Below are 55,853 nucleotides of genomic sequence, written 5' to 3' on the forward strand. Positions count from 1 at the left end.
GCAGCCGGACAGAACAACCGGAGGACAGCCCAGCAGGGCGTCAGTCAGTGGTGGAGCCACGACCACCGGAACCCGGCTACGAGTATCAATGTCAGCGGTATGCGTCAGAATTGCTTGAGGGCCAGCGCACGACGTTTTTCATGTCACAGCATCGAGGGGCACGAATGTCCGGACTGATCGACACAACGGAGATGTATCTCCGCACCATCCTCGAACTCGAAGAGGAAGGCGTCGTTCCCATGCGCGCCCGGATCGCGGAACGGCTGGACCAGAGCGGTCCGACGGTCAGCCAGACGGTGGCGCGGATGGAGCGCGACGGTCTGGTGCAGGTCGCGGGCGACCGGCATCTGGAGCTGACGGAGGAGGGCCGCCGGCTGGCGACCCGGGTGATGCGCAAGCACCGCCTCGCCGAGTGCCTGCTCGTCGACGTGATCGGCCTGGAGTGGGAGCAGGTGCACGCCGAGGCCTGCCGCTGGGAGCACGTGATGAGCGAGGCGGTGGAGCGGCGGGTGCTGGAGCTGCTGCGGCACCCGACGGAGTCCCCGTACGGGAATCCGATCCCGGGCCTGGAGGAGCTGGGCGAGAAGGCCGAGGCAGACCCGTTCCTGAACGCCGACATGGTGAGCCTGTCGGAGCTCGACCCGGGAGCCGACGGCAAGACCGTGGTGGTGCGCCGGATCGGTGAGCCGATCCAGACGGACGCCCAGCTGATGTATACGTTGCGGCGGGCGGGCGTGCAGCCCGGTTCCGTGGTCAGCGTGACGCAGTCGCCGGGCGGGGTGCTGGTCGGCAGCAGCGGTGAGGCGGCGGAGCTGGACTCCGAGGTCGCCTCGCACGTGTTCGTGGCCAAGCGCTGACCGGAGGCGGCCCGGGAGGCGCGCCCGTGGACCGCATGTGGACCGCACGCCTGCCCGTACGCGGGACGCCGAAGCGTAACGTCCGGTTTCCGATTTTCCGTCCCGAACGGCAGCGGCCGGGCGCATCGCGTGCCAGGCTGTGGCTGAGCCATACCTGAGAGTGCCGGCCGCCTGGCCATGCGGTCGGGGAGGGAGCAGCGGATGCGCCCGTCGTACTGGCATGTGCAGCAGAGGGCGGCTGCCACGATCACGAGCACCCGGACCGCCCCGCCCGTCAGCCCTGTCCGGAGGGGCAGGGAGGCCCTCAAGACCGCGACCCCCTGCGTCGCGGCCCCGGCCCCGCACGCCTCGGCCCCGCATGCCCCGGCGCCCGCCGTCCCGCGCGCCCCCCGGACGTGGGAGGGCCCCGGCGCCATGCGGCGCCGGGGCCTCTCCTCCCCTGTTCCGACCTGGAGCCCCGAGCTCTCAAGGTCGGTCCCCACGGACCCTCATCCCCGAGTGGTCCGCCTCCCGGAGAAGATCTCCCCTCAGCGGCCGATGTCAATCCTTGGCAGGGGTCACTCGAACGAGGGGTGTTGCACGCCGAACACCGATTTTCGAATACAGGTTCGATAGTCTGGCGTGACACGACCACACGGCGATCGAGCGGTTGTCGAGGACCAGAAGGGGGTGCCAGGACACATGGTGCGGCGCATCGATGTAACCGGATCCGACGGCGTACGCCTCGCGGCCTGGGAGTTCGCAGACCCGCCCAAGGAGCGCACGGAGGGCGAACGCGCCCCCGGGGTCTTACTGCTTCATGGACTGATGGGCCGGGCCTCCCACTGGGCCTCCACCACCCGCTGGCTCGCCGAGCGGCACCGGGCGGTCGGGCTCGACCAGCGGGGGCACGGTCGCAGCGAGAAACCCGCCGAGGGCCCGTACACCCGTGAGGCGTACGTCGCCGATGCCGAGGCGGCGATCGAGCAGCTCGGCCTGGCCCCCGTCACCGTCGTCGGCCATTCGATGGGCGCCCTCACCGCCTGGCAGCTCGCCGCGAAGCGCCCCGATCTGGTCCGTGCCCTGGTCATCTGCGACATGCGGGCCTCCGCGCTCGGCGCGGCCTCGCAGCGGGAGTGGGAGGACTGGTTCACGTCCTGGCCGGTGCCGTTCGCGACACTCTCCGACGTGCGGAAGTGGTTCGGCGAGGACGACCCCTGGGTGGAGCGGCCGAACCCGGCCCGCGGCGACTTCTTCGCCGAGGTGATGGCCGAGCGCGCCGACGGCTGGCGCCCCGTCTTCTCCCGCCGCCAGATGCTCCGGTCCCGCGCGACATGGGTGTACGACGCGCACTGGGAGGAGCTGGCGCAGGTCCGGTGCCCGGCGCTGGTGCTCCGCGGTCTGGACGGCGAACTGGGCCGGGCGGAGGCCCAGGAGATGGTCCGCGTACTGCCGCGCGGACAGTACGCGGAGGTGGCGGACGCCGGCCATCTCGTCCACTACGACCAGCCGGAGGGCTGGCGTGCCGCGGTCGAACCGTTCCTGGAGGAGTTCTCCGAGGAGCCGCGGAACGACCGCGAGCCCGTCTCCACGTGACGGAGCGTCCCGACCCGGCTCGCCTCAGAGCCTGTCGGGTGACCTCTGATCGGGCGGCCACGCCCTGGCACGCACGCTTCCCGCGTTGCCGAAATGCCCTAGTAGCTCCTTCCCCAGGCTCTCAGCTTCGTTCGAGCAGGGGAGTCCCCATCCGAAGACCTTCCAGCGCCTTGGAATCGCACGCACCAGACCGCGTCCGCTTTCTGATCGAAGGTCACCCGACAGGCTCTCACCCCTTGCTGACCGCCGCCAGGATCTCGGGCAGCCGGTTCGCCGTGCGTGGTGCGGCCAGCCGCAGACCCGCCCAGGCGACCAGCGCCCCGTACGCGCTGCCGACCGGTAGCAGCACCCACAACCAGTCCTCCGCGTCGACGAGATGCAGCCAGATCGTCGCCACGATCACCGGCGCGCACAGCAGCGCCGCCGAGACCATGCCGCCGAAGATCGAGATCCACGCGAGCCCGGCCTGCCCCGGTGCCACGTTCTTGAACCCGCTGTCCTGAGGGATCGAGTACGGGAAGTTGGCCGATGCCAGTGCCCCCGTCGCCAGCATCGCGCCCAGCAGCGCGAGCGACAGCCCTATGGCGCCCGGCAGCTTCTCCCAGTCGCCGAGCACCGCCGCCGTCACCACGGTCACCAGCACCGTGTACGGGAGAGTGATCACCAGCAACGCCGCCGCCCGCCCCCGCAGTTCGAGGTAGGCGTCCCGGGCGGAGGAGATCGTCAGCGCCACCATCCAGAACGCGGAGGTGTCCTGCCCGAACTGGTTGTACATCTGGATGCCGAGCATCCCGGCGGCGAAGCAGGCGAAGTAGACCGAGCCGGTGCCCTGCACCGCGTTGAGCAGCGGCACGATCAGCCCGATGGCGAGCGCCGTCACCCAGGCGGCCTTGGTCTTCGGGTCCCGTGCCACGTACCGCAGACTGCGCTGTATCACCGTCCCCGTGCGCCCCTCGGGCAGCAGCGCGGAGAGCCGGGAGCCGCCCCTGCCGGACTTCTCCCGGGCCGCTCCGGCGGCGGCCAGGGTGGAACCGTCCGGAGCGGTCATCAGCTTCACCAGACTCCGCTGCCAGAGCCACACCAGCGCACCCAGCGCCGCGACGGAGAGCAGCAGTTGAGCCACGGCCCGCCCGTACGATCCCTGCGCCGCCGAGTCCACCGCGCCGATCGCCGAGGCGGGCGGCAGCCAGCGCACCACCTCCGCCGCCGGGTCGAGCGCGGCTAGCCCACCGGACCGGCCGAGCCGCTGCGCACCGAAGTTGACGACCTGGATGCCGACCGCGACCACGAGTCCGCTGAGAAGCGCCAGATCGCGGCCCTTGCGGGAACTCAGCAGCCGGGTGTTGGCCGTGGCGACGGCCCGCGCCAGGGCGACGCACACCCCCAGTGTCAGCGGCACGGCGACCACCGCGCACACCACGGCCGCCGCCCCGTGCGCCACCGCGAACGCCGATCCGGCCGCCAGACAGAGCGTGAACAGCGGTCCGATGCCGACGAGCGACGCCACCAGCAGCGCCCCGACCAGCGGGCGCGGCCGCAGCGGCAGCATCACGAGCCGGCTCGGGTCGAGGGTTTCGTCGCCGCTGGGGAAGAAGAGCGGCATCACCGCCCAGCCGAGGGCCAGCACCCCGGTCAGCACGACCGTCAGGGAACCCGCGTGGGCATGGCCGCGCAGTGCGGCCAGCGCGACGGTCTGGCCCGCGGCGAACAGCAGGGTGAGGACGACGGACGAGATGTACGCGACCCGTCTGCCGGAGGACTGCCGCAGCCCGTTGCGCAGCAGTGTCAGCTTGAGCCGTACGAAGACGCGGACGAGCCCTTCGCCGCCGGCGGCGGGGCGGGCGGCGGAGGTGACGGGTGTGTCGAGCACGCTCATCGGGCGCCGCCCAGCCAGTCGAGGGAGTCGCCGTTGTCCCGGCTGCCCGCGCCGACGAGTTCGAGGAACGCGTTCTGCAGCGATGTCGCGTCGCCGCGCACCTCGGCGAGGGTGCCCTGCGCCCGGATCGTGCCGCCCGCCATGACGGCCACCCAGTCGCACAGCGACTCGACGAGCTCCATCACGTGGCTGGAGAAGACGACGGTCGCCCCCGAGCGGGTGTACCTCTCCAGGACCCCGCGGATGGTCTGCGCCGAGACGGGGTCGACGCCCTCGAACGGCTCGTCCAGAAACAGTACGTCGGGGTTGTGCAGCAGCGCCGCGGCGAGCCCGATCTTCTTCCGCATGCCGGTCGAGTAGTCGACGACCAGCTTGTTCCGCGAGCCCGCCAGGTCGAGCACGTCCAGCAACTGGTTGGCCCGCTTGTCGACCTCGGCGCCCGGCAGCCCGCGCAACCGTCCGGTGTACGCGAGGAGTTCGCCCCCCGAGAGGCGTTCGAAGAGCCGCAGCCCCTCCGGCAGGACGCCGATCCTGGCCTTCACCTCGACCGGGTCCCGCCAGACGTCGTGCCCGCAGACCTCGACCGTGCCGTGGTCGGGGCGGAGCAGCCCGGTCACCATCGACAGCGTGGTCGTCTTGCCCGCGCCGTTGGGTCCGACCAGGCCGATGAACTTGCCTGCGGGCAGCTCCAGATCGATGCCGGCGACCGCGACCTGTTCCCCGAACCGCTTCCACAGGCCCTGTACGCGAACGGCGGGCGGTGCCGTTCGCGCCCCGCCCGCCTCCACCGTCCCGTGCGATCCCGCCGTGTTCCGGTCCGACATGGTGCTCCTGCCTTCGATGTCCCCGTGTGAGGGGACCAGACTACGAAAGGCGTGCGCGGGCGTCGGCTGCTTCCCGTCCGCAGGCGTAGGCGAGCGGGCCGATGACCTCTTCGGCGTCGGGCAGCCAGCGGTTGGCGGGGGTGGGCCGGCGCACCCACTGCACCGCACCACGCCCGCCGATCCTGGTCGGCGGGCCCGCCACGTAGTGGCCCCCACCGCGGCCGAGCAGACCGATCGCGGTGGCGCTCCAGCCCAGCCTCCGTACGAGATCGTCCACCTGTGCGGTTTCCGTGACTCCGATGGGCTCTTCCACGAACGTCACAACTTCCGCGACCACCTGGGGTTACGGGCGTCGAGAACGCGGTCACGGTGCATCGGCCCTGCACATGGGGCGCATGGATGCATCGGCGGGGGCGCGCATGAGGAGGTGCGTCGAGGGACGGGTAGCCACATGTGGGGAACCCGGAACAGTTCCGCCATGCCGAATACGCGCCGAACCTGAACAACGACACGATAAGCGCCATGAATGCCGTGAACACCGTGAACGCCACGGAAAACACCAACACGATGTATGTGCGCATTTCTTGGGCATATGCCGGGCAGTGATCCATTCATGATCACTGCGGCCTCAGGGGGAAACATGGCAGCCAGGCCTCTCGTCGCACGCCAGCCGAACGAACGGCTCCAGGCGCTCATCCAGGAAGCCGGATGTTCCAATGCGGGCCTTGCCCGCCGAGTCAACATGGTCGGCGCGGAGCGCGGTCTCGACCTCCGTTACGACAAGACCTCCGTGGCCCGCTGGCTGCGCGGACAGCAACCGCGCGGCAGGGCGCCGGGAATCATCGCCGAGGCGCTCGGCCGCAAGCTCGGCCGTACGGTCACGATCGACGAGATCGGGATGGCCATCGGCAAGAATCTGGCGTCCGGCGTCGGCCTGCAGTTCGCGCCGACCGTGATCGGCGCGATCGAGCAGGTCCGCGAGCTGTGGCGCAGCGATGTCGGACGCCGCGACGTCCTGTCCGGTTCGGCGGTCGCGTCCTCGGCGCTGGTCGAGCCCAGCAGGGACTGGCTGATCACCGGCGCCGACCCGCAGGTGGCGCGCGCGGCGGGGGCGCGGGTCGGGATGTCGGACGTGGAGGCGGTGCGGGCGATGACGGCGGCGCTGGTCGACCTCGACCACCGGTTCGGCAGCGGACATGTGCGGCCGGTCCTGGTGCACTACCTCAACAGCGTGGTCTCCGGGCTGCTCTCGGGGGCCTACCGCGAAACGGTCGGGCGGCAGCTGTTCGCGGCGGTCGCACGGCTCACCGAGCTCGCCGGGTACATGGCGGTGGACACGGGGCAGCCGGGGCTCGCCCAGCGGTACTACATCCAGGCTCTGCGGCTGGCGCAGGCGGCGGGCGACCGGGCGTACGGCGGCTATGTGCTGGCCGCTTCGATGAGCCATCTCGCCGCGCAGCTCGGCAACCCGCGGGAGATCGCTCAGCTGGCACGGGCCGCGCAGGAGGGGGCGCGCGGGCGGGTCACCCCACGCGCGGAGGCGATGTTCTACGCGGCGGAGGCGCGCGGGCACGCGTTGCTCGGCGATGCCCGGACCTGCCAGGCGGTGGCGGGCCGGGCCCTGACGGCGCTGGAGCACGCCGAGCCGGACACCGGTGATGACCCGTCATGGATCGTCCACTTCGACTCCGCCTATCTCGCCGACGAGCTGGCGCACTGTCACCGCGATCTCGGCCAGGCAGAGGCGGCCGCGCGCCGGGCGACGGAGTCCCTGGCCGCTCTCCCGGAGTCCCGGGCCCGGCGCCGGGGCATCGGTCTGGTGCTGCTCGCCACGGCGCAGGTGCAGCTGCGCGAGGTGGAGCAGGCGTGTCATACGGGGGCGCGGGCGATGGAGCTGCTGGGGACGGTGCGGTCGAGCCGGGGCGCGGAGTACCTGGACGATCTGCAGCAGCGGCTGGTCCCGTACGGCGACGAGCCGGCGGTCCGGGAGTTCGGGGCGCGGCTGGAGCTCCAGGCGGCCTGACCGGCGTCTGATCGGGGACTTGTCGGGGGTGTCCGTCAACTGCGTCGCCAGGGCCCGGCGTGTTACTGCCCCTGTGAAGGGGCGATGAATGATATCGGGCGCTTGGCGGAGAGCGGCTGTCACCCGATAGCGTGAGCCGACGATTCCGTAGGTTGACACGTAGGAGTCCCGGTGACGCAGAGCGGACAGGGTGACGAGCAGCAGCCCCCTGCTGTACGGCCCGCGCACGAAGGTGTCGTGCTGCCCGCAGGTGGCGGCGAGCCCTGGATGCCGGGCGGACCGGCCGACCAGTCCGCCCCGGCGGGCGGGCAGCCATGGGGTCAGCCCTGGGGGCCGCAGGCGCCGCAGCAGGACGCGTCGCCGCAGGGCCAGTACGCGCAGTACGACCAGGGGCAGGCGTACGGCCGGCAGGGCCCGGCCCTGCCGGCCGAGCAGCCTCAGCCGTACGCCCAGCCCCAGTCGTACGGGCAGCCCCAGCCATACGCCCAGCCCCAGCCCCAGCCGTACGCACAGTCCCAGCCGTACGCCCAGCCGCTGCCCCCGGCCGTACCGGGGACGGGAACGGGTGCGGGCATGGGCGGCGACGCGGATGCCACGCAGTTCATCGCGCCGGTGCCGGCCGGGAGTGCCGCGGACGCGACCCAGTTCATCGCGCCGGTGCCGGCCGGGAGTGCCGCGGAGGCGACCCAGTTCATCGCCCACGCGCAGCCGCCCGCATCGGCCTCCGATGCCGACGCGACCCAGTACATTGCGCCGGTGCCCGGTGGTGCCCCGTACGGCATCGGGCCGGAGACGCCCGGTGAGCGGCAGCCCCCCGCCGAGTTCGACAACCTGTTCCGCACCGAGGAGCCGGCGGCCTCCACGCAGCAGATGCCCCGGTTCGACCCGGGACAGGCGCCGTACCAGGGCGCCGCCCAGTCGCACCAGCAGCCCGCGCCGGCCTACCAGCCGCAGCACAGCGAGCCGCCGCAGGGTCGGGCCGGGCAGCGCAAGAAGCCGTCGCACATCCCGCTGATCACCGCGGTCGTCGTCGGCTGCGCCGTCGTCGGGCTCGGCGCGGGTGCGCTGATGAGTGGCGGTGACGACAAGGGCGCGGACAACAAGCAGCCGGTGGCCGCGGCGAGTTCGCCCGCCGCGAAGCCCACCACGCAGACGGCGGCCGACCCGGCGAAGCCGCAGGCCGAGGCGCTCGACAAGCTGCTCGCGGACAGCAACAACAGCCGTGCGGCGGTCATCGGGGCTGTGGGGAAGACCAAGTCCTGCACCAACCTGGACCAGGCGGTCACCGATCTGCAGGGCGCGGCCAAGCAGCGCCGCGAGCTGGTGACGCGGCTGCAGGGGCTGACCGTCGACAAGCTGCCGAACAACGCGGAGCTGACCTCGGCGCTCACGAAGGCGTGGCAGGCGTCGGCCTCCGCCGACGACCACTACGCGGCATGGGCCGCGCAGGCCAAGAACGGCAAGAAGGTCTGCAAGCACGGGCAGGCCCGCGGGACGTCCGAGTCGGCCCAGGCCGACCGGGCGAGCCGTGAGGCGAGCAAGGCGAAGGCGCAGGCGTCGGGGCTGTGGAACTCGATCGCGGCGAAGTACGGGTTGACGCGACGGGCGCCGACGGAGCTCTGACGGCGGGTGCGGGGGTGCTGCCCAGCACTGGACAGCACCCCCGCACCCCCCGTGCGCCGCTCCTCGACCTCCGGAGGGGCTTGCGGGTGCTCAGCCCTTCGCGCTGGCCTCCGACAGCGTGTTCGTGACGTCCACGAACCCCTTCCTCTCGGCCACCAGCCGCCCCTTCCGCACCACTTGGAACGTCACCTTCCGGTTCACGATCCGCGGATACGCCGACGAGCCCAGCACGTCCTCGAACCGCCACCGCAGCACCGGGGTGAGACCACCGGTGTCGACCTCGGTGCCTCTGTTGAGAGCAGTCGTGATCTTGCTGCCGGTGATGTCCGGGGCGTTGATCGCCGTCACGATCTCCTTCAGTGCCGTGTACGCGATCCACGTCGTCTGGACACCCGTGTCGTCCGGGTCGATCCGGTTGTCGCCGAACGCGTGCTTCCGGATCACCGCGCGCATCTCGTTCCAGCGGGCATCCCCCGACTCGGGGTACCAGCCGGTGACGTACGCCCCCTCGAACGGGCTGTTCCGCCCGCCGGTGCTGTTGATCAGGGGCTGGCCGACGCTGCCGAGGACCGACGAGATCCGCACGGACCCCTCCGACGGTTCGAGACGGCGGAAGGAGTCGAAGAACGTCTCCGTGCGTTCCCCGAGCACCACCGTCACGCACCCGCCGGACCGCCCCGCCCCTTCCAGCGCCTGCTCGGCCGCCTGGTCGTAGGACGTGGCCGTCTCCGGCGCCCGGACGTCGGTGGACGCCGGCTGCTTCTTTTCCTCCCTCAGGCCGGTGCTGAGGAGCCACGCCTGGCCGTCGCCGCCCAGCGTGTCGGGGCGCACCAGGGAGACCCGCTCACAACTGCGGGCGAGCTGCTTGGCGTTGCCTGCCAGAAGCGCCGACTGGCCGCCGTTGACGGGGTACGAGTTGTAGCTGGTGAACTCCTCGGCGGAGGCCCCGTAGCCGCCGATGTACGGGATCCCGGCGGCCTCCAGCGGCCCCATGAAGGAGTGGCCCTCCGGACTGTACGAGCCGACGACCGCGACCGCCTTCTCCGCGACCGCCCGCCGGGCGCAGTCCCCCGCGCCGGTCGACGTGTCCTCCTCGTTGCAGGTGACGACGCGCAGCTTGTGCCCGTCGAGCCCGCCGTTGTTGTTCACCCAGCGGGCATAGGCGCGGGCCATGGCCGTCATGCCCGCCATGTTCTCCGTATCCGGACCGCTGGAGCCGTCGGGGGCCCAGGTCACGACGGTGACGGGCTCCCTGGAGTCCCCCGAGGCCCCAGGGAGCACACCGCAGCCGGTGATCAGCAATGCCCCGGCCGCCGCCGTACATGTGAGGAATGTGTAGGGGTGGGGGGAAGTGAGGCGTCGCCATCCGGTCATGGACATGGACATTTCCGCGCCCGGGGTAACGCCGATGTGTGCCCCGTTCAACGCTCGGTGACGTCCAGGTGAATTGCAGGGGTCGGTGCGAGCCCGGCGGGAGGGAACGTACGATCGACAACCGTGCAGCAAGGTTCGGAGAACACTTCCCGTCGCGGCCGTCGCTCCTCCACCATGGGCGGCATGCCGCTCAATGATGTTCCTTGGTGGCGCTGGCGCAGCAACGTGCGCTCGGCGCTGCACATGCTCTCCGACCCCGTCTTCCACCACGAGTGCTGGCTGGCCGGCCGGGAGGGGTACGGCGATGTCACCGACGCCGTGTACCGCCTGGTCGAGGACACCTGGCTGGACAACTGGTCCGCCGAGAAATACGTCGGCACGGTCTTCCGCGACTCCAGCGAGGCGGCCCTCGTCGACGTCGCCGTGCTGCGGGTGCTGCGCATCATGCACCAGGTCGGCGCCGACGCCCCCGTCTCCGCCTACCTGGAGCATCACGGCTGGCCGGAAGGCGTACGGGCCGCCCGTGAGGCGCACGTGCTGCTCGCCATGAACGACGGCGAGGACCCCGACACGCCGCCGCGCTCCCTGGATGTGCTCCGCATCATGACCAGGACCGCCTGAACCAGGGACGGTGTGGCACGCTACGGACATGACCGCGCCGCAGCCTGCTGAGACCACCCCGGAGCAGTACGTCCTCACCCTCTCGTGCCCGGACAAACAGGGCATCGTGCACGCCGTGTCGAGTTATCTCTTCATGACCGGCTGCAATATCGAGGACAGTCAGCAGTTCGGTGACCACGACACGGGTCTGTTCTTCATGCGGGTCCACTTCTCGGCGGACGCCCCGGTGACCGTGGAGAAGCTGCGGGCCAGTTTCGCCGCCATCGGGGACTCGTTCCGGATGGACTGGCAGATCCACCGGTCCTCGGACCGGATGCGGGTCGTGCTGATGGTCAGCAAGTTCGGCCACTGCCTCAACGACCTGCTGTTCCGCTCCAGCATCGGCGCGCTGCCGATCGACATCGCGGCGGTCGTCTCCAACCACACGGACTTCGCCGAGCTCGCCGCCTCGTACGACGTGCCCTTCCGCCACATCCCGGTGACCAAGGAGACCAAGGCGGAGGCGGAGGCACAGCTGCTGCAGCTGGTCCGCGAGGAGAACGTCGAGCTGGTCGTCCTCGCCCGCTACATGCAGGTCCTCTCCGACGATCTGTGCAAGCAGCTCAGCGGCCGGATCATCAACATCCACCACTCCTTCCTGCCGAGCTTCAAGGGCGCGAAGCCGTACCACCAGGCGCATGCCCGCGGTGTGAAGCTGATCGGTGCGACGGCGCACTACGTGACCGCCGACCTCGACGAGGGACCGATCATCGAGCAGGAGGTCGAGCGGGTCGGCCACGGCGTCACGCCGGACGAGCTGGTCGCGATCGGGCGCGATGTGGAGTGCCAGGCGCTGGCGCGCGCGGTGAAGTGGCACGCGGAGCGACGCATCCTGCTCAACGGGCGCCGCACGGTGATCTTCGCGTAGCGCGGGTGATCTCCGCGTAGCGGGGGGAGGCCGTCAGAGCCGGCTGAGCGACGCCGCCGCGAACAGCACGTCGCGGATCGCCTCGCGGTCGCCTTCCTGTCCGGCCGCCGCGTCGACGGGCGACACATGGCCCGCGACCAGTTGGCAGAACTCCGTGCCGTCGAGCGCCACCTGCGCGACCGCGTGGTCGGGCGAGCCGAGCGCGGCCGGGGAGTCCAGGGCGATGTACCAGTTGCCGCCGCCCGAGCCCTCGATCTCCAGATGGAGTGAACGGCCCGGCGAACCGGCCGTCACCAGATGCCGGGCGGGTGCCGCGAGCCCGGCCCGGCGGCGTCCGGCGAGGGCGGCCGGCAGGAGCCGGGCCGCCAGATCGATCATCCGGTGGAGATGGGCGGCGGACGGGGCCTCGTACGGATAGTCCACCGCGTCCGCGATGTCACCGCCGTGCACCCAGCACGCGAAGGCCCGGTCCAGCAGCGCGTCCTGCAGCGGGAGGGCGAAGTCCCCGTACGGGACGGACAGCTCGGCGACCCCGCGGCCGGCGAACGACACCGTACGGATGAGGGCGTGGCTCTGGTCGCGCCAGGGCTCGCGGACGGCCCGGGTGAGCGGTCGTCGGGCCGCGGACCAGTACGCCTCGGTGCGCGGGGCGGGGGCGAGCGGGAGCTCGGAGCCGGCTGCGGTATCGCTCCCGTCGCGTCCGCCGGCGCCGTCGGCGGCCGGATCGTCCAGGCCGAGGGCGGTGCTGACCAGCCCGTCGACGGTCATCAGATGGCCGATCACCCCGGCGACCGTCGTCTTGCGGTTGACCTGTCGCTCACCCTCGAACCACCTCAGCCGCACCGGCGCATGCCATTCCGAACCGCCGATGTCGCGGAGGAGCGCATCGAGGCGGGCGGTCTCCGCGTCGTACGGAACGGCCCAGCCCGGTACCGGGATCCTGGCCGGGCGACGGCTCAGACAGCCTTCGAGCACCCGGGAGCGCAGCAGCGGGTCGAGGTCCAGGCTGCGGTCGGTGTGCAGCAGGCCGACCGCGTCGCGCAGCCGCAGCGCTTCGTCCGCGCAGGCGGCGCACCCGGTGAGGTGCGCGTCGACCGCCTCGGTCTCCTCGGCGGAACAGGCGGCCAGCGCCCAGGCGCCGAGAAGGGCCTTGAGCACGCGGTGGGGAAGCACCGGGGCAGGCGGTTGCGGTGGCGTCGCCGGAGATTCCGGTTCCGGTTCGCGTGTCGCCGGTTCGCGTGTCGTGGGCCCGGGCGCCGTCGGTACGGCTCCGAGGTCGAAGTCGTCCGCCGCCGTCCGCGGTCCCGGTATGCGCCGCGCGCCCCGCACCTCGTCGTCGCGCATGTTCGCGTCGTCGTTGCCGGTCACAGGGTCCGTCCGTATCCGGGCGGCGCGGACCCCTCGAGCGGTCGGGTGCCGGCGGTGGAGAGCAGCTGCAGCCCGAGCCGCAGCCGGCGGCGGGCCTCGTCCGCGGTCACCCCGAGGTCGGCCGCGGTCTGCCGGTAGTCCCTGCGCTGGATGTACGCGAGCTCCAGTGCGGCCCGCAGCGGTGCGGGCATGGAGGCGACGATGTAGTCGGCGCGGGCTGCGGCCGTGGCGCGCCGCACCCGCTCCTCCAGCTCCTGCCGGGCCGCGGTGTCCTCACCCCCGCCGTGTTCGCCGTCCTCGCTGCCGTCCTCGCCCCGCGCGAACGGGGACGGTTCCGCGGCACGCAGGCGCCGCACGGACTGGCGGTGGGTGAGCCGGACCACCCAGGACCGCATCGAACCCTGCTTGGGGTCGTACGCGTCGGGGTTCTCCCACACGTACCCGAAGACCTCGCGGGTCACCAGGTCGGCGGCCGACTCGTCGTCGAGCATCCGGTGGGCCTGGCTGTGGACGAGTGGGGCGAAACGGTCGTAGAGCTCGCCGAGGGCCGCCGCCTCGCCGCGTGCCAGCCGTTGCTGCATCCTGCGGTCCCAGCGGGGCGGTGCGTCTTTCGCCATAGGACCCCCAGCCCGGTCCCCCTCGTCACATCGAATGTAGTCGGCGGCACTCGCCCTGCAGGTGTCTTTGCGGCAAGTACGCCCCTGAGAACGCCTGGGATGGTAGGGAATGCGACGTCCCAGGATGTTGGAATCGGACCCGAAGTGATCACTTCTGCCTGAAACCCGTCTGTGTCTACTTCTGTGGGTCGGTGTTTCATGGGTGCGCGGCGGGGGCAGCCGCGAGGAGGAACGGATACTTCCGGATCTTCGGATTCCCCGGAACGAGAGGCCCAGTCGAGTGACTCTGAAAGTGGCCGAGACCGAGCAGGGCGTATGGACCGTGCTGCACATACGCGGCGAACTGGACCTGCTGACGTCGCCTGCGGTCCGCCAGTCCGTCCATGACGCGGTCGCCGTCGGGCGTCACGACGTGGTGCTCGACCTTTCCGAGGTGCTGTTCTGCGATTCGAGCGGCGTCGGCGTGCTGATCGCGGCCCGCCGTCTGATGCGCTCCTGCGGCGGGAGGCTGCGGCTGATCCTGCCGGCCCGCGGCGCGGAGGAGGGCTCCCACGTCAACCGGGTGCTCGCCGCCCTCGGTGTGCGCCGTCTGTTCGACGTCTACCCCGACTGGGACGCGGCCGTCGACGACGGAGCCCAGCCGATTTCGGCCTGAAACCATCCCGCCACCCGGCGTCAAGGCCAGGTTGTCACACCGGTGGCGCGCGTAAGTGACACGTGATGCCCGCAGGCGTCGTACGCTCCCCGCATGGACAGCGCAGAGTATGAGCGCAAGATCGCCTTCCGCTTCGCCGCCTTCGACCAGGACGGCAGCGGATACATCGATCGCGCGGATTTCAACGCCGCCGCGGCCCGTCTGCTCGCCGAATTCGGTACGACGGCCCGCTGCGACAAGGGGCAGGCGCTCTACACCGGGGCCGAGGCGTTCTGGCAGGGCATGGCAGGCATCGCCGATGTCGACGGGGACCAGCGCGTCACCCGTGAGGAGTTCGTGGGCGGGGCCGTGAAACGGCTGCGCGACAACCCCGGGCGCTTCGCGGAGATCGCCCGCCCGTTCCTGCGCGCGGCGATTGCCGTGGCGGACAACGACGACGACGGCGCGGCCTCGGTGCCCGCCGTGGAGCGGGCGCTGAAGGTCCTGGGCGCGAGCGAGGAGTCGGCAGGGCTGGCCGCGCGGAGCCTGGACACGGACCACGACGGCAAGATCGCCGAGGACGAGGCGGTTGCCGCGTTCGCCGTCTATTTCACGGTGATCGAGCCGGACGCGTAACGGCCTCCCTCACGACAGGGTGCCCACTCCCTGTCGCGAGGGAGGCCGTGAGCGCGCCGCTGACCGGGCCGGGTGCGGCTGCCTCGCCGAGACCGCACCCGGCCCCGCCCTCACGGGGCCGCCACCGCCTCGGCGAGGCGGCCGACTGGATCACCGTCGCCCCCCAGACCCCGGCAGGCGGTGAGCGGCGGCGGCGACCCGTTTCCGGTCAGGAGAACTGCTCCCGCAGCCTGTACTTGAGCACCTTCCGCAACGTCTCGTTACGCGGCAGCGCGTCCACCACCTCCAGCTGCTCCGGCAGCTTGTGCACCGCGAGCCCCTCCGTGCGCAGATACCCGGCCAGCTCCGCCAGCGTCAGTGCCCTGGCCCCGGCCGGCTGCTCGACGACCGCGCAGACACGTTCCCCGCGCTCCTCGTCCGGCAGTCCGATCACCGCCGCGTCGGCGACCCCGGGGTGGCGGTGGAGCAGGTCCTCGATCTCCTTGGCGGAGATGTTCTCGCCCTTGCGGATGATGATGTCCTTGAGCCGCCCGGTGAGGGCCAGATGGCCGCTCTCCAGGAGATGGCCGACATCGCCGGTGACGAGGAAGCCGTCCGCGTCGAAGGCGTCCCGGGCCGCGTTCAGATAGCCCTGGCAGACGGCTTCCCCGCGGAGCCGCACCTCGCTGTCCGTCCCGTACGGCAGCGGCTTGCCATCCTCGTCGGTGATCCGTATCTCCATGCCCTCGGGCGGCCGCCCCTCCGTCTCGGCGAGGTGCTCCACCGTGTCGTCGGGGGCGCCCATCGTGATCATGGGAACCTCGGTCATGCCGTAGCCGTGGGTGAGCTGGATGCCCATCTCCCGTACGACCGCGTGGTAGATCTCCGGCGGTTTCGGCGCGCCGCCGCCCGCCAGCAGCCGCAGCGTGGGGACCACCTTGCGTGTCGGGTCCTTGCGCTGTTCAGTCAGGAACATGGAGTAGAAGGCGGTCGAGCCGCCCGCGACCGTCACCCCGTGGCGCCGGTAGCCGTCCAGCGCCCCGGGCATCGCGAAGTGCTCGAACAGGACCGCGGGGAATCCGTACAGCAGCAGCATCACGGTGTAGTCGGGCCCGGCGATATGGGCGAACGGGAACGCCATCGAGCCGATGTCGTCGGCCGACAGACGCAGTGCGTGGGCCAGGCACGAGCCGCCCGCGATCAGGCTGCGGTCGGTGTGCAGGACGCCCTTCGGGTCGGAGGTGGTCCCCGACGTCCAGTAGATCCAGCGCACCGCCGTGCCGTCCGTGGGAGGGGGCGGGAGCACGGCGGGGTCGCCGTCCGGCAGCTCCTCGTACGCCTCGAGGACCCGCGGCGGCTGCTCGAGGTCTGCGGCGATCCGGTGCGCCATCGCGGTGTGGTCGAAGCCGCGCCAGGTGCCGGGCACGGCGAAGAAGGCGGCCTTCGACTCGCGCAGCGCGAACCCCACCTCGCGGTCCCGGTAGAACGGGATGACGGGCGACTGCACGGCCCCGAGCCGGGTGAGGGCGAAGGAGAGCAGCGCCGTCTCCAGGCGGGTGGGCAACTGCCAGGCGACGACGCTGCCGGGGCGCACGCCCAGCCCGTACAGGCCGGCCGCGACCCGCTCGCAGCGGTCGCGCAGCTCGCCGAAGGTGAGGGTGCGGTCGTCCTGGATGAGGATGGGGCGGTCCGGGGTCAGCGCGGCGCGGCGCTCGATGAGTTCCCAGAAGGTGGCCGATGCGCCCAGGGCGTGTGCGGTCTCGTTCACTGCGTTCCCCGCTCCCTCGTAGCTGACGGGTAGTCAGATGGTGCGGAGAGCGTAGAGCGCCGCGCCTTGTCGGTCCAGAGGTGCGGGGCTAGCCTGGGAGTCGAACCAGATCTGACGGGGCATCAGATACATGCCTTGTGCGCCGAAGGGGACACCATGACGGAACTGCCTCGGATCGTCAGCGTCGACGACCATGTGATCGAGCCGCCGCACCTCTTCTCGACCTGGCTGCCCGCCAAGTACCGCGACCGCGGCCCGCAGCCGCTCACCGCCGGGATCGGCGAGCTGGCGTACACGGGTGGCAAGTACGTCATCACCATGGATCCGGACGGGCCGCCGACCGACTGGTGGATCTACGAGGACCTGAAGTTCCCGTACAAGCGGAACATCGCCGCCGTCGGCTTCGACCGCGACGACATGACGCTGGAGGGCATCACCCGGGCCGAGATGCGGCGCGGCTGCTGGGACCCCGTCGAACGCCTCAAGGACATGGATCTCAACCACGTCGAGGCGTCGCTCTGCTTCCCCACCTTCCCGCGCTTCTGTGGCCAGACCTTCGCCGAGGCCGAGGACAAGGAGGTCGCGCTCGCCTGTGTGCGCGCCTACAACGACTGGATGGTGGAGGAGTGGTGCGGCGACAGCGGCGGCCGGCTGATCCCGCTCTGCATCATCCCGCTCTGGGACATCGGCCTGGCGGTCGCCGAGATCAGGCGGAACGCCGCCCGCGGGGTGCGGGCCGTGACGTTCTCCGAGATCCCCACCCATCTCGGCCTGCCGTCGATCCACAGCGGCTACTGGGATCCGTTCTTCGCCGTCTGCCAGGAGACCGGCACGGTCGTCAACATGCACATCGGGTCCAGCTCGCAGATGCCCGCCGCCTCGCCGGACGCCCCGCCCGCCGTACAGGCCTCGCTCTCCTTCAACAACGCGATGGCCTCGATGATGGACTTCCTGTTCAGCGGAGTGCTGGTGAGGTTCCCGCAGCTGAAGCTGGCGTACAGCGAGGGCCAGATGGGCTGGATCCCGTACGCCCTGGAGCGCGCCGACGACGTGTGGGAGGAGCACCGGGCCTGGGGCGGGGTGCGCGATCTGATCCCGGAGCCGCCGTCGACGTACTACTACCGGCAGATCTTCTGCTGCTTCTTCCGCGACAAGCACGGGGTCGCGTCGCTCGACGTGATCGGGCGGGACAACGCCACCTTCGAGACCGACTATCCGCACGTCGACTCCACCTTCCCGCACACGAAGGAGGTCGCGCTCGACCACGTCGAGGGACTGGACGACGAGACCGTCTACAAACTGATGCGCGGAAACGCGATCAGGATGCTGGACCTGGATCTCGACCGGGACCGGGGCCGGTAGTGGATCTCGCGGACACGGACGAGGAGCAGGAGTTCCGGGCGCGGCTGCGGGAATGGCTCGCCGCGGTGCTGCCCGGGCTGCCGGCGAAGCCCGGCCCCGACGACTGGCCGGGCCGGCGGGCCTACGACACCGCCTGGCAGCGCATGCTGTACGACGCCGGGTACGCGGGGCTGCACTGGCCCGTCGACGCGGGCGGGCGGGGCGCCACCCCCACCCAGCACCTGATCTTCCTGGAGGAGACGGAGCGGGCCGGGGCGCCGTACATCGGCGCGAACTTCGTCGGGCTGCTGCACGCGGGCCCCACGATCGCGGCCGAGGGCACGGCCGGGCAGCGCGCCCGCTGGCTGCCGCCGGTGCTGCGCGGCGACGAGATCTGGTGCCAGGGGTTCAGCGAGCCGGAGGCGGGCTCCGACCTGGCCTCGCTGCGGACCCGGGCGGTCCGGGACGGCGACCACTACGTCGTCACCGGCCAGAAGATCTGGACCTCGCACGCGGAGGTCGCCGACTGGTGCGAGCTGCTCGTGCGGACGGATACGGCGGCGCCGAAGCACCGCGGGATCAGCTGGCTCGCGATGCGGATGGACGCCCCCGGCGTCACCGTCCGCCCGCTGCGCACACTCGCCGGATCCACCGAGTTCGCCGAGATGTTCCTCGACGAGGTGCGGGTGCCAATCTCCCACCGGGTCGGCGCCGAGAACGACGGCTGGCGGGTCACCATGGTCACCCTCTCCTTCGAACGCGGTACGGCGTTCGTCGGCGAGGTCGTCGCCTGCCGCCGCACCCTGAACGCCCTGGCCGCCGAGGCGCGGCGCAGCGGCCGCTGGGACGACCCGGTGCTGCGCAGGACGCTCGGCAGGCTGAACGCCGAATTCCGGGCGCTGTGGCGGCTCACCCAGTGGAACGTCGGCGAGGCCCAGCGCAGCGGCGGCGTCCCCGGCACCGGCGGTTCGGTCTTCAAGCTGCGCTACTCGCAGGCCCGTCAGGAGCTGTACGACGCGGCCGCGGAGGTGCTCGGCGCGGACGGGGCCGATCTGGACCGGGAATGGGTCCTGGACCGGCTGACCTCACTCTCGTACACGATCGCCGCGGGCACCTCGCAGATCCAGCGGAACATCGTCGCCGAGCGGATCCTCGGCCTGCCGAAGGGGCGCTGAGCGGACTGTGGACTTCCAGCTTTCGGACGACCAGCGGGCCCTGCGGGCAGGGATACGGGAGCTGCTCGCCGGCCGCTTCGGCAGGGACCGGATGCGGGCCGCGCTCGACGCGGGCGTGGCCGTCGACCGGGGGGTGTGGGGGGAGCTGGGCGCGGCCGGGTTCTTCGCGCTGCGGCTGCCCGAGGCGGACGGCGGCGTGGGGCTCGGGCTGCCCGAGTCCGTGCTCCTGTTCGAGGAGGCGGGGCGGGTGCTGCTGCCCGGACCGTTGGCGGCCACGCATCTCGCCGCGGGCGCGGTGGGCGCGGTGGGGGCGGTGAAGGGGGCGGCGGACGGCGGGGCGGTGGTCGCCGTGCTGGACGAGGGGCGGCCGGTGGCCCATCTGGAAGCGGCGGACGCGCTGATCGCCCTGGGAGGAGGGGCGGCGCGGGTCCTGGAGGGGGACGACTTGCGGGAGCTCGTACGGACGGCGCGTCCCGTACGGTCACTCGACCCGCTCACGCCCCTGCACAGCGTGACGGCGGGCGTCGAGGGCGGGGCCCCGCTGCCCGGTGCGACGCCGTTCCGGCTCGAAGGCGCCCTGCTGGCCGCTGCCGAGCAAGTCGGCAGCGCCGCCCGGACCACTGAGATGGCCGTCCGGCACGCCCGTGAGCGCGAGCAGTTCGGATCGCCGATCGGCGCCTTCCAGGCGGTCAAGCACCTGTGCGCCCGGATGCTGGTGCGCGCCGAGGTGGCCCGTACAGCGGTGTACGCGGCAGCCGTGACCGAGGACCCGGCCGAGATCGCCGGCGCCAAGCTGCTCGCCGACGAGGCGGCCGTCCGCAACGCACGGGACTGCCTCCAGGTGCACGGCGGCATGGGCTTCACCTGGGAGGAGGACGTTCATCTGCATCTCAAGCGGGCGTGGCTGCGGGCCGGTGAGTGGCTGACGGCGGCAGAGGCCGAGGAGGCCCTGGCGGCAGATCTGTGCCGAGTGCACGCATGTGACGCGGGAGTCCCCTGAGGTTCACGCTGCGGAGTCACCCGGTGCAGTCGGTATGCGCCGATACCGGCTTGTGTCCGTTGCGTGATTCGTCACGGGCCGCAGTTGCCCTCTGCTCGGGTACGCTCCGTTGGATGCGAGTGGTTCTGGAACCTGGCGATCCGGGTGTTGCCCGTGCGGCGACTCCGGTCCGGACGAGGTGCCCTGCTCGCGTTCCACGCAGAAGTGCCGGGCCTGCCCGGGGAGCGTTCCCCATGGCTTCGGTGCGCTGCTGTTCGACTCCCCGCGACGTGCGTCGCACAGTATGCAGCACGCGTACTCCTTCGCGCTGGAATATGCCCGAAGCGCTTGTTGCGGTGACTGTACGTCAACCATGCTGTCTCGTAAGGGAATCACGTTCCGTGACCCTGAGGAGGCGCGAGGCGATGTGTCCGCCGGTTCGGATGGTGTGAGCGGTGCAGGTGCTTCAGGTTCAGCTGGAGGTCGGTCCGGATCCCGCGGAGGTCGGGCGGGCCCGTAGATGGGCGCGGTCGAGACTGGTCGGCTCCGGGATGAGAGACGACGAGCCGCTGGCCGAAACGCTCATCCTGCTGATCTCGGAGCTGGTCACCAACGCGGTCGTCCACACCGGCTGTCCGGCCGTGCTGCGCATGCTGTTCGGCGCGACGGGAGCGGCCGGGACGGCCGGGACCGTACGGGTCGAGGTGGCCGACGCCAGCTGCCGCCCGCCGCAGCAGCGGCACGCGGAGGGCGAGGACACCGGCGGTCGCGGCCTGGAGCTGGTCGACGGCCTCGCCGACCGCTGGGGCTGGCAGCCGGAGGGCGCCGGAAAGCGGATCTGGTGCGAGGTGGACCGGGGCGCGCCGGTGGTGCAGATGCGGGCGGGTGCGCACGGTCCGGGCGTGCCGGGCATCGGCGCCCAGAGCACGGGCCCGTACGAACCGTCGCGCGCCGTCACGCATCGCGCATAGAAGCCGGAATGTGCCGGCCGTTCCTGGCCGTGGCCGGTCAGAGAAGGGCGACCGGGGCGACCGGCGTGCCGGTGGCGCCGACGAACGGTTCCGGCATCGCGGAGAGCAGGAAGCCGTAGCGCCTCTCCTCCGCACAGGCTGTGGACAGCGTCTCCAGGTTCCAGTTCTGGCCCTGCAGCATGCCCATCTCGACCAGGTCGAGCGCGTGCACGCCCAGCCACAGGTCCTCGATCTCCGCGGGGAAGATCTCGAAGGTCAGCGTGTCATTGGCGACCGCGGCGACATCGCGGGCATGGAACCACTCGGGCGTCCGGATCGACAGGCCGGGTGACGGATAGGCGTACGCGTGCTTGTCGCCGGTCAGATACACCTGGACCTGCCCGGTGCGTACGAGCACGATGTCCCCGGCCCGGACCCGGATCCCGGCGAACTCCTCCGCCGCGTCGAGGTCTTCCGGGGTGACGGCGTGGTCGCCGGGCAGCCGGTCGACACCGTGGGCGCGTGCCACGTCCAGCAGGACGCCGCGCGAGACGAGGTGCGGGGGCTTGTCGATCCCGCTGAACTCGGCGCCGCCGTGCGCGGTGACGGTGGCGGCGGGACGGCCGTTGTAGATCCTCCCGGAGTGCGAGGCGTGCGTGAGCGCGTCCCAGTGGGTGGCCGCCTGCAGGCCGAGCGTCACGATGTCGTCGCTGGTCGCGACCGTGCCCGGGCCGAAGAGCTCCTGGTTGATCTGGACCATGGCGTGCAGTGGGTTGACCCGCCCCGGAATCAGTCCGCCTTGCACACCGTCCTGCTGGAGCGGGAGCGCGAGAGGGATCCGCTGCCCCGTGCGGACGGTGGCCGCCGCGTCCCGCACCACCGCGTCGGTGATCAGGTTGAGCGTTCCGATCTCGTCGTCCGCGCCCCAGCGCCCCCAGTTGTTCACGCGCTTGGCGATCTCGTGGAACTCGGCGGGCAGGGACATGAGGGCCTCCTCGAATCGGTGGGGCATCGGGTCTTGTGCTGACGGAGCCGACTGCCCATAAAATCTAACGGTCCGTCAGAAACCGCGGGAAGGGGCCGGGCATGGGGAACTTCTTGGCAGGCAAGGTGGTGGCCGTGACCGGTGCCGGCCGTGGCATCGGACGGGCCGTCGCGATCGCCGCGGCGGCGGAGGGGGCCAGGGTCGTCGTCAACGACTACGGCGTCTCCGTCGAGGGCGGCGAGCCGACCAGTGCGATAGCCGAGTCCGTCGTCAAGGAGATCGGGGCGGCGGGCGGCGAGGCGGTCGCGGTCGCCGACGACATCTCCACGATGGAGGGCGGCCGGCGCGTCGTGGACACGGCGCTGGCGCGGTTCGGGCGGATCGACGGGGTCGTGTGCGTGGCCGGAATCCTCCGCGAACGGATGCTGTTCAACATGTCCGAGGAGGAGTGGGACCCGGTTGTCGCCACCCACCTCAAGGGCACCTTCACCGTCTTCCGCGCGGCCTCGGCGGTGATGCGGAAGCAGGAGGGGGGCGGCACGCTGATCGGCTTCACCAGCGGCAACCACCAGGGCAGCGTCGCCCAGGCGAACTACAGCGCCGCGAAGGGCGGCATCATCTCGCTGGTCCGCAGCGCGGCACTCGGCCTGCACAAGTACGGCGTCACGGCGAACGCGGTCGCCCCGGTCGCCCGTACCCGGATGTCCGCGAACGTCCCGATGGAGCTGAAGGAGATCGGCGAGCCGGAGGACGTTGCCGCACTCGTCGTCTACCTGCTCAGCGAGCGGGCCCGCGAGGAGAGGATCACCGGCCAGGTGTACACGATCGCGGGCCCCAAGATCGCTGTCTGGGCCCAGCCGAGGGAGCTGCGGGCGGGGTACGCGGAGGGGGCGTGGACCCCGGAGAGAATCGCCGACTTCCTGCCGGGGACGGTGGGGGTGGACCCGATGCCGATGCTGGCGCAGGTGGAGGCGATCGCCGCCGCGGCGGCCGCCGGGGCGAGGCCCAACGCGTGAGCCCTGCCGGGGCTCCGCCGGATCCCGTTCCTCGACGGCCCGAGGGGCCTGATCCTCCGCCCGCACCGACAACCACCCATCCGCCCGACCCCGAGGAGTGGACGTGGACTTCGCGTTCGAGGCAACGGACGACGCCTTCCGCCAGGAGGTCCGGTCCTGGCTGCAGGCGCACCTCACACAGCCCTGCGCCGCCGAGGGCGGCCGCGCCTGGGAGCGCGAGCTGGGCCGCGGCGGCTGGATCGGCCTCGGCTGGGACAGCGGGACAGCCGGCTACGGAAACCGGCACGCCACCCTCACCCAGCAGGTCGTCTGGGCCGAGGAGTACGCCCGCGTCAACGCTCCCGCCCGCGTCGGCCACATCGGCGAGAACCTCCTCGCCCCCACCCTCCTCGCGTACGGCACCGACGCACAGCAGCGGCGCTTCCTCCCCGCCGTTGCCCGCGGCGAAGAGCTCTGGTGCCAGGGCTACAGCGAACCCGGCGCCGGCTCCGACCTCGCCGGCATACGCACCACCGCCGAACCCGACGGCGCCGGCCGCCGCACCGTCACCGGCCAGAAGATCTGGACCTCGCTCGCCCAGGACGCCGACTGGTGCTTCGTCCTCGCCCGCACCACCCCCGGCTCACAGCGCCACCACGGACTGTCGTTCCTGCTCGTGCCGATGGACCAGCCGGGCCGTATCGAGGTGCGGCCGATCCGCCAGATGTCCGGCACGAGCGAGTTCAACGAGGTCTTCTTCGACGGCGCGCTCGCCGAGGAGCTCGTCGGCGGCGAGGGCAACGGCTGGGCCGTCGCCATGGGCCTCCTCGCCCTGGAGCGCGGTGTCTCCACCCTCGTCCAGCAGATCGGCTTCGCCGCGGAACTGGACCGCGTCATCCGCGCCGCCGTCGACGGCGGCGCGGTCACCGACCCCGTACTGCGTGAGCGGCTCGTCCGGCAGTGGGCGGAGCTGAAGACCATGCGCTGGAACGCCCTGCGCACCCTGGGCGGTTCGGGCGACGCGGGCGCCCCCAGCATCGCCAAGCTGCTCTGGGGCGGCTGGCACCGACGTCTCGGCGAACTCGCCGTGGAGATCAGGGGCGCCGCCGGAGCCGTGGGTCCGGACGACTGGTCGCCCACCACCCCGTACGAACTCGACGAAGCGCAGCGCCTGTTCCTGTTCACCCGGTCCGACACCATCTACGGCGGCTCGGACGAGATCCAGCGGAACATCATCGCCGAGCGGGTGCTCGGCCTACCGAGGGAGCCGAGATGAGAGGCGTCGTCTTCGACGGCAGGCAGACCGAGGTCGTCGACGACCTGGAGATACGCGACCCGGGCCCGGGCGAGGTGCTGGTCGCGGTGGCCGCCGCGGGGCTGTGCCACAGCGATCTGTCGGTCATCGACGGAACCATCCCGTTCCCGCTGCCGGTGGTCCTCGGGCATGAGGGCGCGGGCGTGGTGGAGGCGGTCGGCGCGGGCGTCGTCCATGTCGTGCCCGGCGACCACGTCGCGCTCTCCACCCTGGCCTGCTGTGGCGCGTGCGCCCAGTGCGACCGGGGCCGGCCGACGATGTGCCGCAAGGCGATCGGGATGCCGGGGCAGCCGTTCTCCCGGGGCGGCACACCGCTGTACCAGTTCGCGTCCAACTCCGCGTTCGCCGAACGGACCCTGGTCAAGGCCGTGCAGGCGGTGAAGATCCCGGCGGGCATCCCGCCGGCCTCCGCGGCCCTGATGGGCTGCGGCGTGGTGACGGGCGTCGGAGCCGTACTCAACCGGGCGAAGGCCGACCGCGGCGACACGGTCGTCGTGATCGGCACCGGTGGCATCGGGCTCAATGTGATCCAGGGCGCCCGGATCGCGGGCGCGCTGACGATCGTCGCGGTGGACACCAACCCGGCGAAGGAGGCGGTGGCGCGGCAGTTCGGCGCGACGCACTTCCTGACGTCGACGGAGGGCGTACGCGAGATCCTGCCCACCGGCGCCGACCACGCCTTCGAGTGCGTGGGCCGCACGGAACTGATCCGGCAGGCGATCGACCTGCTGGACCGGCACGGCCAGGCGATCCTGCTGGGCGTCCCGGCGGCGACGGCGGAAGCGTCGTTCCTGGTCTCGTCGATGTACCTGGACAAGTCGATCCTCGGCTGCCGGTACGGCTCCTCGCGCCCGCAGCGGGACATCGCGCTCTACGCGGAGCTGTACCGGTCCGGCCGCCTCATGCTCGACGAACTGGTCACGGAGACGTACCCGGTGGAGGAATTCGCGAAGGCGGCGGACGACGCGCACCACGGAAGGGTGGCGCGCGGGGTGCTGATCTTCTAGTGCCGTGACCGGCAGAGCACTACGGGGAGCAGTCTTGAGCTACTTTCCGTGATACGCCAAGGTCACCGTTCCGCCCATTTTTGATCTTCCTCCAAGGGTGTCGTGGAGGCCGTTCCGAGGTCCCTTGAGCGCTAGGGTGGGGCCTTCCCCGATCCACCCCGGAGGTGCCGCCCGGTGGCCCGCAATTCCTTCGTTCACCTGCACAATCACACCGAATACTCGATGCTCGACGGTGCTCAGCGGCTCAAGCCGATGTTCGCCGAGGTTGCGCGTCAGGGCATGCCTGCCATCGCGATGAGCGACCACGGCAACATGTTCGGGGCGTATGAGTTCCAGCAGGTCGCGAAGGGCTTTGACGGCGTCAAGCCGATCATCGGTATCGAGGCGTACGTGGCGCCGTCCTCGCGCCGGAACCGCAAGCAGGAGTTCTGGGGCCCCGGCGGTGTCAGGGCGATGTCGGACGACGGTGAGGGCTCAAAGGACGTCAGTGGCGGTGGCCGCTTCACTCACATGACGATGTGGGCGCAGAACGTCAAGGGCCTGCAGAACCTGTTCTACCTGTCGACGGAAGCTTCCTACACGGGCCAGTTCCCGGCGGGCAAGCCGCGTATGGACATGGAACTTATCGCCGAGCACTCCGAGGGGATCATCGGGACGACCGGCTGCCCCTCGGGTGCCATCCAGACCCGGCTGCGTCTGAACCAGTACGACGAGGCCCGGGAGATCGCGGCCCAATACCAGGACATCCTCGGGAAAGAGAACTACTTCCTGGAGCTGATGGACCACGGCCTGGACCTGGAGCGCAACGTCCGGGGCGGCCTGCTTCGCCTGGCGAAGGAACTCGGCATCCCGCTGCTGGCCACCAATGACGCGCACTACGTGCTGGAGGAGCACGCCGACGCGCACGACAACCTGCTGTGCATCGGTGTCGGCAAGGACAAGGCCGACCCGAATCGGTTCCGGTTCAACGGCAGCGGCTACTACCTCAAGACCGCCGCCCAGATGCGGGAGTTGTTCTCCGAGATTCCCGAGGCGTGCGACAACACCCTGCTGATCGCGGAGCGTATCGAGTCCTACGCATCGGTCTTCGAGAACGTCGACGAGATGCCGAACTTCCCCGGCGTTCCCGAGGGCGAGACGCAGGAGTCCTGGCTGCGCAAGGAGTGCCTCAAGGGCCTCGCCATGCGCTACGGCGACCCGATCCCGGCCGAGGTCCTCGAACGGTTCGAGACCGAGATGAAGGTCATCGGTCCGATGAACTTCTCCAGCTACTTCCTCGTCGTCGCGGATATCTGCCGGTACGCCCGCGACCAGAAGATCCCCGTCGGTCCCGGCCGTGGATCGGCCACCGGCTCGATCGTCGCGTACGCCACCCGTATCACCGAGCTGTGCCCCCTGGAGCACGGTCTGCTCTTCGAGCGGTTCCTGAACCCGGAGCGCATCAACCCGCCGGATGTCGACCTCGACTTCGACGACCGTCACCGCGACCGGATGGTGCGCTACGTCGTCGACAAGTACGGCGACGAGTACACCGCCATGGTGAACACCTTCGGCAAGCTCAAGGCCAAGAACGCGATCAAGGACACGTCGCGGCTCCTGGGCTACCCGTTCAGCCACGGTGAGCGGATCACGAAGGCTCTGCCGCCGGATGTGATGGGCAAGTCCATCCCGATCAGCGGGATCTTCGACGAGAGCCACCCCCGCTACGGGGAGGCCGGCGAGATCCGGGCCCTGTACGAGAACGAGCCGGACGTCAAGAAGGTCGTCGACGGTGCCAAGGGCGTCGAGGGACTGATCCGTAACACCGGCGTCCACGCGGCCGCGGTCATCCTGTCGAAGACTCGGCTCACCGACCGTATTCCGCTCCACATGCGCGCCAAGGACGGCGTCAAGATCACCGGATTTGACTACCCCAGTTGTGAGGACATGGGGCTGGTCAAGATGGACTTCCTGGGGCTTCGGAACCTGGGCGTGATCGACCATGCCCTCCAGAACATCCGGGAAAACCGCGGCATCAACATCACCACCGACACGATGCCGACGGACGGTGCGCAGCAGATCCCTCTGGATGACGCCACGACCTTCCAGCTCCTGGCGCGCGGCGACACCTTCGGTGTGTTCCAGCTCGACGGCGGCGGCATGCGGACCCTGCTGAAGCTGATGGAGCCCTCCCGGTTCGAAGACATCGCGGCGGCCCTTGCCCTTTACCGGCCCGGCCCCATGGCGGCGAACGCGCACACGAACTACGCGCACCGCAAGACCGGCCGCCAGGAGATCGAGCCGATCCACCCGGAACTGAAGGAGGCCCTGGAGTCGATCCTGGGCAACACCTTCCACCTGCTCATCTACCAGGAGCAGATCATGGCCATCGCCCGGCAGCTCGCCGGGTACACCTTGGGCGGCGCCGACCTGCTGCGGCGAGCGATGGGTAAGAAGAAGCCCGAGGTGCTGGCCGCGGAGTGGGACAAGTTCTCCGACGGCATGATGAACAAGAACGGCTATTCCGAGGAGTCCACCAGGGCACTGTGGGACGTCATGCTCCCGTTCTCGGGCTACGCGTTCAACAAGTCCCACACCGCCGGATACGGGCTCGTCTCGTACTGGACCGCCTACCTGAAGGCGAACTACCCGGCCGAGTACATGGCCGCGCTCCTCACCTCCGTGGGGGACGACAAGGACAAGGCGGCGATCTATCTGGCCGATGCCCGGAAACTGGGCGTTCAGGTGCTCCAGCCGGACATCAACGAGTCCGTCGCCAACTTCACCGCCATCGGCAACGACGTACGGTTCGGGCTCCGCTCGGTCCGTAACGTCGGCGAGGGTGTCATCGACTCTTTGGTGGGCTCCCGCAAGTCCAAGGGCAAGTACGCGTCCTTCCCCGACTTCCTCGACAAGGCCGACATCGGGGCCCTTAACAAGCGGGCTGTCGAATCCCTGATCAAGGCCGGTGCCTTCGACTCGCTGCAGCACAGCCGCAAGGGGCTGTCCGCTGTGCACGAGGACGCCATCGACGCGATCATTCCGGTGAAGAAGCAGGCCGCGATCGGGCAGGACGACCTGTTCGGTGACCTCGGTGGCGAGAGCGACGAGCCGGCCTTCGGACTGGATTTCCCCATCGACGACGGCGAGTGGCCCCGCAAGCAGTTGTTGGCCGCGGAGCGCGAGATGCTCGGGCTGTACGTGTCCGCGCACCCGCTCGACGGCACCGAGCACATCCTGTCCCGCAACCGTGACACCACGATCAGCGAACTCCTCGGCTCGGGCCGTACGGAAGGCACTGTCCAGCTGTCCGGCCTCATCACCAGCGTGGACCGCCGGATGACCAAGCAGGGCAATGCCTGGGCGATCATCAACCTTGCGGACCGTGACGGCGAGATGGAGATCCTGTTCTTCCCAGCCGTCTACACCCTCGTCCAGCACGCTCTGATCCCGGACACCGTCGTCTCTGTCCAGGGACGTCTCAACGACCGTGACGGGGCCGTCAGCATCTTCGGACAGGAGATTCAGGTGCTTGACGTGTCCTCGGCGGAGAGTGGCGGCCGGCCACCGGTCATGCTGTCCTTTCCCGCCCACAAGATCAATGAGTCGACCGTCGCCGAGCTGAAGCGCATCCTTGCCGCGCACAAGGGTGAGAGTCCGGTACGGATGCGGGTTCAGACGCCCGCGAAGACCGTCCTGTACGAGTTGGGATTCTTGGTAGACCCGACCTCGGTCGCTTCCGATATCAAGGGCACCTTTGGCCCCGACGCCTGGCAGGGCGCGGCGTGACCGACGAGGACGAAATCGTGCTGCAACTCGCCGATCCACCGAACTGCGCACAGTGATGGGGGGTGGCTGTTATCGGCCCGGTTCTCACACTCCTGGAAGAATGCCCGCGGCGAAGAGATCCAAGGTGTGCGCGAGGCCGTACTGTGCCCGGTCTGTGATCACGGTGAGCCGACCGTCGCCCGGAACGTCCGCCGGTACACCGTCGGCGACACCCCCAGCGCCGCCTGGATGTGCTGCCGCAGTGACGTCGCCGTGCCGAACCCCGCCTCGCGCGCCACCTGGTCGATCGACAGGTCCGTGGACTCCAGCAGCCCGCGCGCCCGCTCCACCCGCTGCTGGGTCAGCCACTGCCCGGGGCTGATCCCGACCTCCTCACGGAACCGGCGCGTGAACGTCCGTACGCTCATCGACTCCTGCTGCGCCATGTCGCGCAGCAGGATCGGCCGGTCCAGCCGCCCGAGCGCCCAGGCCCGCGCACCGGTCGTGGTCGCGAACTGCGCCTCGGGGACGGGGCGCTGGATGTACTGCGCCTGCCCGCCGTCGCGGTGCGGTGGCACGACCGTGCGGCGGGCGACGTCGTTGGCGACGGCCGTGCCGTGGTCGCGGCGCACGATGTGCAGACACAGGTCGATGCCGGCGGCTACCCCGGCGGATGTGAGGACGTCCCCGTCGTCGATGAACAGGACGTCCGGGTCGACCTGGACCTGCGGGAACAGCCGCTGGAAGTGGTCGGCGGAGGACCAGTGCGTGGTGGCGGGGCGCCCGTCGAGGAACCCGGCGGCGGCGAGGACGTAACTGCCGGTGCAGATCGAGACGAGCCGGGTGCCCGGTCTGATGTACGCGAACGCCGCGGCGAGTTCGTCCGTCAGCCTGCCCTCTTCGTGGACGGGGCCGAGTTCGTACGAGGCGGGGATGACGACCGTGTCGGCGGTGGCCAGTGCTTCGGGGCCACGCTCGACCGTGATCGTGAAGTCCGCGTCGGTCGAGACCGGTCCCGGTGGGCGGACGGAACAGGTAACGACTTCGTACAGTTTCCGGCCCTTGTCATGCGGCTCGGAACCGCGTGCCAGGCCGAAGATCCTTTGAGGGATGCCCAGTTCGAACGGGAGCAGCCCGTCGAGGGCGAGGACGACGACTCTGTGTTTCACAGCAAGGCTCCCTTCACCCCTAGTGGTATAGACCATAAACTGATACATGTCACCGACGTGAAGGAAAAGTCAGCAGAGCACGAGTGCATTCCCGGCACGGCCCGCGCGAACGCACCCTCGCAGTCGTCCCCCTTGGATTCATCGCCCGCCCTGCCACCCCTGGACACGCGCCGGGACGGCGAACGCCCGGGAAGCGAGCTCTGGAACCGTAACTTCCGGCTCTTCTTCATCGCCCGGACCGCCGCGCTCTTCGGCGACGGCATGATCCCGGTGGCGCTCACCGCGGGTCTGCTGGGAGCGGGTCGCCCGCACGCGTCCGTCGGCTTCGCACTGGCCGCCTGGATGGGCCCGCTGGCGCTTTTCGTGCTCTTCGGCGGCGTGCTGGCGGATCGTTTCACGCCGCGTCGAATGATGATCATCGCTGATGTGCTGCGGCTGGTCGGGGCATCGGTGCTCGCCGTCTGCTTCGCGACCGGCAACCCGCCGCTGTGGGCGGTGTACGCGCTGAGCGCGGTGGCCGGCGTCGGTGCCGCGCTCTTCCAGCCGGGCGTCGCGTCGACCGTTCCCCGGGTGTCGCTGGACGTGCAGCGCGGCAACGCGGTGCTCCGGGTCTCCGAGGCGCTGATGACGATGGCGGGCCCGGCCTTCGCGGGACTTCTGGTCGGACTCGCGAGCGCCGGAGCCGTATACGCGGCGAACGCGGCGACGTTCGCGGTCTCCGGCGTCTGCCTCTTCCTGCTGCGGCTCGCCCCGATGCCGTCCGACACGGTGCAGCGCGGCACATTCGTCGCCGAACTGGTCGACGGATGGCGGGAGTTCAAGGCCCGCAGCTGGCTGTGGGGGGTGATCGCGATCTGGACGGTGTACGGATTCACCGTGATCGGCCCGATGCTCCCGCTGACCGCGGTCGAGGTCACCGAGGCGCACGGCTCGGGGACGTACGGCGTGATGATGGCGGTCAACGGCGCGGGCAGCGTGGTCGGCGGACTGCTGGCCCTGCGGCTGAGACCGCGCCGCCCGCTCGCGGCGGGCGCGATCGCGCTGACCGGGGTGTGCGTGAACCTGGTGGTGCTGGGGCTCGGGCTGCCGGTGTCCGCGCTGGGGGTCGGGCAGTTCGTGGCGGGCGGGGTGTTCGCGTTCTGGCTGGTGATGTGGTCGACGACGGTCCAGACGCACGTCCCGCCGGAGGCCCTGAACCGGCTGCACGCGTACGACGTGGCGGGCTCCCTGTTGATGCTGGCCGCGGGCCGGGCACTGGCGGGCCCGGTCGCGGACGCGGTGGGCGCCCCCGAGGTGCTGCTGGCCGGAGCGGTGATCAACGCACTGGTGGTGGGTGTGCTGCTGGTGGCCCGGCCGATCCGCCGGCTGGAGCGGATCGGGTGAGGGGGGCGTGACGGTGTCGCGTGTGGCGGCTGCGGGAGCGGCGGTGCTGACCGTTGCCGCCGGGCTCGGGGTCAGGGCGGTGGCCGACGGGGATGTCGCCAAGTACGCCGGGGACGCTCTCTATACGGTGCTGATCTGCACCCTGGTGGTCGTGGCCGCGCCCCGCACGCGGCCGGTCGCGGTGGCCGGGACGGCGCTGGCGTTCAGCTGGGCGGTCGAACTGCTGCAACTGACCGGGCTGCCCGCGGACCTTTCCCGGCACAGCACGGTTGCGAGGCTGGTGCTCGGCTCGACCTTCAACGCACCCGATCTGTTCTGGTACGCGGTGGGTGCGGGGTGCGCCTGGGCCGCGGCGGCCCTGGCTACTTCTGCCGGGAGCGCTCCTCGGACTTCTGCTTCTCGATGACCTCGAAGACATGGGCGCTGGTCTGCTTGCGCACACTGCCGGCGACGAACAGCGCCGCACCGAGGACGGACGAGGGGGCCGAGAAGTCGAAGGGGGTGGACGCACCGCCCGCCGGCCGACAGGTGATCGTACGCGCATACGAGCCCGTCCGGGCCGGAAGGCGTCGGTCGAGATGGCCCGATTCCTGCGAAGCGTGTCCCTCCGGCCACTCGTGAAGGCGTACGCCGTGACCCGATGCTGAGTGGCGTGACCCAGACAACCGAAAGCGCCGCCCGGGACGACGACCGGCAGGCCACCCCCGCAGCCCCCGACGGGCGCTCCCGCCTTCGCATCCACCGCGCCTGGATCGTCGCCGTCGTCACGTTCGTGACGATCATCGGCGGCGCCGCGTTCAACTCCCTTCCCGGCCTCCTCATCGACCCGCTGCACACGGAGTTCGGCTGGTCGCGCGGGGAGATCGGGCTGGCCGTCTCGATCGACATGGCGCTGTACGGACTGACCGCGCCGTTCGCCGCCGCGCTGATGGACCGGTTCGGCATCCGCCGGGTCGTCGTCGTGGCCCTGTCCGCGGTCGCGGCGGGGGCGTTCGCCAGTGTCTGGATGACGGCCTCCTGGCAGCTGATGATCTATTGGGGGCTGCTCGTCGGCCTCGGTACCGGCTCGATGGCGCTGGCCTTCTCGGCCTCGGTCACCAATCGCTGGTTCGTCGCCAGACGCGGCCTGGTCACCGGCATCCTCACCGCGGCCGGCGCCTCCGGCCAGCTGATCTTCCTGCCGCTGTGCGCATGGATCGTCGAGGAGCACGGCTGGCGCCCGGCCTCGGTCACCGTCGCGCTGGCCGCGCTCGTCGTCGTCCCGTTCGTCTGGCTCCTGATGCGTGACCACCCGGCCGATGTGGGCCTGGCCCCCTACGGCGGTGCGTACGCCGAGAAGCCGGCACCGGCCCGGGGAGCGGCGGCCCGTACCGTACGCGTCCTGGTCGACGCCGCCCGCACCGGACCGTTCTGGCTGCTCGCGGGTACGTTCGCGATCTGCGGCGCCTCGACCAACGGCCTGATCCGTACGCACTTCGTGCCGTCGGCCCACGACCACGGCATGCCCATCACCGCGGCCGCCTCGCTGCTCGCCGTCATCGGCGTCTTCGACATCATCGGCACGGTCTTCTCCGGCTGGCTCACCGACCGCTTCGACGCCCGCCGACTCCTGGCCGTCTACTACGCGTTGCGCGGCATCTCGCTGCTCTTCCTGCCGATGCTGATGGCACCGACGGTGCACCCGCCGATGGTCTTCTTCATCGTGTTCTACGGCCTGGACTGGGTGGCCACGGTCCCGCCGACGCTGGCGCTCTGCCGCGAGCAGTACGGCGAGGACAGCGCGATCGTCTTCGGCTGGGTCCTCGCCTCCCACCAGGTGGGCGCGGCGCTGGTGGCGTTCCTCGGCGGTGTGGCGCGTGATGTGTTCGGCTCGTACGACATGGTCTGGTACACGTCGGGGGCGCTGTGCGCGACGGCGGCGCTGATGGCGCTGGTGATCCGGCGGAAGGCGGAAACCCCGGAACCGGTGGTGCCGACAGGCTCTGAGGCGGTCGCGCCGATGACGGCCGGGGGATCGGGCGAGGTGGCGGAGTCGTCCGTCACCCGCTGAAGCGCCCGAACTCCCCCCGGTGGAACAGCAGCGGACCGTCCCCGTCCGATGCCCCCAGCGCCTCCACCCGGCCGACCACGATCAGATGGTCGCCGCCCGTGTGGACGGCCTGGATGCGGCAGTCGATCCAGGCGGGTACGGAATCCAGCAGCGGTGACCCGGTCGCGGGAGAGGCCTCGTACGCCACTCCGGCGAACTTGTCGGCCCCGCTCACCGCGAACCCCCGGCACAGCGCGGCCTGCTCCGCCCCCAGGATGTTGACGCAGAAGGCCCCGGCGCGGGCGATGCGGGGCCAGGTCGTCGACGTACGGGCGACCATGAAGGTGACCAGCGGCGGGTCGAGGGAGAGCGAGGCGAACGACTGGCAGGCGAACCCCGCAGGGCCGTCCGCGTCGTCCGGGTCGTGGGCGGTGATGACGGTGACGCCGCTGGCGAAGTGGCCGAGCACACGGCGGAATTGACCCGGATCGACCGGCAGCCGCTCGTCGTCGGCGACGGCCCGCAGATCGGGGCGCGGCAGCGGATCGACCGGCGTCGGCCCTGCGGTGGTGGCGGCGCCGACGGACCTGAGGTACCGGACGGCGGTGGCGGCCATGCCTGCGTGTCCCATCACGCCTCCCATTGAAACTGACGACACGTCAGATAGGAAGGGGTGGGGGAGGAGGGTTCCAGGGGCGCGAGACGGTGTCGACCGCGCCCCGGAAGCGATGTCGCCGGTCGGGCTGAAGGCCACTCCCGCCCGAAGGCGGACGGCCGCGAGATCCCTGCGCCCGCTGCGTTCAACCGGCGACATGTCTTCGTCCGGCTACGACTCTCACCGGCGGCCGGGGTACGGCCCGGTCCAGCCGGCCGTGCCGACGCAAGCCTCGTTGGCCTCGGGATCGGCCAGCACCCAGTTCGACGGCGCGTCGGCGGCGCTCACCAGGCGGCCACCGGCGGCGAGCGCCGCCGCTATCCGTGCCTCGGCCTGGTCGTACGGCACCCAGACATCGATGTGGACCCGGTTGCGCTGCGGGCGCGGTGCGTCCATCTGCTGGAAGTAGAACGGTGCCCCGCGGCCGTGCGGATCGATCAGGTCCTCGGGGCTGTTCGCGCGGTCCGCATAGCCGAGCAGGGCACGCCAGAACGGCACCACATCGGGGCCGACGAGGGCATCGATGGTGACCTGTACGGTCTGCACGGCGGACGGGTCGGCGGGGATGTTCAGCGCCCGTGCCGCTGCCGAGATCTGACGGGCCAGCTCGATGTGCCGCTTGCTCAGCCCGTAATAGTCGTCCGTGATCGTGATCAGCCGTATGGTCACGCCCTCGTGCCGCAGATCGACGTCGGGGTGGCCGGCCCCGACGCCGGGCAGCTCGCTGATCGCCTGCACAAGCTGGGCGCCGACCGTGAACGACGCGGTGCGGAAGTACGCGCAAGCTCCCTCGCCCAGCACGCGCCAGTCCTCCAGGCCCACGGACTCATGGAACTGCTGCGGCCTGATGCGCTCGGTCTTTTCCTCTACGTACGGCATGGGCTCAACGTAGCGCGCAGGCCTGACAATCCGCTCTCGTTCACCCAGTGCTTCCGGACCACTTGTCTCTGCCGCGCGCCGGAGAGGAGTCACTCGCCTAGGCGCGCTGCGAAGGACTCGGGGAGGACGCCTGGCAGGGAGGAGAGTGGTTGAGGGTCAGCTTCCGGTGGCGTACGTGACGAAGTCCGTCCATGCGTGGGGTGCGACGGTGAGCCGGGGGCCCTGGGTGTTCTTGGAGTCGCGGACGTGGATCGTGCTGGGGGTGGTGGCGATCTCGACGCAGTCGTTGCCGTCGCTGCTGTCGCTGTAGCTGCTCTTGAACCACTTCAGTTCGGGAGCGTCTTCGACGGAGGTCTTGCGGATCATGTCTCTCCCAGCGCTTGCTCGATGAAGGCCAGCGACTCCCGTGGAGTGAGAGCCTCGGCCCGGATGATGCCATACCGCAGCTCAAGGACCCGAAGCTGTCGCGGATCGGAGACCGGACGCCCGCCGTGCACGCCTTCGGTACGCCCTACCCCAGAGCCGTCACTGAACTTCAGCACCTGGATCTTTCCGCCTGTTCCCGGGTGGTCCCAGCGGTCGGTCGGCATCACCTGAATTTCGACGTTCCGCATCTGCCCCACCTCCAACAGGTGTTCAAGTTGCTGGCGTCGCACCATTGTTCCCCCGATCGGGCGGCGCAGCGTCACTTCTTCCAGGACAAAACTGAGATCCGGTGCGGGTGACCGGTCGAAGATGGAACGCCGAGCCGTACGGGCAGCCACCATGCGTTCCAGTTCATCCTGGGAGTACGCAGGTCGGCGCGTCCCGAGCAGCGCTCGGGCATGCTCATCAGTCTGCAAAAGACCGTGCAGGTTGTGGTCGCCGTACGACAGCAGCTCCACCGCCCGCGCCTCCATCCGTGCCAGATCCCGAATCTTCTTCGGGTACCGGACCTCCGCCACGTCCTTCTTCATCGCGGTGATCAGCCCATCCGCGCCCAGGACATCGTCCGCCCTGTCCAGATACTCCGGTCGCGGAATCCGCTTCCCGGCCTCGACTTTGTAGACCTGGTCCTCCCCGTACCCGATCGCCACACCGAACTCGGCCGCCCGCATCCCGGCCGCCTCCCGGCGCAGTCTCAATTGCCGCCCCACCGTGGCAACGACCGCCGCGCCGGACTCGTCGTCGGGGTCGACCTCCCAACCGGGCTCGTCCGTCTCGTCCCCGGACCGCTCCGTACCGTCCGCATCCACCCGCATCCGCGCCACCTCCGACGGGCCGTCACCATCGCGGCACCACCTACCCGCACGCCCGCTCCCGACAGCCCGGACAACTCCGGACAAGCGTCGGACAGTCACCGTAAGCATCCGCTTGATCACTGGTCAGCGTATGCGTGACCGGCCACGCTCAGTGACGTGAAACAAGAAATCACCGCCCCCCCAACCCCCAGCTCCCAGCAGCACGTTCACCGTGTTGCTCTCGCCTACCCGCCGGGGAGCCAGGCTGGCCCGGCTGCTCACCACCGCCCATCTGGGCGAGTGGGGACTCCCGTCGGATTCGGCCGCACAGATCGTCGCCGAACTGGCGGCCAACGCCATGGTCCACGGCCGCGTGCCGGGGCGGGACTTCCGGCTCGACCTCACGGTCCACGGCGGCGGCGCGCTCCTGCGGATCGAGGTGAGCGATGCCCGTGGCGAGTGCCTTCCGCTCGGTCCGGCGGACACGGCCGTCCCGGACGGTGACTGCGAATCCGGGCGCGGCCTGCTGATCGTCGAGGCGCTTGCGGACCGCTGGGGTGTCAGTCCCGGGCCCTTCCCCCGTAAGGCCGTCTGGGCCGAGCTCGACCTCGTACCGTAACCGCCGCCACCGGGTCGTGGATTTCCGCGATCCGGTCCTCCGTGACGCGGCTCCGCGCGACATCAAAAGCCTTGAAGAACTTGGGAAATGACCCTTCCCAACCTCACCGCGCCTCCCGTCACCCACATGGGTGAGATCGGCCAACTTGGCTGCCATTCGGGACGGTTGGTTGGCATATGCTCGCCGCGACGAACAACCCCAGACGTGGGACGGCCCCCGGCCGGGACTGGCATCCCGATCGAGGGCCTGACCAACGAGGAAGAGAACGCTTCCCGATGGATACCCAGCAGATTAGCGCGCCCTCGCGCGCCCCGTCCCACGTACGCGGAGACGCCACGCCGTCCTCCGGTGTCGTGCACGACAACTCCCGGCACACCAGCCGTTTCACGGTCGTGGGCAACCACCTCACCCAGCACCGCGAGCTCTCCCTCACCGCGATCGGGCTCGCCGCACACATCCAGTCGCTGCCCGCCGGAGCCAGGATCGGCATCAAGGACCTCGCCGGCCGCTTCCCGGAGAGCGAGGCCCGGATCGCCGCCGCGTTACGCGAACTCGAAGCCCACGGCTACCTGCGACGCACCCGCACGCGCCTGGCCAACGGCCGGATCGTCACCCGTACCGTCTCCTGCAATCAGCCTGCCGACCGGCGGACCACAGAAGCTGCTCCGGGCCGTGAGTGTCCACCGCGCCCGCAGCGTACGGCCCGGCCGCCCGCGTCGTTCCGACCCTGTCGGGAGTCCGAAGCCGACGACATGCGTCCGCTCAGGGCTCCGGCCCGAACCGTGCCCGCACCACGCCGCGAGCCCGCACCCATGCCACGCCGCGAGCGCGCCCCACACAGCCGGTCCAGGCCCCTCCTCGTACCGCAGCCGGCCTTTCCCGCAGCGTCCCTCCTCCGGACCGCCGCCGACCTGCTCACCGGGCTGCACCGCCAGGACCCGCGCCTGCTGCTCTCCGCGCAGGACGTGGACTTTCTGGCCCCGGGGGTTGCCACATGGCTGGAGCGCGAGGCCGGCCCCGCCGCCGTAGAACACGCCCTGACCAGCGAACTCCCACCCGAAGGGCTGCGCCGCCCCGCCGGTCTTCTCGCCCACCGGCTCACCGCCCGGCTTCCGCCACCACCCCCGTTCCGGGCCCCGGCCGAACTCCCGACCCGGCCGTTCCCGCTACAGAACTGCGACGGCTGCGACCGGGCGTTCCGCGCGGCGGAGCCAGGAGAGTGCCCCGACTGCCGGACCGACAAATTCCATCCGACCGCTCAACAACTCTAGGAAACCCACATGGTCAGCTCGTCCCACGAGGCGATGCATCGCATCTTCCAGGAGTACCCCGGACTCTTCTCCCGAGTCTCCGAGGTACTGGGGGTCGCGATCGGACCACCCGCCTCGGCCACCATCATGCCTACGGACCTCACCGAGCACAGGCCCCTCGAACGCCGTGTCGACACCCTGCTGCGCATCGACATGGAGGACGATCAGTCGTACCTTTTGGCGATCGAGGCCCAGGGCAAGAAGGACCCGGAGAAACCGGCGAGCTGGATATACTACCTGTCCTACTTACAGGCGAAGTACAAACTGCCGCCCATGCTGCTGGTCGTCTGCCAGGACCGAGCCACCGCCGAATGGGCCGCACGCCCCTTCCCCGTCGGCCACCCGCAATCGCCCGTGCTCACTCTGCAAGCCCTCGTCGCTGGCCCGCATAACATGCCGGTGATCAAGGATGTGGCCGAGGCTCGCAAGGACCTGGCACTGGCCACGCTGGCCGCGATCACACACGCGGGCGATCCGGACATCGGTGTCATACTCAAAACACTCTCGACCGCTCTGCGGGACGTACCGGAAACCATCGCCGACCCCATCGTCGAACTCACCGCGCAAGGCCTGGGCAACCGTCCGGCCGCACAACAGTGGAGGAACCTGGTGGCCGTGGACCTTTCCTTTTACAAGTCACCCCTCTCGGAAGAGATCCGGGACGAGGGTCGAGCAGAAGGCCGTGAAGAGGGCCGTGAAGAGGGCCGTGCAGAAGGCATTGCGAGGAGCATCTTGCTGCTTCTCGCCCAGGTCGGCGTCGACGTGTCCGACGAGGCGCGCGAGCGCATCACGGGCTGCACTGATCTCGACATGCTGAGTCGTTGGCTCCTGCGTGTCCCCACCGCCGCTTCCGTCGAGGATGTCTTCGCCGAGAGGTAGGCGGACTGCCGCCGAGACCCGCCGGTGGCTCACGCCGATGGATGAGTCCCGGCCGCACAACAGCGGAGGAACCTGGTGGCCGTGGACCTTTCCTTTTACAAGTCACCTCTCTCGGAAGAGATCCGGGAGGAGGCTCGGGCAGAGGGCCGTGAAGAGGGCCGCGCGGAAGGCATTGCGAGGAGCATCCTCCTTCTCCTAGCCCAGGCCGAGATCGACGTACCCGACGAGGCGCGCGAACGCATCACAGGCTGCACCGACCTCGACACCCTGAGCCGCTGGCTCCTGCGTGCCCCCACTGCCACGTCAGCCGAGGACGTCTCCGCCGAGAGGTAGGCAGACTGCGGCCGAGACCCGCCGGTGGCCCACAGTCCCACTCCCTGGCGGGGAGGATGACGTGAGCGCCCCCAGAGCACTCAAAGCCCCCGGTACTTCGGTGCGCGCCGCTCCACGAAGCTCGCCACGCCCTCGTTGGCGTCCTGCGTCGTCATATTGATCTCCTGGGCCGCCGCCTCCGCCGCGAAGGCCGTCGCCCGGTCGGAGTCCAGCGACGCGTTCACCAGCTGCTTGGTGAGGGCGATCGCCCGGGTCGGGCCGTCGGCCAGCCGCTGAGCCCACGCGCGGGCCGCCGCTTCCAGCTCCTCGTTCGGGACCACCCGGTTGACCAGGCCCAGACGTTCCGCGTCCGCCGCCGGGAGCGAGTCGCCGAAGAACATCAGCTCCTTGGCGCGCTGCGGGCCGATCAGGCGCGGCAGCAGATACGCGCCGCCGCCGTCGGGTACGAGACCGCGGCGTACGAAGACTTCGATGAACCTCGCCGACTCGGCGGCCAGCACGAGATCGCAGGCGAACGCGAGGTGGGCGCCGATGCCGGCCGCCGTGCCGTTGACGGCCGCGATGACCGGTTTCTCGCAGTCCAGAACCGCGGCGATCAGGCGCTGCGCGCCCAGCCGGATGGTGCGGGCCACGTCGCCGGGTACCCGGTCGCCCGTCGACGAGGCGCCGCGCAGGTCGGCGCCCGCGCAGAAGCCGCGGCCGGTGGCGGTGAGGACGACGGCCCGGACCGACGGGGCGGCGGAGGCCTCGCCGAGGAGCGTGATGACGCGTTCCCGCTGGTCCCAGGTGACCGCGTTCATCGCCTCGGGGCGGTTCAGCGTGATCCACGAGACGCTGTTGTCAGTGGCGTGGAGTATCAATGAATCAAGCGGGTCGGCCGGTGCGGCGGACCCGGTGTACTCGGTGTGCTCGGCGGTGTCTTCGGGGGAGGACGGCATGAGGCAGCTCCTTGGCGGGTGGTGGGGTGGCGGGCGGCGGCGGGGCGGGTCGCCCGGTGACCGGTCAGCGGCAGACAGCCAGCGCGTCCAGCGCCACCGCGCCCTGTCCCCGCCCCAGCACCATCAGCGGGTTGATGTCCAGCTCGGAGAGCTCGTCGCCCAGTTCCAGCGCCATCCGCTGGACACGCAGCACGACCTCGACGAGCGCGTCGACGTCCACCGGCGGTCCGCCGCGTACGCCTTCCAGCAGGGCTCGGCCGCGCAGTTCGCCGAGCATCGACCGCGCCTGGTCCTCGCCGAACGGCGGCACCCGCACCGCAGCATCGTGCAGCACCTCCACGAGCACGCCGCCGAGCCCGACCGTGACCGTCGGTCCGAACAGGGCGTCGTGCGTGACGCCGACCGTCATTTCGACGCCCCGCTCGATCATCTGGCAGACCAGGATGCCGTCCAGCTCGACGCCCTCGTACCGCGCGATGTCGGTCAGTTCGCGATAGGCGTCCCGCACCTGGCTCGCGGAGGTGAGCCCGACCTTGACCAGGCCGAGCTCCGTCTTGTGAGCGAGATGCGCGCCCGACGCCTTCATGACGACCGGGTAGCCGACCAGCCCCGCCGCCCGGACGGACGCCGCGGCGCTCGTCACCAACTGCTCCCGCGGCACGCGGATTCCGTACGCCCGCAGCAGCTGCTTCGCCGCGTGCTCGCTCAACTGGTGGCCCGGGCGCATCAGGGCCTGCGCCTTGCGGAACGAGGGCGACGGGGTGCGCGGTGCCTCGTCGAAGGGCGAGCGGTACGAGGCGGCGAACCGGTGGTGGTCCAGGTAGGCCTTCACGGCGGTGATGCAGTTGCCGAAGGTGCGGAAGGTGGCGACGCGCGACGAGCCGAGCAGTGTCGTGCGGTACGCGTCCTCCGTGCCGACGGGCGAGCCCCACACCACACACACCAGCTTGTCCGTGGTCTCCGCCGCGTCCACCAGGTCCTGCGCGAGCCGGTCGCTCATCGGGGGGAACGGGCCGGTGATCGGACAGATCAGCACCCCGACGTCCGGGTCGGCGAGGATCGCGTCGATGATCTTCCGGCCGCGCCAGTCGCCGACCGGGTGCCCGCCGTTGTCGACGGGGTTCGCGACGTTCAGATAGCCGGGAATCCACGCGTGCAGCTCGCGCTGCTTCTCCTCGGAGAGGGTGGGGAGCCTCAGCCCCGCCCCGGTCGCCAGGTCCGAGAAGTGCGCGCCCGTGCCGCCCGAGATCGAATACACGACGACCCCGTCGGCCTGCGGCTTCCGTGCCCGGGCCAGCAGCGCGGCGGTCTCCTGGAGTTCGTCGAGCCCGTCCACCCGGATCACGCCGAACTGACGCATCGCCGCGTCCACCACCTGGTCGGCGCCGGTCAGCTTGCCGGTGTGTGACGCGGCCATCCTGGCCCCCGTCTCCGTACGCCCCACCTTGACCGCCACCACCGGAACCCCGGCCCGCGCCGCCCGGTCCGCGGCGAGGAGAAAGGAACGCCCGTCCTTGAGCCCCTCCACGTAGCAGGCGATGGCCCCGACCTCGGGACGCTGCGAGAAGTACGAGATGAAGTCGGCGGTCTCCAGATCCGCCTCGTTGCCCGTGGGCGCCCAGTGCGACAGCCGCACGCCCAACTCCTGAAGGGTGTACACGGGTCGGCCCTGGTGACCGGACTGGGTGATCAGGGCGATCGCCGGCCCGTCCAGGTCGTCCCGGAACGCCTCGAACGCGTTGAGGTTGGTGTTCGGCCCGAGCAGCCGCAGCCCCGACCGCTCCACCGCGGCCACCAGCCGCGCCTGGGCGGCGGCGCCCTCCTCGCCGGTCTCGGCGAACCCGGAGGCGAAGGCGACCGCGAACTTCACCTTGGCCTGCCCGAGTTCCTCGATCACCGGAAGCGGGTCGCCGACCAGCAGCACCGCCAGATCGACCTGCTCCGGCAGGTCCGCGACGGAACGGGAGCAGGGCCGGCCGAACACGGACTCCCGCGCGGGGTGGACCGGATGCAGCCGCGCCCCGACCCGCTCGGCCCAGGCGACGAGCTGCCGGGTGATGCCGGTATTGGGCCGGCCCTCGGCGTCGGACGCCCCGATGACGGCCACGGACTCGGGCCGGAAGAACCGGTCCAGATCCGGCACGGGAGCGTGCAGCGGGCGGCCGCTGACATCGAGATCGCCTTCCGCGGCGGCGACCGCCATGCTGTGGACGGCGGCGTGCGGCTCCTCGCCGCAGGCCACCACCCGGGCGCGGAAGTGTGTGGTGAGGGTGCCGTGAGTCGATCCAAGCATCGTTCCGCCCACTCCTGCCAGAAGTCCGTCGGGGTGCCTGTACCCGGCCAGCCATAAGCTGACACTATGTCAGGTTACTGAACTGACGCCCCGTCAGGAATGGGTGTGCAGGCAAAGGCCGGCCGGGCCCGCCGGGCCTGCCGGGCCGGCGACCCCGGCTCCGGCCCGAAAGCCCCGGTTTGCCGCAGTCATGACATGCGCTGCGCGTGCGGCCGCGCCCTTCACGTCGTCTACACCTGACGATGTGCGGGTGTCGCGCGGCCCGACTCGTCACCCGGCCGACCGAGCCGGGTCGGTGGCACGCACGAGACCGGTTACCGGTTGCGTCTGCGCTCCTCGTACGTCAACGGCTCCTCCGGCGGCACCGTGAAAGCGACCACGCGCGGCGCCTGGAAGTACTTCTGCTTCACCCAAGCCCGAGTTGGCCGTCGCCGTGCTGGAGGGCGCCGGCGCCGCGAAGGTGCCGCTCGCCCGGGTCCTCGCCGACTCCGGCTGCCGACGGGCGCCTTCGCGCACCTCTTGCGCGGCGGTGTCGGATCAGGTGAACTGACGTACCGTCAGATTCGTTGAGCGGGAGGGGTCCTGATGCGGACGATCTGGCTCGGCGGAGCCGAGTGGCTCGCCGTCCTTCGAACAGGGCTCGGGCTGTGGTGGCTGGAGAGCTGGCGGCACAAGGACAAGAAGGGCTGGTTCGAACGCGGTACGGGCATCGCCTGGGCGGCGGACGTCGCGGGCAAGCACAAGTGGCCTGCGGTCAGGAGCGGCTTCGAGAAGGTCGTCGCGCCCCGCCCCAAGGTGATGGCCTACCTCGTCGTGTACGCGGAACTCGCCCTCGGGCTCGGGCTGATCGTCGGCTTCCTCACCCCGGTCGCGCTCGTCGGCGGGCTGCTCCTCAATCTCCTCCACCTGGTGCTGATGATCCACGACTGGGCCGAGCAGGGGCAGAACGCGATGATGGCGCTGATCTCGCTCGTCGCCCTCTTCGCCATGTCCTGGCAGGTCTGGTCCCTCGACCACGCGATCGGACTTTTCGGATGACCGCCGCCACCCCCCGCTTCGACCTGCCCGAGCCGGACGACTTCACCCGCCCCTACTGGGACGCCGCCGCCGAGGGCCACTTGCTGCTGCTACGGTGCCGTGCCTGCGGCGCCGCCCACCACTATCCGCGCGAGTTCTGCCCCACGTGCTGGAGCGAGGACGTCGACTGGGAGCGGGCGAGCGGCCGCGCCACGCTCTACACCTGGTCCGTCGTCCACCGCAACGACCTGCCGCCGTTCGGCGCCCGCGTCCCCTACACGACGGCCGTCGTCGACCTCGCCGAGGGGCCGCGCATGATGACGGAGATCGTCGACTGCGAGGAGTCTGCCCTCGCGATCGACATGGAGCTGCGCGTCGCCTTCCGGCGGGAGGAGGGGTGCGAGGCGGTCCCGGTCTTCCGGCCGGAAGCCGCTGCCTGAGAGCCTGTCGGGTGACCTCTGATCGGGCGGCCACGCCCTGGCACGCACGCTTCCCGCGTTGCCGAAATGCCCTAGTAGCTCCTTCCCCAAGCTCTCAGCTTCGTTCGAGCAGGGGAGACCCCATCCGAGGACCTTCCAGCGCCTTGGAATCGCACGCACCAGACCGCGTCAGCTTTCCGATCGAAGGTCACCCGACAGGCTCTGACGCGGCGGACTCAGCGCCGCTTGCTGCGGCGCAGCTTCCACCGCTCCCTGATGTTCGGGTGGCGGACGACCACTCCGCCCATGCCGCCCGAGCCGGTGAGGCGGAGCAGCGGTGCGCCCGGGAGCCTCTCGCCCCGGGTCCGGTCCTTGAAGCCGCCCATGCCGGGACGGACGTCGTCGGTCTCCGCCGCCCACCCCCTGGGTACGACGACGACGACCCCGCCCATCTGGCCGTTGACCTCCAGATCGATCTCGCGCAGTCGGGTCTCGGTCTGCGTGAAGTCGAGCTTGGCGCCGCCCATGCCGCCGCCCACGTCGATGCGCGCAGGCACCTTCCACCGTCCGGTCCGTGCCAGGCCGTGGATGCCGCCCTCGATGACCAGCGGCTCCATCGCGTTCTGCGGCGCGGGCGCCAGATCGGCGGTGAGGGGTTCCAGCTCGGCGAAGGTCCTGGCGGCGAGCGCCTGACCCAGGCGCGTATCCAGCTCGTCGAGATCGATGCGGCCCTCGGCCGCCGCCTCCTGGAGCTGCTCCACCACCGCTTCACGGTCGGCGTCGGAGGCACGAAGCCGACTGACGGAATTCGGGCGCTCAGGAGTCATGAACCTGATGATACGGAACGGGTCACCAGTTCTCCCGTACCAATTGCGCAACCACCACCCCGTGCAGCAGCTCCGCGTCCACGAACTCCCCCTCCTCCTGCGCCCCGCACTGCCGACTCAGCGGATAGGTGTTGCCGTGCGCCGCGGGGATCCCCACGTACAGATCCCGCGCCGACGGGCCGAGACAGGTCGCCCCCGGCGGCCAGTCGTGCTCCTTGCTCAACCGGGCCCGGCCGCCTGGTCCGCCTTCGTGGCCGGTGCACACACCGCCTGATGATCACAGGCCGGGCGCGCCCCAGACCGGGAACCACCGGGCGAGATCCTGCTCGACCCGCAAGTCGTCGCCCAGTGTCGCCCTGACCTGCAGCTCCAGGGCGCTGTCCCGTCTCTCGGCGCCGCCCGGCACCGGGGCGAACGGATAGAACGAACCACGTTTGTACAAATACACCAGTGCCAGGGACCGCCCCCCGCCGTCGCGGAAACCGATCAGTGAGCAGAGCAGTTGCGGGCCGAAGCCGCCGTCCTGGAGCAGGGTGTTGACCGCGTGCAGGTCGTTGACCAGGGCGGCCACGTCGTCGGGGGAGTGGCGGGCGAGCAGCCAGGTGTAGCCGTACGAATCGTGGCTGAACTCCACCGGGATCCCGCCCCGGTCCGTGTCCGCGTCGAGGAGTTCCTGTACGTCCTGCTGGATACGGGCGAAGGTGCCGCCCTCCACGCCCGCGAAGCAGACCGAGCCCAGACCGGTGGGGATGAAGCCCGCGCCCGCCTGGAGGGTGAGTGCGGCGGACGGTACGGCGAAGAGCTGGTCGAGGTCGGGGCGGACCGGTTTGCTGCGTCCCAGGATCGTGTCGAGCAGACCCACTGCGGACTCCTTACGGGCGGGCGAGTTCGGCGGAGATGCGGGCCAGCTGGTCGAGGCGCTGTTCGAGCGTCGGGTGGGAGGAGAGCAGCCGGCTGAGGCTCTCCTTGGAGGAGAACGCCGGGACGAAGTAGAAGGCGTTGTACGGCTCCGCCTTCCGCAGGTCCTCCGTCGGGATCCGGGCCATCTGCCCGCTGACCTTGGTGAGCGCCGAGGCGAGCGCGGAGGGGCGGCCGGTGAGGAGGGCGGCGGCGCGGTCGGCGGAGAGTTCGCGGTAGCGCGAGAGCAGTCGGGTGAGCAGGAAACTCAGGCAGTACACGACGGCGCTGATCAGCGGGATCAGCAGGATCGCGATGCCGACGGGGTCGTTGCTGCGGCTGCTGCGGGAGAAGCCGCCCCAGAGGGCGACGCGGGTGACCACGCCTGCCATGACGCCGAGGAACGAGGCGATCGTCATGACGGCGACGTCCCGGTGCGCGACGTGCGACATCTCGTGTGCGAGGACGCCCTCCAGCTCCTCGGGTTGCAGTCTGCGCAGGAGCCCGGTGGTGGCGCAGACGAGGGCGGTCCTCTCGCCGCGGCCGGTGGCGAAGGCGTTCGGTACGTCGCTCTGGGCGATGGCCACCCGGGGTTTCGGCATGTCGGCCAGGGCGCAGATCCGGTCGATGGTGCCGTGCAGCTCGGGTGCTTCCTCGGGGGTGACCTCGCGGGCGCCCATGCTGAAGGCGGCGATGCGGTCGCTGAACCAGAACTGCGCGATGAACAGGCCGCCCACGACGATCAGGATGATCGGCCAGGCGCCCCGCAGCACTGCGAGGAGCACGCCGACGAGGACCACGTACAGCAGTCCGATCAGGAACATGGTGGTGACCATGCGCGTGGTCAGACCGTGGTCGGGGGCGTAACGGGAACGGGCTCGTGTCATGGAATGCCTCCAGCAGCTCACCTGCTTCCCATAGTGCCCCTTTCTGGTCGAAATCGGTTTTCCGGCTCACGGCCAGAGCAGTTCCCGGGTCCAGTCGCCGCCGTCCCGGCGGTAGCGGAGCCGGACGTGCCGTCGCCGCACTTCGCCCTGGAAGAACTCGACCTCGTGCGGCTCGACCACGTACCGTGTCCAGCTCGTCACGTCCGCCTCCGGTTCCGCCTGCGCCCGCTCCCATGCGGCGTCCGAGGCGCGGTTCAGCTCCTCGTACGAGCCGAGCACCTCGCTCTGTCGTCCCACCAGTGCCGAGGCCAGCGCCCCGGTCGAGCGGACGTGCAGATCGGCCCGGCTCTCGGCCGGGGTGCAGGCGGTGACCGGACCTCGCACCCGTACCTGTCGGCCCTGTGCGGGCCAGTAGAAACCGAGCGCCGCATGCGGACGCGCGGCGAGCTGGCGGCCCTTCGCGCTGGTGGCGTGGGTGGCGAAGTGCCAGCCGCGGTCGTCCGCGTCGTGCAGCATCAGCGTCCGTACATCGGGGTGGCCCTCGGCGTCGGCCGTGGCCAGCGTCATGGTGTGCGGCTCGGTCTGCCCGGCGGCCACCGCCTCGGCGAACCAGGCGTGGAAGAGGGGGAGCGGGGTGCGGGGTGCGGCGGCCGGGTCGAAGGCGGGGAGGTCCACGTCCCAGACGCGCTGGGCGTGCAGGAGGTCCCGGAAGGTGCGCTGGGCAGAGGTCGATGCATCCGTCATGCGGCCATTGGACATCAGGACCCGGAGTGCCCCGTCGCCTCGCCCCCCTCGCACCCCCCTCATCCCCGCCCCAGCACCACCGTCCCCGACGAGCAGAACCAGCCGCCCGTCCCCGAGGCCACCGCCAGCTCCGGCAGCCGTCCGTCCGTCTTCCGGACCTGACGGTCTCCCGCCTCCCCGCGCAGTTGCCGTACCGCCTCCACCAGCAGGAACAGCCCGCGCATGCCGGGGTGGCAGGCGGAGAGGCCGCCGCCGTCGGTGTTGACCGGGAGTTCGCCGGTCAGGCCCGTGCGGCCCCTCTCGACGAAGGCGCCGCCCTCGCCCTTCGCGCAGAAGCCGAGGTCCTCCAGCGTCACCAGCGTCATATAGGTGAACGCGTCATAGATCTCGGCCAGGTCGATGTCCGCCGGCCGCACCCCGGCCCGTTCGAACGCCAGGCGGCCCGAGACGGCCGCCGGGGAGACCGTGAAGTCGCCCCACTCCGACATCGTGGAGTGCGAGACGTGCTCACCCGTGCCGAGGATCCACACCGGAGCCTTCGCCGTGTCCGGCACGTACTCCTCCGCGGCCAGCAGCACCGCGCACCCACCGTCGCTGCGGATGCAGCAGTGCAGCTTGGTGAACGGGTCCGCGATCATCGGGCCGGACAGCACGTCGTCCACCGTGATCGGGTCCCGGAACATCGCGTCCGGGTTGGCCGCCGCGTTCGCCCGCGCCTGGACCGCCACCTCGGCGAGCTGCTCGAGCGTCGTCCCGTACGCGTGCATATGGCGGCGGGCGGCCATGGCGTACTTGGCGATCAGCGAGTGCCCGTACGCCACCTCGAACTGGAGCGGGCCGCGCGAACCGAACGACAGGTTCGACGTGCGGCGCCCCGCCCTGATGTCGGCGCGGGCGGTCGATCCGTACACCAGGAGTACGGCGTTCGCGCGGCCTGCCGCGATCGCGTCGGCGGCGTGGGCGGCCATCACCTCCCAGGTCGCACCGCCGACCGCCGTGGAGTCCACCCAGGTGGGTTTCAGCCCCAGATACTCGGCGACCTCGACGGGGGCGAGCGTGCCGAGTCCGGCGGAGGCGAAACCGTCGACGACCGAGCGGTCCAGGCCCGAGTCGGCGAGCGCCCGGCGGGCGGCCTGGGCGTGGAGGGCGTACGGAGTCGGGCCGTCGACACGTCCGCAGTCCGCGAGGGATATGCCGACGACAGCGACCTTGCGCGGGGGAGAGGAGGGCGAGGAAGGCATGAATCTGACGGTACATCAGATATGGCGTACAGACCGGTGTGCGGGCGGGCCGGGTCCGGGAGCGGGGGTGTGCGCGAGTCTGGGTTTCTGGCGCCAACACCCCTAGCATGACGGCCCGTCAGGTCAGGGGTCGACGGCCCCTGAGGGGAAGGAGCCCGACGATAGACGCCGCCTTCACCGCGGAACAGGACGAGATCCGCCGCACCCTGCGCGAACTGCTGGCCAGACGCTGCGGACCCGCCGAGGTCAGGAGCGCCGTACGGACCGCGCACGGATACGACGAGACCCTGTGGCGGCAGCTCGCCCAGGACCTCGGACTGCCCGGCCTCGCGCTCGCGGAGGAGTACGGAGGAGTCGGCGGCGGCCCCGCCGAACTCGCCGTCGCCTGCGAGGAGGCCGGCCGTGCCCTGCTGCCGTCGCCGCTGCTCGCCACCGCCGTGCTCGCCGCACCGCTGATCGCCGCCGTCGGCACCGACGCCCAGCGCGCCGCCCTGCTGCCGCGCATCGCCGCGGGCGAGCTGACCGCGACCCTCGCCGTCCCCGGCGGCTCACCGGCCACCGCCCTCGGCCTCATCGACGACACCAGCGGCGGCGCCTGGGCGGGCGGCGGCCGGTCCGGCGGCGTACAGGCCGCGCCCGGCCCGGACGGGTGGCGGCTGTACGGCGAAGCCGCCCAGGTCCTCGACGGGCACAGCGCCGGACTTCTGCTGGTCGCCGCCCACGCGGGTGGCTTCCCGCGCAGCCGGACTCTCCTCTTCCTCGTCCGCTCCGACACGGCGACCGGGCTCGCCCGCACCCGGCAGACCTCGCTCGACGAGACCCGGCCGGTGGCCCGTGTCGAACTCCGTGAGACCACCGCCGAACTGCTCGGCGCGGACGACACGGTCGATGTGTCGGGGCCGGCCGGAGTACTCGCCGCCGTCGGGCGCACGACCGCCGCCGCACTGGCGGCGGAGGCGGTCGGAGCCGCGGCGAGCGCACTCGACCGGACCATCGAATACGTCAGGGCGCGCGAGCAGTTCGGCCGCGCCATCGGCTCCTTCCAGGCGGTGAAGCACCGGCTCGCCGACCTGTACGTACGGGTGCAGGCGGCCAGGTCCGCGGTGTACTACGCGGCCTGGGACCCGGCGGCCGGAGGGCTCGCGCTCGCCCAGGCGCTGGAAGCGCTGCGGATCACCACTGCCGAGGCCGTCCAGCTGCACGGCGGCATCGGCTTCACCTGGGAACACGAGGCGCATCTCTACTTCAAACGGGCCGCCGCCGACGAGCTGCTCTTCGGACCGGTCCACCGGCTGCGCGATCACGCCGCCGAACAGGCCGGTCTGTTCACGCCCGGCGTCCGGAATCCGCGCGCGGAGGTGGCGGTCTGATGGCGCCCGGAGTCCGGCTGATCCAGAAGGTGTCCTCGACCCGTACCTTCGCCAGGATCGCCCCGCACGTCGTGCCCGCCATGGACCGCACCGTCCACCGGCTCACCCGCGGCAAGGTGCTGCTCAGCGCCCGGATGCTGCCGGGGATGATCCTGACGGCGCGCGGGGCGAAGAGCGGACAGCCGCGCACCACCCCACTGGCCTGCATGCCGGAGCGCAGCTCCGAGGGCGGCGGCAGCGACAGCTGGATTCTGATCGGCAGCAACTTCGGCCGTCCGGGTCATCCTGCGTGGACCGCCAACCTGCTGGCCCATCCGGAGGACGCCGTCATCAACTGGAAGGGGCACGACATCGCCGTGCGTGCCCGGCTGCTGGAGGGCGCGGAGCGGGCGGAGGTGTGGCAGGCGGCGCTGACGTTCTGGCCGCCGTACGCCACGTATCAGGCGCGGGTGGAGCGGGAGATCCGGCTCTTCCGGCTGGAGCGGCGCGACACTCCGTGACCCGGGGGCCGCCCGGGTACGCCGATGGCGGACCACATCGGGTGGTCCGCCATCGGTGAGACAGGACGTGGGCAGCCCGGGATTGCCGTGCGGAGCCCAGTACAGGAAGAAGCGAGGCAAGAAGAAGGGTGCGCCCGGCGTTATCTCGTCGGTTTCTTGCCGGTGATGCCCAGGTGTACCAACAGCGCGAGGTTCGGCTTGAGTTCCGCCTGCTTGACGCCCCAGGTCTGGAAACCCTTCTGGTGCGAGGCGACCGCCGCCAGCATCGCGACGAGCGAGCCCGCCATCGCCGCCGGACTGACGTCCTTGTCGACCTTGCCCTTGGCCTGGAGCTCCTTCACCGAATCGGTGAGGGAGTTGGTGACCGAGTTCAGGATCTTCATGCGGATCTTGTAGAACCGCTTGTCGCCCTCGGCCGCCCCCAGGTCGACCACGCGCAGGATCGCGTCGTGGCGTCGCCAGAAGTCGAGGAACCCCTCGACGAGCTCTTCGGAGGTCTGCCAGCCCGCCTTGCCGACCCAGGAGCGGCCGGCGACCAATTCGGTCAACGCGGCGCCCTCCTTGGCCATTTCTTCGGCGATCTCGAGGACGGCTCCCTCGACGTCGGGGAAGTACTGGTAGAAGGTTGCGGGTGAAGTCCCCGCCCTGCGAGCGACGTCGATGACTTTGACGTCCCGGTAAGGCGAGGAGCTGAGCATCTCACTGAGGCAGTCGAGCAGCTTCTGCCGCGTCGCCTGTCCGCGTCGACCGGCCACGCGGCCGTCGACGGTGCGCACTTGTCCTGTCATGCCGTCAGCTTACCGAGGGGTGATCGGAGCGCTATTCGGCCGACTGCAAATGGGGAGTTCCGCAGGTGCGCTGGGGTGGCGTGGGAGAAGTAGCCGGATTTCGGCGGATGCGATCCACAACCTGAATAGTGTTATCAACAGCCTGTGGACAACTTCGGTGGATAACTTTCCGTGACGCGACGGCCAAGGAACTTCGATATCGAATCTTCGTTCGACTGGGAGCATTCGCTGCGCGGTACATGCGGTGCGCGGCTACTTTGGGTGTGACGAGCGTCACTTCGACGGAAGGACCCGGGCCCATGGCCGCATTCCCGCGCTCCGCGCCGTGCTGGGTGGACGCGCAGCTCCCCGATCTCGAAGCGGGCAAGCGTTTCTACGGCGGGCTCTTCGGGTGGACCTTCCGGGCCGGGGACGCCGCCGAGAGCGCGTATGCCGAGGCCCTCAGCGACGGCAAGCTCGTTGCCGCACTCGCCGCCAAGCAGGACGGCCGGATGCCGACCGCCTGGGGCGTCTGCTTCGCCACCGACGACATCGCCGCGACCGTCGCCCTGATCCGGCAGGAGGGCGGCCAGGTCATCACCGAGCCCGTCCGGGTCGGCCGCGCGGGCGTGCTCGCGCAGGCCGCCGACCCCGGAGGTGCGGTCTTCGGGCTCTGGCAGGCCGGTGACCGCAGCGGGTTCGAGAAGCAGAACGAGCCCGGATCCTTCTGCTGGACCGAGGTCTACACCCGGCAGAAGGACCGCGTCGACGCCTTCTACGAGAAGGTCTTCGGCTTCCGCGGAACCGATCTCGGCGAGTCCGGCACCGATCACGGCGAGCCGGGCACCGGCGACGGGGACACCGGCGACGGGGGCGCCGCCGATTCCGGATCCTCCGAGTCCGGCTCAGGCGGTGCGGGCGCCTCCGAGTCCGGCGTCGACTTCCGCATGTGGTCCCCCGAAGGCACCGAACCCGGCCCCGACACCGCGATCGGCGGACGCAGTGTGATCACCGACGCGTTCCCGGCCGAGATGCCCAGCTATTTCCTCATCTACTTCGCCGTCGCGGACTGTGACGCCGCCGCCGAGACGGCGGTCGGGCTCGGTGGCCGGGTCTCCGCGCCGCCCTTCGACATCCCGTACGGGCGGATGGCGGTCCTGCACGACGATCAGGGTGCCGAGTTCGCCGTACTTCAGCCCCCGGTGTCCTGAAAGAGGGCAGAGTGACATGTGACACCCCGATCCGCCCCCGGGTTCGCAACCATCGCCTCAGCCAGGAACAATCAGGGAGCGCACCGCCGGGTGGTGCCCAGTGGTGAGACGCTGCAGAGGGCGGGGTTTTTCGCGGACTTCTGTTCCTGAGGTCCGTACGGGGAGGTGGCAGGCAAGTGGTGGAGCAGCTGACGCAGCACGACCCGAGGCGGATCGGCCCGTTCGAGGTGCTGGGACGGCTCGGGGCCGGCGGCATGGGGCTGGTCTATCTCGCCCGCTCGGCGTCCGGCCGACGGGTGGCGATCAAGACCGTACGTACGGAGCTCGCCGAGGACCAGCTCTTCCGGGTCCGCTTCACGCGTGAGGTGGAGGCCGCCCGCGCGATCAGCGGCTTCTACACGGCCGCCGTGGTGGACGCCGACCCGCGCGCCGCCGTGCCGTGGCTCGCCACCGCTTACGTGCCCGCTCCCTCGCTCGAAGAAATAGTGAATGAGTGCGGCCCGATGCCGACCCAGGCGGTGCGCTGGCTGGCCGCCGGGATCGCCGAGGCACTCCAGTCCATCCACGGCGCGGGGCTGGTCCACCGTGACCTCAAGCCGTCGAACGTGCTGGTGGTCGAGGACGGTCCGCGGGTGATCGACTTCGGGATCGCGTCCGGAGTTTCCAACACCCGGCTGACCATGACCAACGTGGCGGTCGGCACCCCTGCGTACATGTCGCCGGAGCAGGCCAGGGACTCGCGCAGTGTCAGGGGCGCGAGCGATGTGTTCTCGCTCGGTTCGACGCTCGTCTTCGCCGCCACCGGGCATGCGCCGTTCCACGGGGCGAACCCGGTCGAGACTGTTTTCATGCTGCTGCGGGAGGGCCCCGATGTGGAGGGGCTGCCCGACGACCTGCGGCCGCTGATCGAGTCCTGCATGCAGATGGACGCCGGGCTGCGGCCCAGCCCGGCCGATCTGCAGGCCCAGCTGGCCCCGCACCTCTTCGCCTCCGGCAGCGACGACAGCGGTACGGCGTCGGCCTGGCTGCCGGCGTCCGCCACGGCGATGATCGAGCAGCGCCGCGGCGGGGGACGCACGGTGGTTCCCGCCGCGGCGCCCGCCCCGGCGCCGCCGCCGCCCCAGCACCCGCCGCGGGGCGCGGACCAGGAGTCGGCGTGGCGCAGCGGCGCTGACCTGAGATCGCCGTCCCCCGCCCCCTCACCTGTTCGGGTGGCTGAGCCGGACGGGGGCGGTCCGGTGCGGCTGCCCGGGGCGAAGGTGCCGATCGGACCCGGGCCGCGTGCCGCGGACGTGCGCGCGATGGCCGGCGCGGAGGCGGGTCCCGCGACCGGGTGGGTGCGCCCGCCCGCCGGGCTGAACCGCGCGGTCCCGGCCGCCGCCCCGCTGCCCCCTCCGGCGCACGCCCCCGATGCGCCGCCCGCGGAACCGGACCGCTGGCGGCCCTGGCGGTTCCGGATGTCGAACGACGTGTGGGGCACGCCGGTCGTCGCCGGGGACCTGCTGTACGTGACGTCGTTCGAGGTGCACGCGCTGGACGTCGGCAACGGGCGGCGCCGGTTCAAGACCCGTGACGTCGCCTGGTCGATGACGCTCGACGGCGGCCGCATCCACGGCTCCGACGGCCCTTCGCTGTACGCCCTGGACGCGCTGACCGGCGCCGAACGGTGGCGGCTGCAGACCGACGCCTGGGTGTACTCGCTCAAGGCCGACCGGGGCACCGTCATCACCGGCACGCGCGGTGGCGGCGTGCAGGCATGGGAAGCATCCACCGGCGACAAGCTGTGGGAGACCGGAGGCGTACAGACCGACTTCGAGACGGCCGAGGCCGGGCCCGCGATCCACGACGGCACGGTGTACCTGTGGCAGGACGCCCGGCTGCGCGCGGTGGACGCCCGTACGGGCATCGAGCGCTGGTCGTACCCGATCGGTGACGCGGCCTCCTGCGGGGGTGTGCCGGTACGCGTGACGGCCGCCGCGGACGGCTGCGTGTACGTCGCCGCGGGCACCCGGGTCCTCGCGGTGGACATCGCGTCGGGGCTGGTGCGGTGGCACTTCGAGTCGCCCGCGGTCTTCCTGTCCCCGCCCGCGTTCGCGCCGGGGCCCGCGGTCACCGGCGGCGGGGTGTACCTGGCCGACTACCTCGGCACGGTGTACGCACTCGACGCGACGACCGGCAAGGACCGGTGGCGCATCGCGACGGAGGCGCGCCAGTCGATCGAACCGGTACTGGTCACGGCGGGCAATGTCCACGTCGGCAGCGGCAGCGCGCTGTACACGCTGGATGCGGTGACGGGCACCCCGAAATGGCGGTTCGCCGCGGGCGGCGAGGTCGTCGGCGCGCCGGTCGTCGCGGACGGCCGCGTCCACTTCGGTTCCGCGGACCACGTGCTGTACACGCTGGACGCGGCAGGCGGCCAGCTGCGCTGGAAGCTTGCGACGGGCGGCGAGATCACGGGGTCGCCGGTGGCGAAGGGGGGCGTGGTGTACGCGTGCAGCAAGGACCGCTGCGTGTACGCGCTGGACGCGCTGAAGGGGACGGGCACGGGGAACCGGGCACGGGCGTAGGCGTTCACCGGGCTCGCCCGGCAGCCGCTTTGTCCTCAATCGCCGGACGGGCTCGATAATCGCCGGACGGGCTCGATCTTCCCCGCTCGTCCGGCACGTATCGGCCGGTCCGGCATACCCCGACCCGTCCGTGTGAGGACGGAACCGTGCGCCATGGGTGGGGCAAGGCTGTGGAAGGCGTCGGGTTCGTCCGGCGCGTCAGGGGCCCGGCGGGCGGCGCGGGTCCGGGGGCTCGGGGCCCGTGTACGGGTCCGCCTCCGGCTCCGGCAGGGGGCTCGTCTGCACCGACGGCCCCGGCTCCTGCGTCGGCGGCCAGGTGTCCGGATCGTCCGACCCCGGTGCCGCGTAGGGCCGCTTCCGGTTCACGCGCTCCAGACGCCCGCGCCCACCCCGCCGCCCCGGCATCACCGCAGCCCCCACCAGCATCAGTGCCCCACCCACCGCGGCGGTCGCCACCCCCACCTGCAGCCCGGACCCGTCCGCCGCCACCGTCAGGCTCCCGGTCGCCTGCCCCTGCCGCACC

At 70.8% G+C, this 55,853-nt stretch carries 53 protein-coding genes and 2 pseudogenes (1 of these 55 running past the window's edge); 31 read left to right on the forward strand and 24 right to left on the reverse strand.

Annotated features, from left to right (window positions below; all coding sequences use genetic code 11):
* Positions 1–164 precede the first annotated feature (164 nt).
* Positions 165–857, forward strand: coding sequence for a metal-dependent transcriptional regulator (locus ACGFSA_RS20760; protein ID WP_393306202.1), 693 nt, complete (start codon positions 165–167; stop codon positions 855–857).
* Between the two features lie 681 nt (positions 858–1,538).
* Entirely contained in the window at positions 1,539–2,432 is an 894-nt protein-coding gene (locus ACGFSA_RS20765) for an alpha/beta fold hydrolase (RefSeq protein ID WP_393306204.1), read from the forward strand.
* Between the two features lie 229 nt (positions 2,433–2,661).
* Here ACGFSA_RS20765 and ACGFSA_RS20770 read toward each other — a convergent pair whose 3' ends face one another.
* The 3 genes and pseudogenes from ACGFSA_RS20770 to ACGFSA_RS20780 form a co-directional block, all read right to left on the reverse strand.
* Positions 2,662–4,308, reverse strand: a complete 1,647-nt coding sequence (locus ACGFSA_RS20770) for a transporter (protein WP_393306206.1) — start codon at positions 4,306–4,308, stop codon at positions 2,662–2,664.
* Positions 4,305–5,132, reverse strand: a complete 828-nt coding sequence (locus ACGFSA_RS20775) for an ABC transporter ATP-binding protein (protein WP_393306208.1) — start codon at positions 5,130–5,132, stop codon at positions 4,305–4,307. The genes ACGFSA_RS20770 and ACGFSA_RS20775 overlap by 4 nt, the downstream gene beginning before the upstream one ends.
* Before the next feature lie 40 nt (positions 5,133–5,172).
* Positions 5,173–5,415 (reverse strand): annotated as a pseudogene (locus tag ACGFSA_RS20780) (DNA primase); the annotation flags it as partial.
* 170 nt (positions 5,416–5,585) lie between these two features.
* On the opposite strand from ACGFSA_RS20780, the gene ACGFSA_RS20785 reads away from it, so the two are divergent.
* The 3 genes from ACGFSA_RS20785 to ACGFSA_RS20795 all read left to right on the forward strand — a co-directional run bounded on the left by ACGFSA_RS20785 (position 5,586) and on the right by ACGFSA_RS20795 (position 8,778).
* Positions 5,586–5,738, forward strand: a complete 153-nt coding sequence (locus ACGFSA_RS20785; protein ID WP_393306210.1) for a hypothetical protein — start codon at positions 5,586–5,588, stop codon at positions 5,736–5,738.
* 34 nt (positions 5,739–5,772) lie between these two features.
* Complete coding sequence (locus ACGFSA_RS20790) at positions 5,773–7,155, forward strand: transcriptional regulator (RefSeq protein ID WP_393306212.1); 1,383 nt, start codon at positions 5,773–5,775, stop codon at positions 7,153–7,155.
* A 171-nt stretch (positions 7,156–7,326) separates the two neighbouring features.
* Complete coding sequence (locus ACGFSA_RS20795; RefSeq protein ID WP_393306216.1) at positions 7,327–8,778, forward strand: hypothetical protein; 1,452 nt, start codon at positions 7,327–7,329, stop codon at positions 8,776–8,778.
* Between the two features lie 90 nt (positions 8,779–8,868).
* Here the strand turns inward: ACGFSA_RS20795 and ACGFSA_RS20800 are convergent, their stop codons facing one another.
* Entirely contained in the window at positions 8,869–10,152 is a 1,284-nt protein-coding gene (locus tag ACGFSA_RS20800; RefSeq protein WP_393306365.1) for an ABC transporter substrate-binding protein, read from the reverse strand.
* 174 nt (positions 10,153–10,326) lie between these two features.
* On the opposite strand from ACGFSA_RS20800, the gene ACGFSA_RS20805 reads away from it, so the two are divergent.
* Complete coding sequence (locus ACGFSA_RS20805) at positions 10,327–10,773, forward strand: hypothetical protein (protein ID WP_393306367.1); 447 nt, start codon at positions 10,327–10,329, stop codon at positions 10,771–10,773.
* 28 nt (positions 10,774–10,801) lie between these two features.
* Positions 10,802–11,680, forward strand: coding sequence for a formyltetrahydrofolate deformylase (purU, locus tag ACGFSA_RS20810; RefSeq protein ID WP_266982842.1), 879 nt, complete (start codon positions 10,802–10,804; stop codon positions 11,678–11,680).
* Positions 11,681–11,713: 33 nt separating this feature from the next.
* Here purU and ACGFSA_RS20815 read toward each other — a convergent pair whose 3' ends face one another.
* Together ACGFSA_RS20815 and ACGFSA_RS20820 are read right to left on the reverse strand one after the other, a co-directional pair.
* Positions 11,714–13,024, reverse strand: coding sequence for a zf-HC2 domain-containing protein (locus ACGFSA_RS20815; protein WP_393306369.1), 1,311 nt, complete (start codon positions 13,022–13,024; stop codon positions 11,714–11,716).
* Positions 13,025–13,044: 20 nt separating this feature from the next.
* Positions 13,045–13,665, reverse strand: a complete 621-nt coding sequence (locus tag ACGFSA_RS20820) for an RNA polymerase sigma factor (RefSeq protein WP_393306219.1) — start codon at positions 13,663–13,665, stop codon at positions 13,045–13,047.
* Between the two features lie 280 nt (positions 13,666–13,945).
* Here ACGFSA_RS20820 and ACGFSA_RS20825 point away from each other — a divergent pair, with 280 nt between their 5' ends.
* On the forward strand, positions 13,946–14,320 hold the full coding sequence (locus ACGFSA_RS20825) for an STAS domain-containing protein (RefSeq protein WP_393306221.1): 375 nt from the start codon (positions 13,946–13,948) through the stop codon (positions 14,318–14,320).
* Positions 14,321–14,413: 93 nt separating this feature from the next.
* Complete coding sequence (locus ACGFSA_RS20830; RefSeq protein WP_393306223.1) at positions 14,414–14,935, forward strand: EF-hand domain-containing protein; 522 nt, start codon at positions 14,414–14,416, stop codon at positions 14,933–14,935.
* 208 nt (positions 14,936–15,143) lie between these two features.
* On the opposite strand, the gene ACGFSA_RS20835 is transcribed toward ACGFSA_RS20830, so the two are convergent.
* Positions 15,144–16,682 carry a class I adenylate-forming enzyme family protein gene (locus ACGFSA_RS20835; protein WP_393306225.1) on the reverse strand — a complete coding sequence of 513 codons (1,539 nt, stop codon included), beginning with the start codon at positions 16,680–16,682 and terminating at the stop codon, positions 15,144–15,146.
* A 156-nt stretch (positions 16,683–16,838) separates the two neighbouring features.
* On the opposite strand from ACGFSA_RS20835, the gene ACGFSA_RS20840 reads away from it, so the two are divergent.
* The 4 genes from ACGFSA_RS20840 to ACGFSA_RS20855 all read left to right on the forward strand — a co-directional run bounded on the left by ACGFSA_RS20840 (position 16,839) and on the right by ACGFSA_RS20855 (position 21,148).
* Complete coding sequence (locus ACGFSA_RS20840; RefSeq protein WP_393306226.1) at positions 16,839–18,044, forward strand: amidohydrolase family protein; 1,206 nt, start codon at positions 16,839–16,841, stop codon at positions 18,042–18,044.
* A complete protein-coding gene (locus tag ACGFSA_RS20845) occupies positions 18,044–19,198 on the forward strand; it encodes an acyl-CoA dehydrogenase (protein WP_393306228.1) in 1,155 nt (384 codons plus the stop codon). The genes ACGFSA_RS20840 and ACGFSA_RS20845 overlap by 1 nt, the downstream gene beginning before the upstream one ends.
* A gap of 7 nt (positions 19,199–19,205) precedes the next feature.
* The gene (locus ACGFSA_RS20850; RefSeq protein WP_393306230.1) at positions 19,206–20,198 is read left to right on the forward strand and encodes an acyl-CoA dehydrogenase family protein; all 993 of its coding nucleotides are present in this window, start codon (positions 19,206–19,208) and stop codon (positions 20,196–20,198) included.
* Positions 20,199–20,632: 434 nt separating this feature from the next.
* Complete coding sequence (locus ACGFSA_RS20855; protein WP_393306232.1) at positions 20,633–21,148, forward strand: ATP-binding protein; 516 nt, start codon at positions 20,633–20,635, stop codon at positions 21,146–21,148.
* A 37-nt stretch (positions 21,149–21,185) separates the two neighbouring features.
* On the opposite strand, the gene ACGFSA_RS20860 is transcribed toward ACGFSA_RS20855, so the two are convergent.
* Positions 21,186–22,112: a cyclase family protein gene (locus tag ACGFSA_RS20860; RefSeq protein WP_393306234.1), complete on the reverse strand. Its 927-nt coding sequence runs from the start codon at positions 22,110–22,112 to the stop codon at positions 21,186–21,188.
* Between the two features lie 101 nt (positions 22,113–22,213).
* On the opposite strand from ACGFSA_RS20860, the gene ACGFSA_RS20865 reads away from it, so the two are divergent.
* From ACGFSA_RS20865 to ACGFSA_RS20885, 5 genes and pseudogenes are all read left to right on the forward strand, one after another.
* The gene (locus ACGFSA_RS20865) at positions 22,214–23,128 is read left to right on the forward strand and encodes an SDR family oxidoreductase (protein WP_393306236.1); all 915 of its coding nucleotides are present in this window, start codon (positions 22,214–22,216) and stop codon (positions 23,126–23,128) included.
* Between the two features lie 103 nt (positions 23,129–23,231).
* Entirely contained in the window at positions 23,232–24,383 is a 1,152-nt protein-coding gene (locus ACGFSA_RS20870) for an acyl-CoA dehydrogenase family protein (RefSeq protein ID WP_393306238.1), read from the forward strand.
* Positions 24,380–25,429: an alcohol dehydrogenase catalytic domain-containing protein gene (locus ACGFSA_RS20875; RefSeq protein ID WP_393306240.1), complete on the forward strand. Its 1,050-nt coding sequence runs from the start codon at positions 24,380–24,382 to the stop codon at positions 25,427–25,429. The genes ACGFSA_RS20870 and ACGFSA_RS20875 overlap by 4 nt, the downstream gene beginning before the upstream one ends.
* 174 nt (positions 25,430–25,603) lie before the next feature.
* A complete protein-coding gene (gene dnaE, locus ACGFSA_RS20880) occupies positions 25,604–29,197 on the forward strand; it encodes a DNA polymerase III subunit alpha (RefSeq protein WP_393306242.1) in 3,594 nt (1,197 codons plus the stop codon).
* A gap of 66 nt (positions 29,198–29,263) precedes the next feature.
* Positions 29,264–29,353, forward strand: a pseudogene (locus ACGFSA_RS20885) (DUF6300 family protein); the annotation flags it as partial.
* 2 nt (positions 29,354–29,355) lie between these two features.
* On the opposite strand, the gene ACGFSA_RS20890 reads toward ACGFSA_RS20885, so the two are convergent.
* Positions 29,356–30,345 carry a GlxA family transcriptional regulator gene (locus ACGFSA_RS20890; protein ID WP_393306244.1) on the reverse strand — a complete coding sequence of 330 codons (990 nt, stop codon included), beginning with the start codon at positions 30,343–30,345 and terminating at the stop codon, positions 29,356–29,358.
* An 87-nt stretch (positions 30,346–30,432) separates the two neighbouring features.
* On the opposite strand from ACGFSA_RS20890, the gene ACGFSA_RS20895 reads away from it, so the two are divergent.
* The gene (locus ACGFSA_RS20895; RefSeq protein ID WP_393306371.1) at positions 30,433–31,728 is read left to right on the forward strand and encodes an MFS transporter; all 1,296 of its coding nucleotides are present in this window, start codon (positions 30,433–30,435) and stop codon (positions 31,726–31,728) included.
* Between the two features lie 13 nt (positions 31,729–31,741).
* Entirely contained in the window at positions 31,742–32,134 is a 393-nt protein-coding gene (locus ACGFSA_RS20900; RefSeq protein WP_037693196.1) for a DUF2809 domain-containing protein, read from the forward strand.
* Here ACGFSA_RS20900 and ACGFSA_RS20905 read toward each other — a convergent pair.
* The gene (locus ACGFSA_RS20905; RefSeq protein WP_393306246.1) at positions 32,091–32,393 is read right to left on the reverse strand and encodes a hypothetical protein; all 303 of its coding nucleotides are present in this window, start codon (positions 32,391–32,393) and stop codon (positions 32,091–32,093) included. The genes ACGFSA_RS20900 and ACGFSA_RS20905 overlap by 44 nt on opposite strands.
* Here ACGFSA_RS20905 and ACGFSA_RS20910 point away from each other — a divergent pair.
* The gene (locus ACGFSA_RS20910; protein ID WP_393306248.1) at positions 32,381–33,778 is read left to right on the forward strand and encodes an MFS transporter; all 1,398 of its coding nucleotides are present in this window, start codon (positions 32,381–32,383) and stop codon (positions 33,776–33,778) included. The two genes, ACGFSA_RS20905 and ACGFSA_RS20910, sit on opposite strands and share 13 nt — an antisense overlap.
* On the opposite strand, the gene ACGFSA_RS20915 is transcribed toward ACGFSA_RS20910, so the two are convergent.
* From ACGFSA_RS20915 to ACGFSA_RS20930, 4 genes are all read right to left on the reverse strand, one after another.
* Positions 33,768–34,373, reverse strand: coding sequence for a flavin reductase family protein (locus ACGFSA_RS20915; protein WP_393306373.1), 606 nt, complete (start codon positions 34,371–34,373; stop codon positions 33,768–33,770). The genes ACGFSA_RS20910 and ACGFSA_RS20915 overlap by 11 nt on opposite strands.
* A gap of 219 nt (positions 34,374–34,592) precedes the next feature.
* Entirely contained in the window at positions 34,593–35,291 is a 699-nt protein-coding gene (locus ACGFSA_RS20920; protein ID WP_393306250.1) for a VOC family protein, read from the reverse strand.
* A 156-nt stretch (positions 35,292–35,447) separates the two neighbouring features.
* Positions 35,448–35,657: a DUF397 domain-containing protein gene (locus tag ACGFSA_RS20925; protein ID WP_393306252.1), complete on the reverse strand. Its 210-nt coding sequence runs from the start codon at positions 35,655–35,657 to the stop codon at positions 35,448–35,450.
* Positions 35,654–36,532 carry a helix-turn-helix domain-containing protein gene (locus ACGFSA_RS20930; RefSeq protein ID WP_393306254.1) on the reverse strand — a complete coding sequence of 293 codons (879 nt, stop codon included), beginning with the start codon at positions 36,530–36,532 and terminating at the stop codon, positions 35,654–35,656. The genes ACGFSA_RS20925 and ACGFSA_RS20930 overlap by 4 nt, the downstream gene beginning before the upstream one ends.
* Positions 36,533–36,743: 211 nt before the next feature.
* Here ACGFSA_RS20930 and ACGFSA_RS20935 point away from each other — a divergent pair, with 211 nt between their 5' ends.
* The 4 genes from ACGFSA_RS20935 (at position 36,744) to ACGFSA_RS20950 (ending at position 39,652) form a co-directional block, all read left to right on the forward strand.
* Positions 36,744–37,130: an ATP-binding protein gene (locus ACGFSA_RS20935; protein ID WP_393306256.1), complete on the forward strand. Its 387-nt coding sequence runs from the start codon at positions 36,744–36,746 to the stop codon at positions 37,128–37,130.
* Between the two features lie 275 nt (positions 37,131–37,405).
* The gene (locus tag ACGFSA_RS20940; protein ID WP_393306258.1) at positions 37,406–38,401 is read left to right on the forward strand and encodes a helix-turn-helix domain-containing protein; all 996 of its coding nucleotides are present in this window, start codon (positions 37,406–37,408) and stop codon (positions 38,399–38,401) included.
* A gap of 9 nt (positions 38,402–38,410) precedes the next feature.
* Positions 38,411–39,319: a hypothetical protein gene (locus ACGFSA_RS20945; protein ID WP_393306260.1), complete on the forward strand. Its 909-nt coding sequence runs from the start codon at positions 38,411–38,413 to the stop codon at positions 39,317–39,319.
* Positions 39,320–39,394: 75 nt separating this feature from the next.
* Complete coding sequence (locus tag ACGFSA_RS20950) at positions 39,395–39,652, forward strand: hypothetical protein (protein WP_393306262.1); 258 nt, start codon at positions 39,395–39,397, stop codon at positions 39,650–39,652.
* An 80-nt stretch (positions 39,653–39,732) separates the two neighbouring features.
* Here the strand turns inward: ACGFSA_RS20950 and ACGFSA_RS20955 are convergent, their stop codons facing one another.
* A complete protein-coding gene (locus ACGFSA_RS20955) occupies positions 39,733–40,590 on the reverse strand; it encodes an enoyl-CoA hydratase/isomerase family protein (protein WP_393306264.1) in 858 nt (285 codons plus the stop codon).
* Between the two features lie 64 nt (positions 40,591–40,654).
* A complete protein-coding gene (locus ACGFSA_RS20960) occupies positions 40,655–42,883 on the reverse strand; it encodes an acetate--CoA ligase family protein (protein WP_393306266.1) in 2,229 nt (742 codons plus the stop codon).
* Between the two features lie 585 nt (positions 42,884–43,468).
* On the opposite strand from ACGFSA_RS20960, the gene ACGFSA_RS20965 reads away from it, so the two are divergent.
* Positions 43,469–43,921 (forward strand): DoxX family membrane protein, encoded by a 453-nt coding sequence (locus ACGFSA_RS20965; protein WP_393306268.1) that lies wholly within the window; start codon positions 43,469–43,471, stop codon positions 43,919–43,921.
* Entirely contained in the window at positions 43,918–44,340 is a 423-nt protein-coding gene (locus ACGFSA_RS20970; RefSeq protein WP_393306270.1) for a Zn-ribbon domain-containing OB-fold protein, read from the forward strand. Before ACGFSA_RS20965 ends, ACGFSA_RS20970 begins: the two co-directional genes overlap by 4 nt.
* 215 nt (positions 44,341–44,555) lie before the next feature.
* On the opposite strand, the gene ACGFSA_RS20975 is transcribed toward ACGFSA_RS20970, so the two are convergent.
* The 6 genes from ACGFSA_RS20975 to ACGFSA_RS21000 form a co-directional block, all read right to left on the reverse strand.
* Positions 44,556–45,146, reverse strand: a complete 591-nt coding sequence (locus ACGFSA_RS20975; RefSeq protein WP_393306273.1) for a DUF1707 domain-containing protein — start codon at positions 45,144–45,146, stop codon at positions 44,556–44,558.
* 22 nt (positions 45,147–45,168) lie between these two features.
* Positions 45,169–45,369 carry a hypothetical protein gene (locus ACGFSA_RS20980; protein ID WP_393306275.1) on the reverse strand — a complete coding sequence of 67 codons (201 nt, stop codon included), beginning with the start codon at positions 45,367–45,369 and terminating at the stop codon, positions 45,169–45,171.
* A gap of 54 nt (positions 45,370–45,423) precedes the next feature.
* Positions 45,424–46,008, reverse strand: coding sequence for a hypothetical protein (locus ACGFSA_RS20985; RefSeq protein WP_393306277.1), 585 nt, complete (start codon positions 46,006–46,008; stop codon positions 45,424–45,426).
* 10 nt (positions 46,009–46,018) lie between these two features.
* The gene (htpX, locus tag ACGFSA_RS20990) at positions 46,019–46,930 is read right to left on the reverse strand and encodes a zinc metalloprotease HtpX (RefSeq protein WP_393306279.1); all 912 of its coding nucleotides are present in this window, start codon (positions 46,928–46,930) and stop codon (positions 46,019–46,021) included.
* Positions 46,931–46,996: 66 nt separating this feature from the next.
* Positions 46,997–47,674, reverse strand: coding sequence for a pyridoxal 5'-phosphate synthase (locus ACGFSA_RS20995; RefSeq protein ID WP_393306281.1), 678 nt, complete (start codon positions 47,672–47,674; stop codon positions 46,997–46,999).
* 59 nt (positions 47,675–47,733) lie between these two features.
* The gene (locus ACGFSA_RS21000; RefSeq protein ID WP_393306283.1) at positions 47,734–48,915 is read right to left on the reverse strand and encodes an acetyl-CoA acetyltransferase; all 1,182 of its coding nucleotides are present in this window, start codon (positions 48,913–48,915) and stop codon (positions 47,734–47,736) included.
* Positions 48,916–49,076: 161 nt separating this feature from the next.
* Here ACGFSA_RS21000 and ACGFSA_RS21005 point away from each other — a divergent pair, with 161 nt between their 5' ends.
* Both ACGFSA_RS21005 and ACGFSA_RS21010 read left to right on the forward strand, forming a co-directional pair.
* Positions 49,077–50,285, forward strand: a complete 1,209-nt coding sequence (locus ACGFSA_RS21005; RefSeq protein WP_393306375.1) for an acyl-CoA dehydrogenase family protein — start codon at positions 49,077–49,079, stop codon at positions 50,283–50,285.
* Positions 50,285–50,785 carry a nitroreductase family deazaflavin-dependent oxidoreductase gene (locus ACGFSA_RS21010; protein ID WP_393306285.1) on the forward strand — a complete coding sequence of 167 codons (501 nt, stop codon included), beginning with the start codon at positions 50,285–50,287 and terminating at the stop codon, positions 50,783–50,785. The genes ACGFSA_RS21005 and ACGFSA_RS21010 overlap by 1 nt, the downstream gene beginning before the upstream one ends.
* Before the next feature lie 140 nt (positions 50,786–50,925).
* Here ACGFSA_RS21010 and ACGFSA_RS21015 read toward each other — a convergent pair whose 3' ends face one another.
* Positions 50,926–51,573: a TetR family transcriptional regulator gene (locus ACGFSA_RS21015; protein WP_366133589.1), complete on the reverse strand. Its 648-nt coding sequence runs from the start codon at positions 51,571–51,573 to the stop codon at positions 50,926–50,928.
* 299 nt (positions 51,574–51,872) lie between these two features.
* Between ACGFSA_RS21015 and ACGFSA_RS21020 the strand changes: the two genes are divergently transcribed.
* Positions 51,873–52,763, forward strand: coding sequence for a VOC family protein (locus ACGFSA_RS21020; RefSeq protein ID WP_393306287.1), 891 nt, complete (start codon positions 51,873–51,875; stop codon positions 52,761–52,763).
* 176 nt (positions 52,764–52,939) lie between these two features.
* Positions 52,940–55,330 (forward strand): PQQ-binding-like beta-propeller repeat protein, encoded by a 2,391-nt coding sequence (locus ACGFSA_RS21025; RefSeq protein ID WP_393306289.1) that lies wholly within the window; start codon positions 52,940–52,942, stop codon positions 55,328–55,330.
* A gap of 198 nt (positions 55,331–55,528) precedes the next feature.
* On the opposite strand, the gene ACGFSA_RS21030 is transcribed toward ACGFSA_RS21025, so the two are convergent.
* Positions 55,529–55,853, reverse strand: the 3' portion of a protein-coding gene (locus tag ACGFSA_RS21030) for a hypothetical protein (protein ID WP_393306377.1). 278 nt of this gene lie beyond the right edge of the window; 325 of the gene's 603 nt are visible here — the last part of the coding sequence; the start codon falls outside the window, past its right edge; it ends in the stop codon at positions 55,529–55,531.

The sequence above is a fragment of the Streptomyces sp. NPDC048496 genome, from assembly GCF_043200055.1.
GTDB lineage: Bacteria > Actinomycetota > Actinomycetes > Streptomycetales > Streptomycetaceae > Streptomyces.

Bases quoted from the DNA above. Each gene is read 5' to 3' on its own strand.
- ACGFSA_RS20945 (WP_393306260.1), top strand. From the start codon at position 38,411: ATGGTCAGCTCGTCCCACGAGGCGATGCATCGCATCTTCCAGGAGTAC.
- ACGFSA_RS20930 (WP_393306254.1), bottom strand. From the start codon at position 36,532: ATGCGGGTGGATGCGGACGGTACGGAGCGGTCCGGGGACGAGACGGAC.
- ACGFSA_RS20830 (WP_393306223.1), top strand. From the start codon at position 14,414: ATGGACAGCGCAGAGTATGAGCGCAAGATCGCCTTCCGCTTCGCCGCC.
- ACGFSA_RS21000 (WP_393306283.1), bottom strand. From the start codon at position 48,915: ATGCCTTCCTCGCCCTCCTCTCCCCCGCGCAAGGTCGCTGTCGTCGGC.
- ACGFSA_RS20775 (WP_393306208.1), bottom strand. From the start codon at position 5,132: ATGTCGGACCGGAACACGGCGGGATCGCACGGGACGGTGGAGGCGGGC.
- ACGFSA_RS20975 (WP_393306273.1), bottom strand. From the start codon at position 45,146: ATGACTCCTGAGCGCCCGAATTCCGTCAGTCGGCTTCGTGCCTCCGAC.
- ACGFSA_RS20995 (WP_393306281.1), bottom strand. From the start codon at position 47,674: ATGACGGATGCATCGACCTCTGCCCAGCGCACCTTCCGGGACCTCCTG.
- htpX (WP_393306279.1), bottom strand. From the start codon at position 46,930: ATGACACGAGCCCGTTCCCGTTACGCCCCCGACCACGGTCTGACCACG.
- ACGFSA_RS20770 (WP_393306206.1), bottom strand. From the start codon at position 4,308: ATGAGCGTGCTCGACACACCCGTCACCTCCGCCGCCCGCCCCGCCGCC.
- ACGFSA_RS20860 (WP_393306234.1), bottom strand. From the start codon at position 22,112: ATGTCCCTGCCCGCCGAGTTCCACGAGATCGCCAAGCGCGTGAACAAC.
- ACGFSA_RS20915 (WP_393306373.1), bottom strand. From the start codon at position 34,373: ATGGCCGCCACCGCCGTCCGGTACCTCAGGTCCGTCGGCGCCGCCACC.
- ACGFSA_RS20800 (WP_393306365.1), bottom strand. From the start codon at position 10,152: ATGACCGGATGGCGACGCCTCACTTCCCCCCACCCCTACACATTCCTC.
- ACGFSA_RS20760 (WP_393306202.1), top strand. From the start codon at position 165: ATGTCCGGACTGATCGACACAACGGAGATGTATCTCCGCACCATCCTC.
- ACGFSA_RS20875 (WP_393306240.1), top strand. From the start codon at position 24,380: ATGAGAGGCGTCGTCTTCGACGGCAGGCAGACCGAGGTCGTCGACGAC.
- ACGFSA_RS20815 (WP_393306369.1), bottom strand. From the start codon at position 13,024: ATGCGCGACGACGAGGTGCGGGGCGCGCGGCGCATACCGGGACCGCGG.
- ACGFSA_RS20965 (WP_393306268.1), top strand. From the start codon at position 43,469: ATGCGGACGATCTGGCTCGGCGGAGCCGAGTGGCTCGCCGTCCTTCGA.
- ACGFSA_RS21015 (WP_366133589.1), bottom strand. From the start codon at position 51,573: ATGACAGGACAAGTGCGCACCGTCGACGGCCGCGTGGCCGGTCGACGC.
- ACGFSA_RS20840 (WP_393306226.1), top strand. From the start codon at position 16,839: ATGACGGAACTGCCTCGGATCGTCAGCGTCGACGACCATGTGATCGAG.
- ACGFSA_RS20790 (WP_393306212.1), top strand. From the start codon at position 5,773: ATGGCAGCCAGGCCTCTCGTCGCACGCCAGCCGAACGAACGGCTCCAG.
- ACGFSA_RS20925 (WP_393306252.1), bottom strand. From the start codon at position 35,657: ATGATCCGCAAGACCTCCGTCGAAGACGCTCCCGAACTGAAGTGGTTC.
- ACGFSA_RS20940 (WP_393306258.1), top strand. From the start codon at position 37,406: ATGGATACCCAGCAGATTAGCGCGCCCTCGCGCGCCCCGTCCCACGTA.
- ACGFSA_RS21020 (WP_393306287.1), top strand. From the start codon at position 51,873: ATGGCCGCATTCCCGCGCTCCGCGCCGTGCTGGGTGGACGCGCAGCTC.
- ACGFSA_RS20960 (WP_393306266.1), bottom strand. From the start codon at position 42,883: ATGCTTGGATCGACTCACGGCACCCTCACCACACACTTCCGCGCCCGG.
- ACGFSA_RS20805 (WP_393306367.1), top strand. From the start codon at position 10,327: ATGGGCGGCATGCCGCTCAATGATGTTCCTTGGTGGCGCTGGCGCAGC.
- ACGFSA_RS20765 (WP_393306204.1), top strand. From the start codon at position 1,539: ATGGTGCGGCGCATCGATGTAACCGGATCCGACGGCGTACGCCTCGCG.
- purU (WP_266982842.1), top strand. From the start codon at position 10,802: ATGACCGCGCCGCAGCCTGCTGAGACCACCCCGGAGCAGTACGTCCTC.
- ACGFSA_RS20970 (WP_393306270.1), top strand. From the start codon at position 43,918: ATGACCGCCGCCACCCCCCGCTTCGACCTGCCCGAGCCGGACGACTTC.
- ACGFSA_RS20955 (WP_393306264.1), bottom strand. From the start codon at position 40,590: ATGCCGTCCTCCCCCGAAGACACCGCCGAGCACACCGAGTACACCGGG.
- ACGFSA_RS20865 (WP_393306236.1), top strand. From the start codon at position 22,214: ATGGGGAACTTCTTGGCAGGCAAGGTGGTGGCCGTGACCGGTGCCGGC.
- ACGFSA_RS21010 (WP_393306285.1), top strand. From the start codon at position 50,285: ATGGCGCCCGGAGTCCGGCTGATCCAGAAGGTGTCCTCGACCCGTACC.
- ACGFSA_RS20920 (WP_393306250.1), bottom strand. From the start codon at position 35,291: ATGCCGTACGTAGAGGAAAAGACCGAGCGCATCAGGCCGCAGCAGTTC.
- ACGFSA_RS20820 (WP_393306219.1), bottom strand. From the start codon at position 13,665: ATGGCGAAAGACGCACCGCCCCGCTGGGACCGCAGGATGCAGCAACGG.